A 56992-nucleotide genomic window follows, 5' to 3' on the forward strand; every position below is an offset into this window, starting at 1 on the left:
CCGTAACGCCGGGTCGGCACCCTACTCAACATCACGGGCAGACCGAAAAAAAGGGTCTGCCCCTACGCGCCCTGAGTTGTTTTCGGGTTGGGTGTTGACGTTGACCTGGGTCGTCGCCCCTGCGGGATTATTTACTGACGCTTTCCATGCCCATCAGACCAATCTTCAGATACCCGGCCTGGCGCAGTTTGTCCATCACGCCCATCAGAGTTTCATAATCGACCGACTTATCCGCCTGGAAGAAAATGGTGGTGTCTTTCTTGCCTTCGGTCTGCTTTATCAGCGTATCGACCAGCGTTTCCTGCGTGACGGCATCGTTACCGATAAACAGCTGACGGTCAGCTTTGATCGACAGATACACCGGTTTTTCAGGACGCGGCTGCGGCGAGCTGGTGGATGCAGGCAGATTAACGCGCACGTCAACGGTGGCAAGTGGCGCGGCGACCATAAAGATAATCAGCAGCACCAGCATGACGTCGATAAACGGCGTCACGTTGATTTCGTGCATTTCACCGTTGCTATCGAGATCTTCGTTTAATCGCATTGCCATAATGCTTAACCTACCCGCAGTTTCTGCGCAGACTGAACGCGATGGGCACCTTCGCTGGCAGCGAGGTCAAGGTCGCGACTCTGCAACAGCAGAACCTGTGCCGCCACATCGCCCAGTGAGGCTTTGTAGTTGCCGATCATACGGGCAAAGATGTTATAGATAACCACCGCAGGGATAGCCGCAACCAGGCCGATAGCCGTTGCGAGCAGCGCTTCAGCAATACCGGGAGCCACAACGGCCAGATTAGTGGTCTGCGTTTTTGCAATGCCGATGAAGCTGTTCATGATGCCCCATACCGTACCAAACAGACCGACAAACGGCGCAATCGCACCGATGGTAGCAAGGAAGCCGTTACCGCGACCCGCATGACGGCTGAAAGCCGCAACGCGACGCTCGAGGCGGAAACCGGTACGCTCTTTAATGCCGGTGTTGTCGTCAGAACCGGCTGACAGTTCCAGCTCGTTTTCCGCTTCTTTCACCAGCAGCGTGCTCAGGCTCTGACCTTTAAAGCTTTCACATACCTGAGAGGCTTCTTCCAGCGAACGCACGTTAGCCAGCAGCTGTTGTTCACGCTTCAGACGCTTACGCGCGCCGCTCAGCTCAAGACTTTTGCTGAAGAAAATAGCCCAGGTGACAACGGATGCCAACAGAAGACCAATCATCACCGCTTTAACCACGATGTCTGCATGCTGATACATGCCCCAGACGGACAGGTCCATCTGCATCAAATCATTTGTCACGCTGTGTCTCCAACGTCAATTGCTGATAGCGAAAAAATCTATCGCAAATCATACCAAAACAGCGGGGAATTGATAGTAGTTCTCATTACTATTTACAACTTCCTGGGCATTTATTGTTCACTTTGTTGATTACCGGAACCTGCTTTCGCACTGATGGTGAATTTTCATCACTTATGCGCCTGTCGAATACCCCCTGAACGGCTGCCGTGTTAACGTTTAAAAAAGGGTGAAAATGACACAGGATTTTTATGAGCAGCGACAAAATTGAAACAGCACTGATTCGTGCAGGACGCAGCAAACGTTACACTCAGGGGTCAGTTAACACGGTGATTCAGCGTGCTTCTTCACTGGTCTTCGATACGGTCGCCGACAAAAAACGTGCCACCGCCGGGCGGGCAGACGGCGAGCTGTTTTACGGACGCCGTGGCACCCTGACCCACTTTTCATTGCAGGAGGCGATGACCGAACTGGAAGGCGGTGCAGGCTGTGCGCTCTACCCTTGCGGTGCGGCCGCCGTCGCCAATGCGATCCTCGCTTTTGTTTCCGCCGGGGATAACGTGCTGATGAGCGGCAGCGTTTATGAACCGACGCAGGATTTCTGCACCAAAATCCTCAGTAAAATGAATGTGACCACCACCTGGTTTGATCACTCCATCGGCAGTGAAATCGCTGAAAAAGTGCAGCCCAACACGCGCGTGGTATTCCTGGAGTCTCCGGCGTCTATCACCATGGAAGTGCAGGATGTTCCGGCCATCGTTGCAGCAATCCGCAGCAAAGCCCCCGACGCGATCATTATGATCGACAATACCTGGGGCGCAGGCATTCTGTTCCGTGCGCTGGATTTTGGCGTGGATATCTCCATTCAGGCGGGCACCAAATATCTGATTGGGCATTCCGATGCCATGATCGGCACCGCCGTGGCGAATGCCCGCTGCTGGGAACAGCTGCGGGAAAACTCCTATCTGATGGGACAAATGGTCGATGCCGATACCGCCTATATGGCCAGCCGTGGCCTGCGTACCCTGGCGGTGCGCCTGCGCCAGCATCAAGAGAGCAGCCTGCGCGTGGCACACTGGCTGGCAGAGCGCCCTGAAGTGGCGCGGGTCAATCACCCGGCGCTGCCACAGTGTAAAGGCCATGCATTCTGGAAGCGTGATTTCACCGGCAGCAGCGGCCTGTTCTCCTTCATACTGAAGGAAAAGCTGAGCGATACGCAGCTGGCACATTACCTCGACCACTTCAGCCACTTCAGCATGGCGTACTCCTGGGGCGGCTATGAGTCATTGATTCTGGCTAACCAGCCGGAAGAACTCGCCGCGATCCGTCCGGCTGGCGGTGTGAATTTCACCGGTACGCTGGTGCGTCTGCATATCGGGCTGGAAAGCGTGGACGATCTGATTGACGACCTGGCCGCAGGTTTTGCCCGGTTAAGCGAGTAAGCCCGGCGATCCTCAACAATTGATCAATGGCGTAGCGGGTTCGCGCCTTTGATCAAGGTGTCGGGGCGTATTTCCAGTTACACTAGCCCACGAAGTTTTCATTGCGCCAAATAAGAATAAAGGCTGGATATGGGTGTATTACATGAGATTGTTTCGGCGCTCTGGCATCAGGATTTTGCCGCGCTGGCCAATCCGGATGTGATTTGGATCGTTTACGGGATTATGTTCCTGACGCTGTTCTTAGAAAATGGCCTGCTGCCCGCCGCCTTTTTACCGGGTGACAGCCTGCTGCTCCTGGCGGGCGCCATGATCGCCAAAGGCGTGATGACGTTTATTCCGACACTGCTGATTCTGACCACGGCCGCCAGCCTGGGCTGCTGGCTGGGTTATATTCAGGGACGCTGGCTGGGGAATACCCGGCTGGTTAAAGGCTGGTTACTGCATCTGCCCGCACAATATCATCAGCGCGCATGGCATCTGTTTAATCGTCACGGTTTGATGGCATTGCTGGTCGGGCGTTTTCTGGCTTTTGTACGCACAATCCTGCCAACGCTGGCGGGGATTTCAGGCCTGAAGAGTACCCGTTTTCAGCTATTTAACTGGCTGAGCGGTCTGCTTTGGGTCACGATTCTGGTGGGCTTTGGCTACAGCATCAGTCAGGTGCCGTTTATTAAACGCCATGAAGATCAGGTGATGGCCTGCCTGATGGTACTGCCGCTGGTGATGCTATCCATTGGCTTAATCGGCAGTATTGCACTGGTGGTAAAAGGCAAAAAAGCCCGGTAAAACCGGGCTTTTTGATCAACGGGGCAACAGCGTGTGCTCTTCCCCGTGATACGGCGTGTTACAGCTGTTCAGCCGTCTTTTCGACCAGCGCCAGCAGGACTTTAATATCCTGTAAGGTAACCGTTGGGTTCAGTAACGTCATCTTCAGGCAGGTTACCCCGTCCGATTCCGTCACACCCACGTTGGCACGGCCCGAATCCAGCAAAGCATCACCAATTTTCTGGTTGATCAGGGCAATCGCTGCGTCATCGGCAGTCGCCAGCGACGCCGGACGATAGCGGAACAAGACGCTCGCCAGCTGCGGCTGCATCACCAGCTCCAGTGATGGCTGCTCAGAGACATACTGCGCCACCTCTTGTGCCAGCGTCACACCGTGATCGATGATTTCCGCGTACTGCTGCTGACCTAATGCTTCCAGGCCCATCCACAGTTTTAACGCATCAAAACGGCGAGTGGTCTGCAAGGATTTGGACACCAGATTCGGCACGCCCTGCGCTTCGTCGAACTCAGAGTTCAGGTAAGCCGCCTGGTAGCGCATCAGCTCATAGTGACGGGCGTCTTTCAACAGGAAGGCTCCGCAGCTGATGGTCTGGAAGAACTGTTTGTGGAAGTCCAGGGTAATGGAATCCACCAGCTCAATGCCGTCCAGGTAGTCGCGGTATTTCTCAGACAGCAACAGTGCGCCGCCCCATGCCGCATCCACGTGTACCCAGATATTGTGTTGCGCGGCCAGTGCAGCAATCGCCGGTAACGGGTCGATAGCGCCCGCATCGGTGGTGCCTGCTGTTGCGACAATCGCCAGAATCTGCTCGCCGTTAGCCTGCGCCTGCGCGACTTTCTCGGCCAGGTCGTTGATGTCCATCCGCGCAAAGCGGTCGGTTTTCACCAGCGTCACGGAACGGTAACCCAGCCCCATCAGCGCCATGTTTTTCTGCACGGAGAAGTGCGCATTCTCAGAACACAGCACTTTGATCTTGCTCAGATCGCCGGGCAGACCATCCTGTTGAACGGAGTGCCCCTGTGCCGCAAAGAACGCATCACGTGCCAGCATCAGGCCCATCAGATTGCTCTGGGTGCCGCCGCTGGTGAACACGCCTGCATCTCCTGCCTGATAGCCAACCTGGGTGCGCAGCCATTCAATCAGCTTCATCTCAATGATGGTGGCTGACGGGCTTTGATCCCAGGAGTCCATGCTCTGGTTGGTGGCATTGATCAGGACTTCAGCCGCCTGGCTCACCACCAGGCTTGGGCAATGCAGGTGAGCCACGCACTGCGGGTGATGCACCGACAGGCTGTCTTTCAGGAAGAACTCAACCGCACGCTCAATGGCGGCCTGGTTGCCCAGGCCCTGAGAGGTAAAGTCCAGCTGGATACGTTCGCGCAGCTCAGCAACACTTTTACCCTGATACATTTCAGGCTGTTGCAGCCACGTAACCACGGCTTCGCTGGTCTGTTTGATCGCTTGCTGGTACGCATCGGTGCTTTGCACCGAGGCGGCCAGAATCGGGTTTAACCGGGACATCAACTTACTCCAGTTAAGACTGTTTAACGCCAGCAGACAGCAGGGCGTGTTCAAATTTATCCAGGAAAATACCCAGCTCTTCATTGGTGATCAACAGGGATGGCAGCAGACGCAGCACACAACCGTTACGACCACCACGCTCCAGGATCAGACCGTTTTCGAAGCATTTTTTCTGGATCAGCGCAGACAGTTCGCCATCAGCCGGGTAGCAACCCATATGATCTGGCGCTTCCTGCGGCTTCACTAATTCGATACCGATCATCAGGCCCAGGCCACGAATGTGACCGATTGCCGGATAGCGCGTTTGCAGCTCGGCCAGTTTGCCTTTCAGCCACTCGCCCTGCGCGGCCACTTTATCGGCAACGTTGTTATTTTTCAGGATCTTCAGCGTGGTCAGGCCGGTTGCCATCGCCAGCTGGTTGCCACGGAAGGTGCCGGTGTGGTGGCCAGGGGACCAGGCATCGAATTTCTTCTTAATGCCCAGCACTGCCAGTGGCAGACCGCCGCCAACCGCTTTAGACATCACGATGATGTCCGGCTGAATGCCGGCGTGTTCGAAGGCAAACTGTTTACCGGTACGGCAGAAACCAGCCTGAACTTCATCGATGATCAGCAGAATGCCGTGCTCTTCGGTCACTTTGCGGATGCGTTGCAGCCACTCAACCGGTGCCGGGTTCACCCCGCCTTCGCCCTGAACGGCTTCGAGGATCACGGCAGCAGGTTTGCGCACGCCGCTCTCAACATCGTTGATCAGGTTTTCGAAGTAGTAGGTTAATGCTTTCACGCCAGCATCACCGCCAATGCCCAGCGGGCAGCGGTACAGATGTGGGTAAGGCATAAACTGCACTTCTGGCATCATGCCATCGACCGCTTCTTTCGGTGACAGGTTACCCGTCACAGACAGCGCGCCGTGGGTCATACCGTGATAGCCGCCGGAGAAGCTGATCACACCGGCACGACCGGTGACTTTTTTCGCCAGCTTCAGCGCGGCTTCTACTGCATCGGCACCGGAAGGGCCGGTGAACTGCAGGCAGTACTCTTTACCCTGGCCTGGCAGTAATGACAGCAGGTATTCTGAGAACTGATCTTTCAACGGCGTGGTCAGGTCTAGAGTATGTAACGGCAAGCCGCTGGTAATGACATTCTGGATGCTCTGTAAAACGTCCGGATGGTTGTGTCCAAGGGCCAGCGTTCCCGCGCCAGCAAGGCAGTCAAGATATTGATTATTCTCAACATCCGTAATCCAAACACCCTGAGCTTTCGCAATTGCAAACGGCAATTTGCGCGGATAGCTCCTTACATTAGATTCAAACTCGGCCTGTCTGGCCAAATAGGTCTCATTGTTTCCATCAAAAGATTTGGCATCTAAAGCATCAATACGGACTTTATCCGTCATCATATCTCTCCTACAACCGGGGGTGTCAGTCACGCCGCAGTTGAATTAATTGAAGTAAAGTAAATGGGTACCCTGCATAAAACGCGGCCAATATATGGCTTTTTAAGTATCTTCTCAATAATTTATTTTATTTAGATTTTCTTACTATTTATCAATGTGTTGTTGTTTTTTTGGCCCGTAAACCTTTGATATAATGCCCCCTGCCGGATCTGTCGGCTACCCCGCCTGGCGCATCCGGGTCATCTCTTCGCCTGGTGTGACGCCAAAATAGCGCTTAAATTCGCGTGAAAACTGCGACGGACTCTCATAACCGACCTTGATGGCGGCCACGCTGGCCTTCATGCCTTCCTGCAACATCATCATCCGCGCCTGGTGCAGGCGATAGCTTTTCAGATACTGCAACGGCGAGGTGCTGGTGACCGCTTTGAAGTTATGATGAAACGCTGAAACGCTCATATTGGCTTCTGCAGCCAGCAGGTCGACGCTCAGGCTGTCGGTAAAATGGTGCTCAATACGCCGCAGCGCACGGGCAATCTGGCTGAACTGCGTTTGACGACTGACCAGCGCCAGCAGCGCGCCGCCGCACGGCCCTTGCAGCACGTGGTAGAGGATTTCACGCACAATCTGCGGCCCCAGCACGCGGGCATCGCGCGGGTGGCTCATGACGTCCAGCAGGCGTTCGGTGGCACACAGCATCTCTTCCGTCAGCAGCGCCGAGTGGATGCCGCGCGTTTGCGGTTCCGGGTGGAAGCCATCGTCTTCACCGATATCAATCAGCAGATCCTGGAGTTTCAGCGCATCCACGCGCAGCGATAGCCCGGCCAGCGGCAGCTCCGGCGTGGCAAAGGTTTCGCACTCAAACGGCAGCGGCACGGTCAGCATCAGGTACTTGGTGGCGTCATACTGAAATACGCTGTTGCCGAGGTAGCCGGTTTTCTGCCCCTGGAACAGGATCACAATCGCGGGCTGGTACATCACCGGCTGGCGCGACCAGTAGCGGTCAGCGTAAATCAGACTGATGCCGGGCACCGGCGCCAGCTGGCCTTTATCACTTGTCACCAGGCCGATGACCTGTTGCGCCAGTCGGGCGCAGATTGCCTGTCGATCCATTATTGATCCCCGTTTACCGAATGAAACCCGGCGCTATCATCGCCCGCACTCTGTCGTTTCTCCAGCCCTTTGGAGGATCAGGCAAGAAACAGGCAGGAATGTGCATTGAGCAAACCGCGCCTTGTGGTGACAATTAAAGCCACTCTTCAGACAATGCCCCACTCACCAGGACTGTCACCGATGAATAATTTTTTACTGCATACACCCACCCGTATTCTGTTTGGTCAGGGGCAGATCGCCCATTTAGCGGCTGAAATTCCGGCTGACAGTAAAGTGCTGATCACCTTCGGTGGCGGCAGCGTGAAGAAAAATGGCGTAATGGATCAGGTGTACAGTGCGCTGGAAGGCTTCGATGTGCAGGAGTTTGGCGGCATTGAACCGAACCCCAGCTTCGAAACGTTGATGCAGGCCGTTGACGTGGTTAAACGTGAAAACATCACCTTCCTGCTGGCGGTGGGCGGCGGTTCGGTGCTGGACGGCACCAAGTTTATTGCCGCAGCCGCCTTCTACCCGCAGGACCCGTGGCACATCCTGGAAACCGGCGGCGCGGAGATCGAGAAAGCGCTACCGATTGGCTCGGTGCTCACGCTGCCCGCGACCGGATCGGAATCGAACCGCAGCGCGGTGATCACCCGCCGTTCAACCCACGATAAGCAGGCGTTCCGCAGTAATCATGTGTTCCCGCGCTTCGCCGTGCTCGACCCGGTTTACACCTACAGCCTGCCACCGCGTCAGATTGCTAACGGCGTGGTCGATGCCTTTGTGCATACCATTGAGCAGTACCTGACTTACCCGGTGGATGCCCGGGTGCAGGATCGTTTCGCCGAGGGCCTGCTGCTGACGCTGGTTGAAGAAGGCCCGAAAGCGCTGGCGGAGCCGGAAAATTACGCTGTGCGTGCCAATGTGATGTGGAGTGCCACAATGGCCCTGAACGGCCTGATTGGTGCCGGGGTGCCGCAGGACTGGGCGACCCATATGCTCGGCCACGAACTGACCGCGCTGCACGGGCTGGATCATGCCCAGACGCTGGCGATTGTGCTGCCTTCGTTAATGAACGTTAAGCGTGATACCAAGCGTGAGAAGCTGTTGCAGTTTGCCGCACGCATCTGGGACCTGCACGACGGCAGCGACGATCAGCGCATCGATGGCGCGATTGCCGCCACCCGCCGCTTCTTCGAGCAGATGGGCGTGCCGACCCGCTTTAGCGATTACCAGCTCGACGGTTCTTCGATTCCGCAACTGCTGAATAAGCTGGAAGAAAAAGGCCTGACTGCATTGGGTGAACGCCAGGACATTACGCTGGACATCAGCCGTCAGATTTATCTGGATGCCCTTTAATCCCCCTCCCGTTATCGCTGCATCGACTAGACTTAGAGCCATCAACCGGTGCCCGCGCACCGGTTCACTCGCTGATAAGGAGATAACATGGCAGATCAACCAATCATTAAACTGCACGATGGCAATATGATGCCGCAGCTCGGACTGGGTGTCTGGCAGGCCAGCATTGATGAGGCACGAGCCGCCGCTGTTAAGGCGTTATCCGTCGGTTATCGTTCTATTGATACCGCCGCGATTTATAAAAATGAGGAAGGTATTGGGCAGGCGTTGCAGGAAACCGACGTCGCCCGCGATGATATCTTCGTGACCACCAAACTGTGGAATGACGACCAGCTCAACGCCCCACAGGCGCTGGAAACCAGCCTGAAGAAATTGCAGCTGGAGAGCGTGGACCTCTATCTGATGCACTGGCCTTGTCCGGGTAAGAACAACTTTGTTGCAGCCTGGCAGGCGATGATTGAGCTGCAAAAGCAGGGGCTGACGAGAAGTATTGGCGTGTGTAATTTCAACGAGCCGCATCTGAAGCGCCTGCTGGATGAGACAGGTGTCCGCCCGGTGATTAACCAGGTTGAGCTGCACCCGATGTTGCAACAGCGAACCCTGCATGCGTGGAATGCGCTGCATCAGATCCAGACTGAATCCTGGAGCCCGCTGGCACAGGGCGGTAAAGGGGTGTTCGATCAGGATGTGATTAAGCAGCTGGCGAAGAAGTACGACAAAACTCCGGCGCAGATTGTCATCCGCTGGCATCTGGACAGTGGGCTGGTGGTGATCCCGAAATCGGTCACACCGTCACGCATTGAGGAGAATTTCAAGGTGTTTGACTTCCGGTTACAGAAAACCGAAATCAGTGATATTGCCGCGCTGGATCAGGGGAACCGGCTGGGACCGGACCCGGATGAATTGAATTAGAATCGTCGTACGGGTCGATCGCAAAAAATGATCGACCCCTACGCCAGGTGGAGATTACCCCACCTGCACCGATGGATTGACCGCCAGCTGCCCCGCCGTGCCGCGATCCGCCATCTCCAGCGTCTGACTGTAATAGGTAAACGGGAAATGTTCTGACGATGCCTGCGTAAAGGAAACGAACAGCTCGACGTCGCCATCCACCCATAGCGTATCTTTCCAGCCGCGATCTTCTGCCATCGGCTGTGCGCCATTGACGTTCTTGATCAGGAACATTACGCCCTGAATATGCAGCGCCTGCGGCGTATCTGCATGAATAATCCAGCGCTCAAAACTGCCCTGCTGTGCCTGCACGTCAATGCGGGTCATGTCCCACAGCGCACCGTTAATGCCCGGCATGGAATCCCCTAAACGGAATTCACGCGTGCGGCTGACGGCGCCCTCAATCATCTGATCGGCCAGCAGACGCATCGGCAAGTTGTCGGTCACTAACGGCAGCAGCCCGGTTGGACGCAGGGTCAGGATCAACGTTGAGGTCAGAATCGTCGAGGGTTCAAAGAAACCGCGCAGACGGTCAACAATCCCGGCGGCTTCCCCGGCGGTAATCGAGACTTCATCGCCCTGGGACATATCCACGAGGATTTCACGTCGTTCGCCAGGCGCCAGCGACAGCTGGTCAACCGCCACCGGTGCCGGCAGGAAACCCTGATCGCTGGCAATCACGTTGAACGGACGACTGTCACTCATGCGCAGCTGATAGCGGCGGGCGTTAGAGGCATTGAGCAGGCGCAGACGCACCCAGCCTCGGGAGACTTCAAGATACGGATTCTGTACGCCATTCACCAGCAGCGTATCGCCAATAAACCCGCCATTGCCCGGTGGGTCATATTCCGGGGCACCAAAATTATCCAGACGTTTGTCCTGAATAATCAATGGGAAATCGTCCACACCGTAGTGGTTGGGGATAGGTAAGGACTTACTCACTTCATCCTCCACCAGCCACATCCCGGCCAGGCCGTTGTAAACATGCGGCGCCATGCGATTAGGCGTATTGGCGTGATACCAGCACGTCGAAGCCGCCTGACGGATCGGCACCACCGGCGCCCAGTCAACGCCCGGCGACATCATGCGCGCCGCGCCGCCCATCAGCACACCCGGCACCTGTAAGCCGCTTACCGTCATCGACACCGGTTCTGCCAGACGGTTGCTGTAGATCAGCTTGACGTCATCGCCGTTCCAGACGCGTACCGTCGGGCCAAGATAGAGACCATTCATTCCCCATACCGGCACTTTATTGCTGCCGTTAAAGGCCCAGTGGCTGCGTTGCAGCGTCAGGAACAGCGGCTGCCCGCGACGTGACTCGATCAGCGGCGGAACCGGCAACGGATTGCCCTGCCCGGCACCTGCGGCGCGGGCACTGAAAGGAAGAGTGGAAGCACAGAGGGCAATGCCTGAGGCTTGAATAAACTGACGACGACTAAAAGACATACCCACTCCGTAAGTCAAAAAACGGCCGCCGCAGCGACCCTATTCCATTTTTTATCATTATGCGCGGGCTGTGTTTCCGCGTGATGTGCTGTCGCCAGGGGGAGGACAGCGCGGCCGGATCACCGGCCACTTCGTTAACTTATAGATTACCTGACGCTTCGCGTGCGGCGACTTCGGCATTTAACTCATCCAGCTTAGCCGCCATCAGTTCGCGGCAGTGTGTCGCCAGCTTACGCACAGACTGGTCAGCAAACGCCTGGGTATCGACCGGCGGCAGCATTTCCACAATCGCCAGGCCATTCTTCAACCGGTTCAGTTTGATTTTTCCGTGTGTATTGGACACCACCACCGGAATGATCGGTACGCCCGCAGCAACGGCAGCATGGAAAGCACCGGTTTTGAACGGCAGCAGGCCACGACCACGACTGCGCGTCCCTTCAGGGAACATCCAGAAGGAGATGCGCTTACGTTTAAACTGATCCACCAGCTCGCCAATGGTGCCGTGCGCTTTGGCGCGGTTATCACGGTCAATGAGCAGGTTACCCGTCAGCCAGTAGAGCAGGCCGAAGAAAGGCACCCACAGCAGGCTGCGTTTCCCGACAGTGACCGTCGTCGGCTGCACCATGCTTGCTGCCGTGATCATGTCGTAGTTGTTCTGATGGTTACAGATATAGATCGCATTCGGGTAGTTTTCAGCTCCCTCTGGTTTACGCAGCTCCACCTTCAGACCAAAGATGGGCGCCAGACGACCAAACAGATGACCAAACGTGGCGACATGGCGCGGATCGCGCGGCCGGAACAGACAGCAGTAGATACAGCCAAAAACACACAACAGAATCGAATACATCACCACGATGATGATACGCAGAAGAGAAAGCATCACTACCTCGTTTTTACTTGCAGGTCACACACCGGACAGATCCCTGTGTACTCATGCTTATTATATTTTTTGGAGATAAACCCGGGTCTGGCCCGCCGACAACGAGCGGGCCAGATCGGCGGATTACTCTTCGCTGTCATCCGTTGGTGCTGCGCGAACCGGGCCGTCAACGTCTACCCGGTCAATACGCTGTAAACCACGCGGCAACAGCGTGCCACGACGGCCACGCTCGGCTCGGAACTTCTGCAGGTCGGCCGCTTTCAGCGTCAGCTTACGTTTACCCACGTGCAGCGTAATATCGCTCTGTGGCGTCAGCAGCAGCAGCCAGGCCAGCTTATCCTCACCTGAGGCCGCCTGAGCCGACGGGATGGAGACAATTTTATTGCCCTTCCCTTTCGACAGCTGCGGCAGGTCACCGACCGGGAACATCAACATACGTCCGGCAGTGGTGATGGCCAGCAGCAGATCGTCATTGCTGTGGATCGCCATTGGCGTCATCACTTTGGCATTCGCTGGCAGGGTCAGCAGTGCTTTACCCGCGCGGTTACGTGACACCAGATCGCTGAAGGTACAGACGAAGCCATAACCCGCATCGGATGCCATCAGCAGTTTCTGATCGTCCTCCTCCATCAGCACCTGTTCAATCACCGCACCCGGTGGCGGCGTCAGTTTACCCGTCAGCGGCTCACCCTGACCACGCGCCGATGGCAGCGTAATCGGATCGAGCGCATAGCTGCGCCCGGTGGAGTCGATAAAGGCCACCGGCTGGTTACTCTTGCCACGCGCGGCAGCACGGAAGCTGTCACCCGCTTTGTAGCTGAGGCCCGTCGGGTCAATATCATGGCCTTTGGCGCTGCGCACCCAGCCGCTTTGTGACAGGACAATCGTCACCGGCTCGGACGGCACCAGTTCGCTTTCGCTGATGGCTTTCGCTTCTTCGCGCTCGCGCAGCGGTGAACGACGATCGTCGCCATACGCATCGCTGTCTGCCTGCAACTCTTTCTTCAACAGGGTATTCATTTTGCGTTCAGAGGCCAGAAGCCCTTCCAGATACGCACGCTCTTTTTCCAGCTCATCCTGCTCTCCGCGAATTTTCGTCTCTTCCAGTTTGGCGAGATGGCGGAGTTTCAGTTCAAGGATGGCTTCAGCCTGGATTTCAGAGATGTCGAAGCGCGACATTAATACGGGCTTCGGTTCATCTTCGGTACGAATGATATGGATCACGTCGTCAATATTGAGGAACGCCACCAGCAAACCGGTGAGGATATGCAGACGTTTCTGCACTTTTTCCAGACGGAAGCTCAGACGGCGACGTACCGTGTCACGACGGAACACCAGCCATTCGTTGAGGATTTCCAGCAGATTTTTCACTGCCGGACGGTTATCCAGGCCGATCATGTTCAGGTTAATGCGGTAGCTGCGTTCAAGATCGGTCGTGGCAAACAGGTGGTTCATCACCTGTTCCATATCCACACGGTTGGAACGCGGCACGATCACCAGACGCGTCGGGTTTTCGTGGTTGGATTCATCGCGCAGATCTTCAACCATCGGCAGCTTTTTGTTACGCATCTGGGCTGCAATCTGCTCCAGTACGCGTGCGCCGGATACCTGATGCGGCAGCGCCGTGATCACCACGTCACCGTCTTCTTTCTTCCATACCGCACGCATACGCACCGAGCCACGACCGCTCTGGTAAATTTTACGTATTTCGTTGCGCGGGGTAATGATCTCCGCTTCCGTCGGATAGTCCGGTCCCTGAACGATGTCGAGCAGTTCATCCAGCGTGGTTTTCGGGCTGTCGATCAGCGTAATGGCCGCTTTGGCGACTTCACGCAGGTTGTGCGGTGGAATGTCGGTTGCCATGCCCACGGCAATCCCGGTGGTGCCATTCAGCAGGATATTCGGCAGGCGCGCCGGCAGCATCGACGGCTCCTGCATGGTGCCGTCAAAGTTGGGCACGTAATCAACGGTGCCCTGCCCGAGTTCGCCCAGCAGCACTTCAGCATACTTCGACAGACGTGACTCGGTGTAACGCATTGCGGCGAAAGATTTGGGATCATCCGGTGCCCCCCAGTTCCCCTGGCCATCGACCAGCGGGTAACGGTAGGAGAACGGCTGCGCCATCAACACCATGGCTTCATAGCAGGCGCTGTCGCCGTGTGGATGGTATTTACCCAGCACATCACCGACGGTACGGGCGGATTTTTTGAACTTAGCGTTGTTGCTCAGCCCCAGTTCTGACATCGCATAGACAATGCGGCGCTGAACGGGTTTAAGGCCATCGCCAATATAAGGGAGTGCACGATCCATGATGACGTACATGGAGTAGTTAAGGTATGCATTCTCAGTAAAGGTATGCAGGGCAAGGCGCTCTGCACCATCCTGCGTCAGATCAGTCATTGTTCTTTTTTCCTCACATCGCGGCGCGTTAAGGGCAAGGCTGTGCCCTGCAATGGGTCGTAGCCCCGTCGCAGCGCCAAAATACCGTCATCAAGGCGGAGGGTGCAGACCATAGTCAACTATGCGCAAACCTGACAACGCAGAGAACGGTATGTTTGGCGAGGATAGTACCTTATCTGGTAAGGGTCTGTCACAGGGTTCAATGGTTCAGCATGGGGTGTAGCAGCGAATTGTTGAGCATTGGCCAGTGTATTAATATATTCCTTAATACATTGGCCAGGCCAATACCCGTGCCCTGCGGGCCAGCGTTATTTCACCGCTAACCACTGCTTCACAATCTGCTGATATTCCCCGGTGGCTTTACTCAGATGCAGCCACTGGTCAACGTACATCTTCCAGCTGATATCATCGCGTGGCAGCATCCACGCTTTCTCACCGTACTGTAACGGCTTCTCCGGGTTAATGGCGCACAGCGACGGATAACGCTTCTGCTGATACAGCGCTTCCGAGGCATCGGTGATCATCACATCCGCTTTCTTATCCACCAGCTGCTGGAAAATCGTCACGTTATCATGAAACAGCGTCAGGTTAGCCTCTGGCAGATAGGCATGCACAAAAGCTTCGTTGGTGCCGCCTGCCGGTTCAATCAGACGTACCGACGGTTTATTCATCTGTTCAACGGTACGGTATTTCTTCTTATCCGCGCAGCGCACCAGCGGGATTTTCCCGTCGGTATCCAGCGGATTGGCAAACCACGCCGTCTGCTGACGCTTCAGCGTCACTGAAACACCGCCCAGCGCAATGTCACACTGCTTGCCGATAAAATCAGGCGTCAGAGTTTTCCAGGTGGTGGGCACCCACTTCACCTCAGCACCCAGGCTTTTTGCCAGCGACTGCACCAGCGAAATATCAATGCCTTCGTAGCCGCCATCTGCACGCAGATAGGTGTAAGGCTTGTAGTCTCCGGTGGTACACACCACCAACGTTTTACTCTGCATAGCGCGATCAAGATGCGACTGTGCGCTGGCACTTCCTGCCACCAGCAGAAGGGCAATAGCCCCGGTTTTTATCATCATATTTCTCTCGTTGTGATTATCAATGCCGCGTATTGTTGCTTAGAACGCAATAGTATTGTGATCGACACACCATTTTTCTCAACTCTGGCGTCGGGTACACTCGCCGACATTGCACACTGCTGAGACAAATTAATGAGCCAGATCCTGATTATTGATGCCGGTAAAGCCTTCGCCCACTCAAAAGGCGAACTGAACCACACACTGACTAACGTCGCCGCCAGCTTCCTGCGTGATGCAGGCCACCAGGTTGATGTTACCGTACTTGATGACGGTTACGTGGTGACTGATGAAATCGAAAAATACCTCGCTGCCGATACCATTATTTACCAGATGCCAGGCTGGTGGATGGGCGAGCCGTGGACGCTGAAAAAATATATCGATGAGGTGTTTACCGAAGGTCACGGCAAACTGTATGCCAGCGACGGTCGTACCCGCTCTGATGCAGCGAAAAAATATGGCTCCGGCGGTCTGTTACAGGGTAAAACCTATATGCTGTCGCTGACCTGGAATGCCCCATTACAGGCGTTCACGGACCCGGAACAGTTCTTTGAAGGCGTCGGCGTCGATGGCGTGTATCTGCACTTCCATAAAGCGAACCAGTTCCTGGGTATGGACGGTTTACCGACCTTTATCTGTAACGATGTGATCAAACAGCCGGATATTGAAGGCGATATTGCACGCTATCGGACTCATCTGAGCGCGATCTTTGCTTAACTGAAGGTTCACACACCGAGTAAAAGGACACAGTATGCTGACCGTGATCGCTGAAATTTGTATCAAGCCAGGCCGACGTACTGCGGTTTTACGTGCGATAGAAAAGCTAACGCCCACCGTGCTGGATGAGGAAGGCTGCGGCAGCTATCAGGCGTTGATTGACCATAAAGCCCAGGTGCCGTGGAAGCAACATTCACCGGACTCGATCTTTATGGTGGAACACTGGGACTCACTGCGCCATCTTGAGCAGCACCAACAGGCTGTCCATATGGAAGCACACCGTACCGCGATTAAAGACGATGTGGTGGATGTGAAGATCTTTGTGCTGGAACCGGCGTGATAAAGGCACGCGGGGCATCTTTGTTCCCGCGTAGGGGCGGACCCTTTTTTCCGGTCCGCCCTTTGCTGTTAGCGGGCTGACCGGAACGGAAGGTCAGCCCCTGTGGCATCTATAACAATGTCTTACTGGCGAACTGCTCACTGAGGAAATCCAGGAAGCAGCTGATCCGAGCCGACAGCGTGCTGTTGCGATAATACACGGCATGGATCGGATGGTGCATCTCACGCGTTTCGGCCTCCAGAACCGGGACCAGCCGACCTGAAGCCAGATCCTCACGGCTGAGAAAATCCGACACGCGGGTAATGCCCATGCCGTTCACCGCCAGTTGACGCAACGTCTCCCCGCTTGATGCCATCACCGTCGGTTTAATCTGTAAAAGCTCCCCCTCCACACGCCATACCGGCCAGATATTGTGCTGTTCGAGATTGCAGAAGCCCAGCAACCGATGGTTCGCGACCATATCGGCCACGCTTTGCGGTACACCATGTTCCTCCAGATAGGCCGGACTGGCCATCAGCCGCAGCCTGCTGCACCCCAGCGCACGCGCATGCAGGGTGGAATCACGCAGTTCGCCAATACGGATCGCGATATCTGTCTGCTGTTCCAGCAGATCGATCACCACTTCATCGGTATTCAACTCCAGCTGGATCAGCGGATAACGCCGTGAAAACTCCGGCATCAGCGGCACAATCACATGCAGCATAAACGGCGTGGCCGCATTGACGCGCAGGCGACCAGACGGGATCTCGCGCCGCTGAGCGATCTGCTCTTCGGCGGTTTCCACTGAACGGATGATCTGCCGCGCGTGTTCAAGAAAGATCTGCCCTTCTTCAGTCAGCGCAATACGGCGGGTGGTGCGGTGCAGCAACGTGGTTTGCAGTTTGCTTTCCAGCCTGCTGAGCGCACGGCTGATACCTGAGGTGGTCTGGTTAAGCTGTTCTGCGGCAGCGGTGATCGAACCGGTATCGACCACAACAACCCACGCGCGCAGCTCTTCAAGGGTGATTTTCACAAGATTATCCTGCCGCTGGAAAAGAACACCCGACGAGTCCGGGTGACGCTGCCAGTCTACCAGAAGTTGTTCACTCTCTCCCTTCCTGCGCCATACTCACTGCCACGACAGATAACCCCAGTCATACTGGGTGTTATTAAGGTTGAATTAATCTTTCTCTGTCACTTTATGCAATAACGGTTGAGTTACCGATAATCTATTTTTAGAGGGAAGATGAATGAAATCACGTCTCTGGAACGCATTGCCCCATGCCGGAAGCCCGGTTTTTCGTATGATGCATATTATTGTTGCGCTGTTAATTTTAACTCAAATCATTAATTCTAACTTTATTGAGAGCGAAGCGATTGATGAGCAGGGTCTGACCAGCATCATCACATGGTTCCATATTATTTCCGGATTTGGTCTTATTTTTTGCGGCATTTTTATGATGGCGTGGATGCTGAATATTCGGGGGGCCAGATATTATTTCTCCTGGGCGACCTTTGATATCAGTGGAATTGTTGCGGATGTCAAAACGTTGATGCGCTTTCAACTGCCAGAGGCCCATGCTGGCGGGATTGCTGCCAGCATTCAGGGGCTGGGCGTGCTGTCACTGCTGGGGGTATCGGTTTCCGGCGCCCTGTGGTTCTTGCTCAACGCAGCGCAAAACCCGCTGGCGTCGTCCCTGATGCACTGGCACAAAAATCTGACCAGCCTGATTGAAATTTATTTCTTCGCACACGGTGCAATGGGATTACTTCATCTTTTTATTAATAAAGCCTTTCAGCAACAGCAAAATAAATAAGCAGATTTAAGGCAGACCTGACATTCACACCATAAATTGAATAACTAAAGATGAGGTTCGGCCATGATAATTCAATCACCTTATAGTCTGAAGTGGTGCACCGGCAGTGAGGAAAATAATGCTACCGCCCACTTCATTCGTGAAAAATATCGCGAGACCTATCATGCCCATCTGGCTGAATGTATGCCCTGGCTACTCAGCTTGCAGGATGCGCAGGGGAAACAGAACGCCGCCTGCGGGATCCGGCTGGCCTCGGCCGGACCTTTATATCTTGAGCAATACCTTGATCGTCCTGCTGACGTACTGATATCCATGCATTTTTCCGGTGAGATACCACGCCATACCATTGTCGAAGTGGGTAACTTCGCCGCCAGCGACGGGGCGTCTGCCCGCGTGATGTATGCCGCAGTCTGCCTGCTGCTCAATCGCTACCACTTCACGCATATTGTTTTTACCGGTACGCACAAAATTCGCAATATCTTTTCCCGTCTGCGGCTCAATCCCGTGCTGCTGACAGATGCACGGCCTGAACGGCTGGCTGATAATCCTCAGCAATGGGGCAGTTACTATCAGTATCAACCGCAGGTCATGGCCGGAGAGCTGGCCAGAGGCATGGCGGCACTGAGCCAGAACAGCCTGTTGTTTAACCTGTTTAAGGTACTCCCTGCTTGCCCCTGGTCGACCCCCGGGAGTTCAGTATGCTTGTAACCCTGCTGGACCGTTGGGCGCAAGAGTGCCCCACACTGCCAGCGCTCACCACAGAAAGCCGAAGCTGGAACTGGCGCGAATATCGCGAGGCGGTGGTGAGCATAGCCGCGCAGTTGTCATCACTCAATATCAGCCGTCTGGCACTCGCGCACAATAACGGTCCTGAGTGGGCGATTATCGATCTTGCCTGCCTGTACAGCGGCGTTATCTGCATTCCTGTCCCCCCCCTTTTTTTCACGGGAACAGCAGGCATGGCTACTTGACTCCAGCGGGGCGGATGCCATCGCCGGGGGAGAAAAGCTGACAGGCTGGACAAGCACGGCGTTTTCGCTGGGGGGTTTACAGCAACGCCCGCTGCGCTCTGTGCCTGAGCTGCCGTCCGGTACGGCAAAAATCACCTACACCTCTGGAACCACAGGAGAACCGAAAGGTGTCTGCCTCAGCCAGGCAGGATTGAGCTGGAGCGCGGAAACGCTAGCCAGGCAAATGCACTCTCTTCAGCTTAAGCGCCATCTGGTGACATTGCCGCTTTGCACCCTACTGGAAAACCTGTGCGGCATCTATATCCCCCTCTGCTTAGGGGTGGAAACAGTGATCCTGCCGCCGATCATGATTGGTTTTGAGGGATCGAGCCAGTTTAACCCGGTACGTTTCTCCGAAGCACTGGCTGCCTGGCAACCGCACAGCCTGGTGCTGGTACCCGAATTAATCCGCGTGCTTTATCAGGTACATCAGCACCAGCCAGCCAGTACCTCCTCCCTGCGCTTTGTCGCCGCCGGGGGAGGCAAAATTTCACCGGTGCTGCTGGCTCTGGCGCAGCAGCAGGGACTTCCGGTTTATGAAGGCTACGGGTTGTCTGAATGTGGTTCAGTGGTGACGCTCAACCTGCCCGGTGAGGAAAAAACAGGCAGCGTCGGTAAGCCGCTGCCAGGTATTCGTCTGGTGCTGGATAGCGAGGGGCAGCTTGAGGTGCAAAGTCCGGCCAATGCACTCGGTTATCTCAACGGCGCACTCCCCGATGGTGATGTGCAAACCGGAGATATCGCCCGTCTGGATGATGAGGGGTTCCTTCATATCACCGGGCGCAGAAAAAACGTTCAAATCACCGCCTTTGGCCGTAATTTCTCACCAGAATGGATCGAGGCAGAAGCCATGATATGCCCTGCCGTGCGTCGCCTGGTGATTTTCGGCGAGGGTATGGCCAGCAATGTGGCCCTGGTCGACGCGATGCCAGGCATGGAACAGGCAGCACGCGAACAGTTAAATTCGCTATCACAGCGGCTCCCTGACTATGCCCGACTGCACCATCTCTTCTTTACCGCGGTAATTTCATCTCCAGAAGCATTAACCCCGAATGGCCGACCGCGACGTGATGCCATCTGGACATTGCTCCATCAACAAATTCTCAGATACAGCGAGGCATCATAATGTCCTTCTACCAAACTCTGCAGGAACAGACCTTTTCTGCACGTGAAAAAATGCTTTCATCACCCGTGATTGCCCACTGCAGCCAGGGAGCCGTCACCCGGGAGATGTATATCGCCTTTCTGACACAGGCCTATTATCACGTTAGCCAGACGGTGCCACTATTAATGTGTGCAGGTAGCCGGCTGCCGGCCTCACACGAGTGGGTACGCGGCGCGCTGGCTGAATATATTGAGGAAGAGTATGGCCATCAGGAGTGGATCCTGAACGATATTACGCACTGTGGGGGTGATGCGGAACGGGTCAGGCACGGCCAGCCCCGGCAGCCCATTGAGCTGATGATTGCCAGCCTTTATCACCGCATTGAACGGGTGAATCCAATGAGTATCTTTGGCATGGTTCACGTGCTGGAAGGGACCAGCGTGGTGATAGCTACCCCCATAGCCGAAGCCCTGGAAAAATCGCTGGGACTGACAGAGCATGCGACAAGTTATTTACGTTCTCACGGCGCGCTGGATCTGGAACATCTGAAATTTTTCGCCTCACTGATGGATCGGGTGACCAATCCGGCCGATCAGGAAGCCATTATCCATACTGCCCGCCGGGTGTATTCCCTCTATGGCGAGATGCTGAATCAGCTAAGTGAGCCTGAGTATGAACCTGCAGAATAAAAATATCCTGCTCACCGGCGCCAGCGGCGGTATCGGTCAGGCACTGGCGCTGGCGCTGGCGGAAAAAGGGGCCAGACTCTGGCTGGTTGGCCGCGATGCCGTTGCGCTCAATACGCTGTGCGCCCGACTGCCTCACAGTGAACATCATTCGGTGGTGGTGGTGAATCACTACAGTGACGAGGACATTGAAGATCTGACCCGGTTATTTTGGGGAAATACCCGTCTTGATGTACTGATCAACAATGCCGGAACCAACCGTTTTGCCCTGTTAGAAGAGCAGTCATTCAGCGATATTCGCGAGCAGATACGGGTTAATGTCGAACTGCCACTGTTGCTGACCAGAGGGTTATGCCACCAGTTTAATGCCGGTGGCATCATTCTGAATATTGGTTCAATACTGGGTGAAATTGGGCATCCCGGCTATAGCATTTACAGTGCCACCAAGGCGGCATTACACCGTTTTTCTGAGGCACTGGGCCGCGAGCTGTCTTTATCCGGCCTTTCCGTGCTGTATGTCGCCCCGCGTGCCACCCGTACCCGTTTCAATACCGAAGCGGCCAACGCGCTGAACGCCTCCCTGGGGAACGGCAGTGATACCGCTGAATATGTGGCGCAGAAAATTATCCTGTCACTGGAAAAAGAGCATAAACGCCAGCGTCTCGGTTTTGTTGAAAAGCTGTTTGTCAAAATCAATGCCTTGCTGCCCTCCATCGTCGATCGTGCTCTGAGCAAGAAAATGTCAGTGATCGATCGCTATGCTCGCCAACATGCCGGGAGATCCGTGAAATGAAGCGCCTGACTCTGATAGTGACCGCTCTTACGCTGTATTTACCGACGCAATCCTACGCAGCCCCATCGCTGAGTGATTTGCAGCAACGTTGGTCTGTTTGCCAGTATCAAACGCTGGAGAAACAAAAAATCGCCTGTTTCACCACGTTAAGCGAGCAAGCACATCAGGTATCGGCTGTTCAGGGCAAGGAGCAGGCAAACCTGCTGATCTGGTCTGCCATTATCGACAGCAGCTGGGCAGGAGCCAAAGGGGGGCTGGGCGCCCTGAGTCTGGTGAAACAGGCACGAGACAGCCTGGAAAAAGCCATCCGTCTTGACCCCTCAGCACTCCAGGGATCGGCCTGGACCAGCCTGGGAGCGCTGTATTACCAGGTGCCTGGCTGGCCGATTGCTTTTGGGGATAATGATAAAGCCGATGAGATGCTGAAAAAAGCCCTGGCGATCAATCCTGAGGGGATCGACCCGAACTATTTCTATGGTGATTTCCAGCTGAAACAGGGGAATAAAACGTTGGCAAAGACCTATCTGGAAAAAGCGCTCCAGGCGCCGGACCGGCCCGGAAGGGAAATTGCTGACAGCGGCCGTCGTCGTGATATTCAGCACGACCTGGCGCAGCTTCAATAGTGCGGGACGATCAGGCCGGGTGCCCGTGGTTGATGAAGGCAGCCGGACCTGATCACAGACAGATCACACCCGGCTCAGGCTTCAATGTCGATAATTGGGTTTAAATTTTACGTTCAGAAGGGGTAAAGAGGACACTGCAGAATGGGCAAAGAAGGTTTTTGTTCTTTTGAACTCTGGGAGCGCTATGGTCGGAATTTTTACTGCATTTAGGGCAGGCGATGGAGATGAGAAAACCGTTTGATTTAGGTTGTTTTTGATTATAAGCCATAAATATTTCCTGTGTTATGTGGACGCGTATAATGCACCCTAACACCCCCTTTCTCATACTCTTTTCGGCTTAAAAGCTCCATATTCCTGTAAAACCTCTCAATTTTGACACTTCACAACAGATCAAAATTGAGAGGGTTATGCCATTTTTACAGGTTTATCCGGCCGACTTCATCAGACTTCGATTTCAGCCATATCGCCTTTTTCCTGTAACCAGTTACGGCGGTCTTCAGAGCGCTTCTTCGCCAGCAGCATGTCCATGATAGCCATTGTATGCTGGATATCCTCATCGCTGATGGTGAGCTGCACCAGACGGCGCGTGTTTGGATCAAGCGTGGTTTCACGCAGCTGAAGCGGGTTCATCTCACCCAGGCCTTTGAAGCGCTGCACGTTCGGTTTGCCCTTCTTGCGCTTCAACTGCTCAAGAATGCCCGCTTTCTCTTCTTCGTCCAGCGCGTAATAGACCTCTTTACCGAGGTCGATACGGTACAGCGGCGGCATGGCAACATAGACGTGACCATTTTTCACCAGCGTACTGAAATGGCGCACAAACAGCGCGCACAGCAGCGTGGCAATGTGCAGACCATCGGAGTCCGCATCCGCAAGGATACAGATCTTGCCGTAGCGCAGCTGGCTCAGATCGTCACTGTCAGGATCGATACCGATCGCCACCGAAATATCATGCACTTCCTGCGATGCCAGCACCTCGTCAGAGGAGACTTCCCAGGTGTTGAGGATCTTACCCTTAAGCGGCATGATCGCCTGATATTCACGGTCGCGTGCCTGCTTGGCAGAGCCGCCCGCAGAGTCCCCTTCCACCAGGAACAGCTCGGTGCGGTTAAGATCCTGGGCAGAACAGTCAGCCAGTTTGCCCGGCAGCGCCGGTCCGCTGGTCAGCTTTTTACGCACCACTTTTTTCGCCGCACGCAGGCGACGCTGGGCGCTGGAAATCGCCATTTCTGCCAGCATTTCTGCTGTCTGGATATTCTGGTTCAGCCACAGGCTGAAGGCATCTTTCACCACACCGGACACGAAGGCCGCGCACTGACGGGATGACAAACGCTCTTTGGTTTGCCCGGCAAACTGCGGATCCTGCATTTTGACCGACAGCACATAGGCACAGCGGTCCCAGATATCTTCCGCCGACAGCTTCACGCCACGCGGCAGGATATTGCGGTATTCGCAGAACTCACGCATTGCGTCGAGCAGGCCCTGACGCAGGCCGTTAACGTGCGTGCCGCCCTGCATGGTCGGGATCAGGTTAACGTAGCTTTCCGTCAGCAGCTCACCGCCTTCTGGCAGCCACAGCAGCGCCCAGTCCACCGCTTCCACATCACCGGAGAAGGCGCCCACAAAGGCTTTTTCCGGCAGCGTTGGCAGACCGTTAACCGCTTCCATCAGGTAGTCGGTCAGACCGTCAGCGTAGCACCAGGTCTGCTCGGTGTTGTTCACTTTGTCTTTAAAGACAATTTCCACACCCGGGCACAGCACCGCTTTCGCTTTCAGCAGATGGCTCAGGCGTGAAACCGAGAAACGCGGGCTGTCGAAGAAGGAGACATCCGGCCAGAACTGTACGCGGGTACCGGTGTTGCGTTTGCCGACGGTGCCAGTGACCGTCAGGTCCTGCACTTTATCGCCGTTTTCAAACGCCATCTCGTACACTTCACCGTTACGGCGAACCGTGACTTCCACGCGCGTTGACAGGGCGTTAACCACCGAGATCCCCACGCCATGCAGGCCACCGGAGAACTGATAGTTTTTATTGGAGAATTTGCCCCCGGCATGCAGGCGGCAGAAGATCAGCTCAACGGCCGGCACGCCCTCTTCGGGGTGAATATCCACCGGCATGCCGCGCCCGTCGTCGATCACTTCCAACGACTGGTCAGCGTGCAGAATCACTTCCACGCGTTTAGCGTGACCGGCCAGCGCTTCATCCACGCTGTTATCGATCACTTCCTGGCCTAAGTGGTTAGGACGCACGGTATCGGTGTACATGCCCGGGCGGCGACGCACGGGTTCAAGGCCGCTGAGAACCTCAATGGAGTCAGCGTTATAGCTGGATTGAGTCATCGTAACAATCTGATTGGTGGTGGCTAAAAATGAGTGACCAGACTCCGGCTATCTCACTCCTGGAAACCCAGGAAGTCGAGCATCGCGGAGAAATGGCGTTCGAATCCGATAAAAGCATGATTTCCGCCCTCTTCTACCGTCTGGCGGCAGGCGCTGTAGTAGTCCAGGGCCTGGCGGTAGTCGAGCACTTCATCACCCGTTTGTTGCAGTAACCAGAGCAAGTCTGGCGACTCTAACGGGTCAATTTGCATCACTTTTAGATCGTAAATATGGCGAGACTCTAACACATATTGCTGACCGGTGTATGGGTTCTCGTTGTGGCCGAGGTAATCGGCCAGCAGCTCAAACGGGCGCACAGCGGGGTTCACCACCACGGCAGGCAGCGTGAAGCATTGGGACAGCCAGGTGGCATAATACCCGCCCAATGAGGAACCAATAATGCCCAGCGGTTCGCCCGCTGACTGCATAACAAACGTCTCAAGCAGCGCGGCGGCCTCGGAGGGAAACGCCGGAAGCTGGGGCACATGCAGCCGGATGTCAGGGCGTTGCTCTGCCAGCCACTGTTTAAATTGCGTTGCCTTCGCAGACTGCGGCGAACTGTTAAAACCATGCAGATAAAGCAGCGTGGCCATCGGTCAGTATCCTTCTGAGTCGAGATCCGGGTTAAATATGCGCGTGGTCAGACGCTGCACCTGAGTATCGAGCCGACCATCGTCATACAAGTCCAGCCAGCGCCAGCCTGGAGACTCAGCGTCAATCGTGAAGTTGGTACAGTGCGGTTTGAACTGCACACAGGTGGAAGGGGAAGCCAGCACACGCCGCCCGTGCCATTCGAGGTCGAGTTCCTGATGGATATGCCCGCATAACAGATTTCTCGCCTGTGGATAGCGTTGCAGAACCGTATCCAGCATATGCGGATTACGCAGGCTGTGTTGATCAAGCCACGAACACCCCGACGGTACCGGATGGTGATGCAACAGGACCAGCGTGTGCCGCTGCGGTTCTGCCGCCAGTGCATTTTCAAGCCATGAAAGCTGGTACTCGCTCAGCTCACCGTGCGGAACGCCGAAGACCTGACTGTCCAGTAACACAATTTGCCAGTGATCCCCGATCAGCACCTGTTTTTGGTCGGCGATGGTCGAGGCCGCCAGCGTGGTAAACATGGTTGGCTGGAAATCATGGTTGCCGGGCAACCAGACGCAGGGAGCAGGCAGGCGAGCAATACCCTCAGCGAAATGCTGATAGGCAAGAGCAGAGTGGTCCTGCGCCAGGTCGCCCGTGGCGACAATCAAATCGTAGTGACGCTGATCCGCTGCGATAACATCCAGCACGGCATCAAAACTGGCCCAGGTATTCACCCCTAACAGCGTTTCATGCTTACCTGCGAAAAGGTGAGTGTCCGTTATCTGTAAAATCCTGACTCTGGACCCACTCGCCACAGGAAGTTTTAACAGGCTATCCAATCAAAGTCCTTAAGGTAATACCCATCTGCTTCAGGCCGCAGGCGCATCGGCTTCCTGCTTCATACCTTCATTTGGGTACACATCTGAAAATCGTCGCAGCGTTATTAACATACCGGAACAGCTATCGCACCGTGGGACAAACAGTAGCGTAACCAGTCCGCTAGAAATTGGTTAATTTGGTGCTTTTCATCACGCTGATGCAGCTTTTTATTAGGATAATCATAGCGTGCTTTAAAGCGATAGATCTGCTGAGTGGAACACACTTCCGCCACCATCGCGTCATGGTACAACCGCACGGACATCGAAGGCAGGCTCCAGTAACTGACCGCAGGGGCCGTTTGCCTGATTTCCACCAGCGTGGTGTAACGGGTCGACTCCTGAATGGTGATGAGATAGCTGGCACCGTTCACCTGATATGCCATCGACTCACCCACCCGATCCTCCTTTGGCAATAAACGTCGCAACTGCGCAAAGTTCGTTTCGCAGATACGCATCATTTCAGGAAAGTCGGGGACATAGCGTTTCATTATTCAGGATTCCACTCTTGGCGTAGCTGTTTATGGTGCAACTCCAGATTCAGGATTCCACTCTTGGCGTAGCTGTTTATGGTGCAACTCCAGCCATTGCAAAGCAATGACAGCAGCAGCGTTATCGATTTTCCCCTGTTCCACCCAAAGATATGCCTGACTGCGGCTGACCACATGCACAAGAATATCCTCATTTTCTTCCTCCAGACCGTGATTTCCCTGCGCCACGCTGGCATCCACTTCACCGACAAACACCGCCAGGCGCTCGGTGGTCCCTCCCGCGCTGGAGAGGTAGTTGCTAATCGGCTTGATGCGCTCAGGCGTGATCCCGGCTTCTTCCTGGGCTTCTCTGCGCGCCACGCCTTCCGGGGTTTCTCCCGGTTCGATCATTCCGGCCACCAGCTCAAGCACCCAGGGCGTTGGGCTGGTATCGTAAGCGGCAATACGGATCTGCTCAATCAGCACCACTTCATCGCGCTTCGGGTCATAGGGTAGCAGCACCGCAGCGTGACCGCGCTCAAAAATTTCCCGTGTCACTTCACCACTCATACCGCCATTAAACAAGCGGTGACGAAAGCGATAGCGTTCGATCGAAAAAAAACCGCGATACAACGTCTCTCGTGCAATAATTTCTACATCGTTTTTTGTGAAAGTCACTGGGTATTTGCTGCCTGTATCCATATCCACATCTCCTGCTAAGTGATGGCAAAAACGTAAAGTGCAATAGTATTCCGACAGTTGTCTGGTTCTTAACGACTTATTTGAGTAAATTAAGGCAGGATGGCACTTTCAGCCAACTTACCTGATCGGAACTCTCTGCTATTATCGGCGATAATTTTTGGCCTACGTCAGCGCTACCATAGCAATTTTGCTGCACTACAAGGAATGCAAATGAACAAACTGCTCCCTTTACTCATCGGTCTGAGCCTGGGCGGCTTCAGTGTTGCCAGCCAGGCTGAAAACCTGCTGCAGGTATATCAGCAGGCGCGTTTATCAAATCCTGACCTTCGTAGCTCTGCCGCCGATCGTGATGCTGCCTTTGAGAAAATTAACGAATCCCGCAGCCCACTGTTACCGCAGTTAGGCCTGGGCGCTGACTATACTTATAACAGCGGCTACCGTGATGCCAGAGATACCAATAGCACCACCAAAAGCGCGTCGTTACAGCTGACCCAGACCATTTTTGACATGTCAAAATGGCGTGCATTGACGTTGCAGGAAAAGACGGCAGGCATCCAGGATGTCACTTATCAGACGGCACAACAGACCCTGATTCTGAACACCGCGACCGCCTATTTTAATGTGTTGAACGCGATTGACACACTGTCGTATACCGAAGCCCAGAAGCAATCTATTTACCGTGAACTGGATCAGACCACTCAGCGCTTTAACGTAGGCCTGGTCGCCATCACTGACGTGCAGAACGCTCGCTCACAGTACGACAGCGTGCTGGCCAGCGAAGTTTCCGCGCGTAACGACCTCGATAACGCGGTAGAAACACTGCGTCAGGTGACCGGCAATTACTATCCAAGCCTGGCATCACTGAACGTTGATGCGTTTAAAACAGAAAAACCTCAGCCCGTGAATGCCCTGCTGAAGGAAGCGGAAAGCCGTAACCTGTCGCTGCTCTCTGCCCGCCTGTCTCAGGACCTGGCGCGTGAGCAGATTCGTTCATCAGAAACGGGCCATATGCCGACGTTGGATCTGACTGCCTCAACCGGTTTATCCAACAACCGTTATGGCGGTGACCGTGCCAGTGCCAATAACACTGACAACATCACAGGCAGTAACCAGGTGGGCCTGAGCTTCAACTTGCCACTGTACAGCGGCGGCGCCGTCAGCTCCCAGGTGAAACAGGCGCAGTATGCGTTTGTGGCCGCCAGTGAGCAGCTGGAAAGCGCACACCGCTCCGCCATCCAGACCGTGCGCTCTTCATTTAACAACGTGAACGCCTCGATCAGCAGCATTAACGCTTACAAGCAGGCGGTTATTTCTGCGCAAAGCTCACTGGATGCGATGGAAGCCGGTTACTCCGTGGGTACCCGTACTATCGTTGACGTGCTGGATGCAACGACCACGCTGTATAACGCTAAGCAGCAGCTGGCTAATGCCCGTTACAGCTACATGATTAACCAGCTCAATATTAAATCTGCGCTGGGTACGCTGAACGAGCAGGATCTGCAAACGCTGAACAATCATCTGGGCAAAGATATCGGCACCTCGCCAGACATCGTCGCCCCGGAGAATGCACAGCAGGCTGCCAACGCGGATAGCGCTGAACCCCGTTCAGCCAGCAAAACAACGCCTGTTAGCAACAAATCGGCCACCCGCGCCAACAGTAATCCATTCGGTCAGTAATTCCCCAGGGGCAGCAAACGCTGCCCCTTCACAATCAAACGTATAGCTACGTAAAGATCCCCTCCAGGTCAGGCTTCATCGCTTCATTTTTCACCGCTGTTCCCCTATCCTATGCACTACCTTTATGGGCACAGGACGAAAAGTGATGAAACGGACTAAACAGATTAATCATGCCTCCTTTCGCAAAAGCTGGAGTGCACGCCATTTAACGCCGGTCGCACTGGCGGTGAGTGCAGTATTTATGCTGGCCGCATGTGAACAGGCCGATGAAACCGTATCGATGTATCAGAACGCTGATGACTGCTCGGCCGCTAACCCTGGCAAGAGCGCACAGTGCACCACGGCGTTTAACAGCGCCAAAGAAGAAGCCGTTAAAACCGCACCGAAATATGCTACCCGTGAAGACTGCGTGGCGGAGTTCGGTGAAGGTCAGTGCCAGCAGGCTCCTGCTCAGGCGGGCGTGGGCACCACCAATGCGGAATCTCAGTCCAGCGGCAGCTTCTGGATGCCGCTGATGGCCGGTTACATGATGGGCCGTATGATGGGTGGCGGTATGGGGCAGCAGCAGCCGCTGTTCTCCTCGAAGAATCCAGCCAGCCCGGCCAACGGCAAGTTCGTTGATGCCAGTGGTAAAAGCTTCGGTGCGGCAACCTCAGGCCGTACCATGACGGTGCCTAAAACAGCGCTGGCGCCGAAACCGGCCACCACCAGCACCGTTACCCGCGGTGGCTTTGGTGAGTCCGTTGCCAAGCAAACCACCATGCAGCGCAGCAGTGCTACCAGCACCAGCCGCAGCATGGGGGGCTAATCGCCAATGAAGCGTATTGCCATTGCTGAACGCCCTGACTGGCGGGAAAAAGCGACGGAATATGGTTTCCGTTTTCACACCATGCACGGGGAACCGTACTGGTGTGAAGATGCTTATTACCAGTTTACGTTGCAGCAGATTGAGTCACTGGAAGATGTGACCAGCGAATTGCACCAGATGTGTTTGCAGGCGGTGGAACTGGTGGTCAACAGCGAAGAGCTGCTGACCAAGTTCCGCATCCCGAAGCACACCTGGGATTTTGTGCGTGAATCCTGGAAAAGCGGCCAGCCGTCACTCTACTCAAGAATGGACATTGCCTGGGACGGTGTGACACCGGCCAAGCTGCTGGAAAATAACGCTGATACACCCACTTCGCTGTATGAAGCAGCCTTCTTCCAGTGGCTGTGGCTGGAAGATCAGCTGAGTGCGGGCTTGCTCCCGGCAGGCAGCGATCAGTTCAACAGCCTGCAGGAAAAACTGATCGAGCGCTTTAGCGAACTGCATCAGCAGCACGGTTTTAGCTGGCTACATTTCGCCTGCTGCCGTGATACCGATGAAGATCGCGGCACCGTTCAGTACCTGCAAGATTGCGCCACGGAAGCCGGGCTGCCGAGTGAATTCCTGTATATGGATGAAATCGGTCTTGGCGAGAAAGGGCAGTTTACCGATGTTCACGATCAGGTGATCGGCAATCTGTTTAAGCTCTACCCGTGGGAGTTTATGCTGCGTGAGATGTTCTCCACCAAGCTGGCTGACGCCGGTGTGCGTTGGCTGGAGCCGGGCTGGAAAAGCATTATTTCCAACAAAGCGCTGTTGCCACTGCTGTGGAAAATGTTCCCGAATCACCCGAACCTGCTACCCGCTTACTTTGCAGAAGATAACGTACCGCATATGGATAAGTATGTGGTTAAGCCGTTGTTTTCCCGCGAAGGTGCCAATATCCGCATCGTAGAAAACGGTAAAGAAATTGCACGTGTTGACGGGCCGTACGGTGAGGAAGGCATGATCGTGCAGCAGTTCCATCCGCTACCCAAGTTCGGCGACAGCTATACGTTGATCGGATCCTGGCTGATCAACGATCAGCCAGCGGGTATCGGTATACGTGAAGATCGCGATCTGATCACTCAGGATCTGTCGCGCTTCTATCCGCATGCGTTTATTGAATAATCGCGTGATGTGGCGGACGGGCCGAAACAGAAGGTCCGCCCCTACATGAGCTGGATTGCCAGAAACAGTAGAGATCGTTAAACGCATCGTTAATGTGACCAACAGACGTTATTGACGATGCCAGCCCCGACCGTAGGGGTCGATCATCTTTTTCGATCGACCCTTTCAAAAGCGTTTACCCCACCTGCACCGATAACATGCTCAGCGACCCCATCACAATCCCATCCACCGGGACAGACACCGCTTCACCTTCAGCACGCGCACCCAGCACATACAGCAACGGCAGGTAATGTTCAGGCGTCGGGTTCGACAGTGCCGCGCCGTCGTGCTGCATAAAGTTCACCAGCGGATGCTGCTCATCTTCGCCTTCCCAGCTCAGATTATCGCGAACGTACTGGTTAAAGGATTCAGCCCACGGATAGGCTTCTGCTTCGCCCTGCCAGCGAACCATACGCAGGTTATGTACCACGTTTCCACTGGCAACAATCATGATGCCCTGATCGCGCAGCGCTGCCAGCTTACGGCCTAATTCGAAGTGGTATGCGGCAGGTTTGGTGCCATCCACGCTGAGCTGCACCACGGGAATATCCGCATCCGGGTACATTTTGATTAATACGCCCCAGGCGCCGTGATCGAATCCCCACTCCTGATCCAGATCGACCGCCACCGGAGCCAGTGTTTCCGCTATCTGACGGGCCAGTGCAGGAGAGCCAGCAGCCGGGTACTGTGTATCAAACAGCGCCTGCGGGAACCCGCCAAAATCATGAATGGTGCGTGGTTTTTCCATCGCCGTCACCGCCGTGCCACGCGTATACCAGTGGGCAGAGACAGCAATAATCGCTTTTGGACGTGGCAGGGTTTTCCCCAGCTCACGCCAGGTTTCGGTCCAGATATTTTCTTCCAGTACGTTCATCGGGCTGCCGTGACCGAGGAAAAGTGCAGGCATACGTGTGTGGCTCATGGTGTGACTCCGAGAAAGTGATACTCAATGGAGCTCACATTACGCCCTTTTTTCCACGGATGAACCTGGATAACCCTGACGAAGATATTCAGAAAATTTGAAGGGAAAATAGCGGAAGAAAAGAATGCAGAGTGAAATATTACGGGACAGTGATCCTCTAAATAATTCAAGCTATGGGCAGGCGGCAACGCAGTAAATCCCCGGTCACGTACATCAGTACGTGACCGGGGTGCGCGAGGAGAGCCAACGCCCCCATCGCTTGAAGTATGACGAGGATCAGCTGGCCTGACGAGTCTCGTGACTGCGACGATACGCCACCAGATCTTCGATGGTCACAACCGGCATGTTGTGTTGTTTAGCAAACACAACCACTTCCGGCGCGTGCGCCATCGAGCCATCATCGTTGGTCAGTTCACACAGAACACCGGCTGGCTTAAAGCCTGCCAACGTGACCAGATCGATAGTGGCTTCAGTGTGGCCACCACGGGTCAGCACGCCACCGACACGGCCGCGCAGCGGGAACACGTGACCAGGACGGTTAAGGTCTTCGGGTTTAGCATTGTCAGCAATGGCGGTGCGGATGGTGGTCAGGCGGTCAGAGGCAGAAACACCGGTGGTCACACCCTGTGCTGCTTCGATAGTCACAGTAAAGCCTGTGCCATAAGAGCTGGTGTTGTTCTGTACCATCATTGGCAGATCCAGCTGTTCCAGACGTTCTTCTGTCAGACACAGGCAGACAATGCCACTGCCGTGGCGAATGGTCAGCGCCATCTGCTCAACGGTCATGGTTTCAGCGGCGAAGATCATATCACCTTCATTTTCACGATCTTCATCGTCTAACACCATCACACCACGGCCTTCGCGCAGCGCTTCGATGGCACGGGTTACACGCTGTTCAGGCGTGCCAAATTCAGAAAGTAGCGACTGATTCATGGTAAATAAACCTTAAATAAATGTATGGGTTACCAGAACCAGGGCGTGCTTAGGAGTGTCATGCGGTGACAAAAAAATAACGCGAGGCGAGCAAAAGCCCGTCTAGAATCGTTACTCTCTCCCATCCGGACTTTAACCGTCGGCCCCGGAATTACACCGGATCTGCTGTCCTTCAGGAATGACCCTGAAGCGCTCGCGGGCTTTCAGCAAAAGCTGATTTACCGCCGGTGGGGAATTTCGCCCCGCCCTGAGAATAAGCAAAATCATCATAACGCTGAAAAAGTGACAGATCAACGAACAAAATGGGCAAATTGATATCCATTTTTTCGCTATGGTGTTTTCAGGTTTATACCGAACGCATCTGGGATTACACTAGGATAAAATTCGCTGTTATCAGGAAACCGCTATGCTTGACCCAAAAAAAATTGAACAACTGGCCCGTCAGGTCCATGAGTCTATGCCGAAAGGCATTCGTGAGTTTGGTGATGATGTGGAGAAGAAAATCCGTCAGACATTACAGGCACAGCTGACACGTCTGGATGTGGTTAACCGCGAAGAGTTTGATGTACAGACTCAGGTACTGCTGCGTACCCGCGAGAAGCTGGCTGCGCTGGAACAGCGCCTGGCAGAACTGGAAAGCCGCGTTTCGCCTGCCCCGGCACCGGTCGTTAGCGAGCCAAAAGCCGCAGAATAAGTCACGTCTGTGTGACGGCTGCCCGTTGCGGGCAGCCCGTCGAGGACTAGCTTCTTCCGGTACCAGAAATAATCGTTTTAATGATATTGCTGGTGGAAATGCCGTCTTCGAAGTTGAGCACACGCACGTCACCGCCGTTCGCCCACACCTCTTTGCTTCCGGCAATATCTTCCGGCTTATAATCACCGCCTTTGACCAGCAGGTCGGGGAGGATCTCCGCGATCACACGCTGCGGCGTATCTTCTTCAAACCCAATTACCCAATCCACCGCTTCCAGCGCGCCCAGCACGATCATACGGTTAATCAGTGGGTTCACCGGACGGGTTTCCCCTTTCAAACGTCGGGTAGACGCATCGCTGTTCACCGCCACAATCAGACGATCACCCAGCTTCCGGGCATTGGCGAGGTAAGAGACATGCCCGGCGTGAAGAATGTCGAATACGCCGTTGGTCATCACCACTTTTTCACCGCGCTGACGGGCTTTCGCCACTTCGGCAATCAGCTGCGCTTCATCCATCACGCCGAAACCGGATTCCGGGCGCGCGCGAATCGCATTTTCCAGCTCGACCGGAGAAACGGTTGAGGTACCAAGTTTACCCACGACAACACCCGCCGCTGCATTCGCCAGGAAGCAGCTCTCTTCCAGCGAATTACCCGCCGCCAGCGCCGCTGCCAGCACGCCAATCACCGTATCACCCGCACCGGTGACATCGAACACTTCCTGCGCCAGCGTTGGCATATGGAACGGTGCTTTGCCCGGCTGAAGCAGGGTCATTCCGTGCTCTGAACGGGTCACCAGCAGCGCAGACAGCGCGTGCTGCTGCATCAGAGCAGTACCGCGTTCAACGATCTCTTCGTCCGATTTACACTTGCCCACCACCGCTTCAAACTCGGAGAGATTTGGCGTCAGCAGCGTCGCGCCGTGATAGCGGCTGAAATCGGTGCCTTTCGGGTCTACCAACACCGGTACACCCGCTTTGCGCGCCAGGGCAATCATCGTTTCCACGGAAGCCAGCGCGCCTTTGGCATAGTCAGACAGCACTAATGCGCCAATGGTCGGCAGCGCCTGCTCGATACGCTGATGCATCGGTTCAGGATCAATGCCTTCAAATCCCTCTTCGAAATCCAGACGGATCAGCTGCTGATTGCGGGACAACACGCGCAGTTTAGTGATGGTCGGATGGGTAGGCACAGAGACAAAATCACACTGAACATTAACGCCAGCCAGGGACGCACTAAGAGCACGCGCGGCATCATCAACGCCGGTCAATCCAACCAGCCGTGACGCTGCACCCAGCGCGGCAATATTCATCGCCACGTTGGCCGCACCACCAGGGCGCTCCTCCACATGATCCACTTTCACCACCGGCACCGGAGCCTCAGGTGAAATGCGGCTGGTTGGGCCGTGCCAGTAGCGATCCAGCATCACATCGCCAACCACCAGCACACCCGCACGCGTAAAATCGGGTAGTGTAATTTTCATTCCAGAGACTCCAGACTGCAGTAAAAATGAGTGCGCGCGATGATATCACAATTGTCTTAATGGCAAATCATCGCATCTGCACGGGAAATCAGGCGCCCAGCCATGCCTGCCAGCTGGCATTGACCACCGCTTTCTCACCTGAATAAGCGGTCTCCTCCACATGACCAGGCAGCTCCTGCAACGCCAGATGGTGCAAGGCATCACGCAGCGTGACATAGGCATGAGTCAGCGCGACCGCCTCTTCCTGCGCCATTTTGCTGCTGTTAGCCAGCAACTCAAGAATGCGCACGTTATCGGACCAGCGGGTGAGCATTGGCTCCTGGGCGGCATAACGCAGCACCAGATATTGCGTAATAAATTCGATATCGGTGATCCCGCCCTGATCGGCTTTGATATCCCAACGCCCTTTGTGCTTGTGCCCCAGATGGGCGCGCATTTTCTCACGCATTTCGCGCACTTCGGTTTTCAGCGCATCAGCCTCACGCGGTATCGAGAGAATGCCACGGCGAATCTGGTCAAAACGCTGGCTCAGGGCCGCGTCACCAAACACGATACGCGCACGCACCAACGCCTGATGCTCCCAGGTCCAGGCCTCATTGCGCTGGTAGTCGTCGAAGGCATCAAAGGTGCTGACCAGCATCCCCGCTGCGCCGGAAGGGCGCAGACGGGCATCCACTTCGTAGAGAATGCCGGAGGAGGTGCGTGTACTGAACAGGTGCATCACACGCTGCGCCAGGCGCAGATAGAACTGCCGCCCGTCAATACTGCGCTCACCCAGCGTCACCGCTTCCGAGGGGCAGTCATGCAGGAAGACCAGATCGAGGTCGGAACTGTAACCCAGCTCCCAGCCCCCCAGCTTGCCGTAGCCTACGACCGCGAAACCGCGCTCGCTATCGCTGGCCAGATGGGAAGGATGCCCGTAGCGCTGTACCATCATGTTCCACGCCTGCTGAACCACGGTTTCAATCATCGCTTCCGCCAGCCAGGTCAGGTGATCGCTCACCTTCATCACCGGCAGGGTTTTGGCAATATCCGCCGCAGCAATACGCAGATGCTGTGCCTGCTTAAACTGACGCAGCGCTTCCAGCTGCTGCTCTTCATCTTCTTCCGGGATACGCAGCAGATATTGTCGCAGCTCATCACGATAGGCATCCGTTGCAGTCGGTTGATACAACGTGGCAGGATCGAGCAGCTCATCCAGCAACAGCGGATGTCGCGCCAGCTGGCTGGCGACCATCGGGGAAGCAGCACACAGGCGAATTAAGTGCTTCAGCGCGCCGTGGAACTCAGTGAGCAGTTCCAGATAGGTGCTGCGCGTCACCACGCCCAGCAACAGCGGCGTCAGACGGCTCAGCGTGACAGACGCATCATCACGCGGCACCACCTCGCTCAGCAGTCGCGGCATCAGTTGGTCCAGCGCCTGACGGCCACGCGGGCCAATCGTGCGTTTATCAACGTCCTGACGGAAATCGGTAATGGTGCGCAGCAACTGCTGGCGTGCAGCGCTGTCGAGATGCGGCACCAGCGGTTCCAGCTCCGCCTCTTCCAGCTGATCCTGCCACAGCACGCCATATTCACCCGCGTCACGGTTTTCACCGTTTTCAGGCGAGTCGTCACCAATCAAATCGTTAAAAATGGTCCGTACCGCCAGCATATGTCGGTCAAGTTCCCGATGTAATGCAGCCCAGTCGGCAAAGCCCATCGCCCAGGCGAGACGCGCGCGATCCAGCTCGCCACCCGGCAGCGTTTGCGTCTGTTCATCGTTGATACTTTGCAGCAGATTTTCCAGCCGACGCAGGAACAGATAGGCATCCTGTAACTGCCCTACCTGCTCTGTCGGTAAGAGACTGAGCTGGCCAATCGCGTCCAGCGTGGGCAGCAGGGAACGCAACTGAAGTGAACGCTCACGCCCGCCACGGATAAGCTGGAACACCTGAACGATAAACTCCGTTTCGCGAATGCCGCCCGCACCGAGCTTAATGTTGTCCGTCAGCCCGCGCCGCCGCACTTCGCGGGCAATCATGCCTTTCATATTGCGCAGTGACTGGATCACGCTGAAGTCGATGTAGCGACGAAACACAAACGGCCGCAGCATCTGGCGCAGTTCTTCGCTCCAGCGGTCATTCCCACCGCCCATCAGGCGCGCTTTGACCATGGCATAGCGTTCCCAGTCGCGTCCCTGCTCCTGGTAATAATCTTCCAGCGCCGCAAAACTCAGCACCAGCGGCCCGCTGTCACCAAATGGGCGCAGGCGCATATCGACGCGATAAACAAAACCATCGGCCGTGGGCTGATCCAGCACCTTGATCAGCCGCTGACCAAGCCGGGTAAAGAACTGAGCATTGTCCAGCTCACGGCGGCCACCCTGAGTGGTGCCGTTTTCAGGCCAGGTGAAAATCAGATCGATATCGGAGGAGAAATTCAGTTCGCCGCCGCCCAGTTTCCCCATACCGAGGATCAACAGCGGCTGGGGTTCTCCGGCGGCATTCATTGGGGTACCAAAATCACGGCAGCAGGCGTGCCATAACCAGTCGCGGGCAGCCACAATCAGGGCTTCCGCCAGTTCGCTCAGTTGGCGCAGGGATTGCTGCGTATCGCTGGTTGCCAGCGTCTGCATCCAGGCAATGCGCGTCAGCATATGACGACGGAACAGGCGGAGTTCGCGCATCAGCGCGTTTTCATCCTGAACCGTTGCCAGCTTTACTTGCAGCCAGTCAGCATAATGATGCCATTCGTCCGGGTGCGGCGGGGAGTGCTGCAACTGCTGCCACCAGTCAGGGTATTTTGCCAGGTTATCACTGATAAAATCGCTAAATACCAATACTGCCTGCTGCTGCGCAGAAGCCTCGCTAAACAGCGGGTTCAGCAACGCGCGCTGTTCCTGCATGGCAGGCGGCAGTGGCTGACCTGATGATGGCACCATACAATAAACACTCCCTTATCCCCTTCATACTTCAAGCTGCAGTTTCGTTTGCCGCCTTGCCACAGCTCGAATTATTTTGGGTATAGATTTAAATGACCCCGAAGCGGGTTACAGACTGCCGTTTTTCCAGAACGCCGACTGTTTCAGCGCCTGCTGACGATGGGCATCCAGCCAGACATCCTGCTGTCCTACAATCGCTTCACGCAGCTGCTTCCAGCTTTGTAACCAGGCATTGACGATGGTGGTATCGTAGGCGCCCGCCAGCAGATGGACCGCCAGAACCTGACGATGCAGACGCGCCAGTTTGTCCTGATATTCACCAGAATGATTGAGGTGGTCGAAGGTCTCTTTCAGATCGGCAGCAATACGGCCCAGCATGATATCGCTGAAGCGTTTGAACGAACCCTGAAGTTTGGCATCCGCCTTTTGATCGACGAACTGACGCCAGCGCTCAGTGGCAATCCAGTGAGTCAGCGCTAACTGGGTTTCCAGCCAGAGCGGACTGAAGCAACATGTTTGCGCATCAAGCTGATCATTCTGCAATGCTTCTTCCAACAGCGTCAGCTTCTGGCGCAGTTCGCTGCTGGCTTTGCGTGGCACCAGCGCACCGTACAGAGAAAACGTCTGGCGCAGCACTTCAAGCGCATCTTTCACTTCATGCAACGCACCCGAATTGCCCCGCAGCCACAGCTCCTCGTGATATTGCCACTGGCTTAATGCCAGCAGGAATGATGCACGCATCCCCTCTTCCACTGTCGCTTTTGGTTTCACTTTCAGCAGCGGAACCGGACGCAGCGGACGCGGCAGGTTACCCTGTGCCAGCGCATAGCCACGAGCCGCTTTGCTAAGGCTACCCAGGCGCAGACCTTCAATCGTTGCCAGCTCAGCGGCAAAGGCCAGCAGGTCATCGCGCTGACCGCTTTTCAGCTCCAGCTCGATTTCCATAAGAGGCTCACTGCGATCATCTGCGGTGACATCACCACAGTCGTAAGCCACTTCTATCTCGCTCTGCAAGTAAGTAACCACCCACTTCTCACGCACAAAGTGCGTGCTAAACAGCGCCTTAAGCTGTGGCTGCAAGGCCGCTACATCAGTTCCTGCTGGCCAGACATCGGCAGGCAGCTGCTGAATATCCAGCTCAGGTTTATCCAGCGCCACATTGTATTCCGGGCGCTGATGCAGCCCACCGATAGTCTGACCGGCGGTTTTCAGCGTCATTTCATAACGATCGCCGAAGCCGCGAATACGCAGCCCCATATCCCAGCGTCGCAGCTGGCTGTCAGCGGTTTCGAAGTAGATATTCGTCAACGCTTGACCGGCAGTGTACTGATGAGGCCAGGCGGTTAATTTGCTGGCGATTTTTGCAGCCGCTTCTGGCGCGGCAATGAACTTTAATTCGATTTCGATGGTCATAATGTCTTATTTACGTCGTTAACGGCAGAGTAAACGGTTAAGGTGTCTGATTATGCTCGCATTGGTTGGCGGGCGATCGTTCCTTATTACCTATGAAGAGTAATGCACAAGAGACAGCACTGTCTCTGGTTTATTACGTTTTCGCGCACAACCTCTCAAGCCGTTTGAGACCAGGATAGTTCTCATTCAGCTTTTTGTGAGGCCGCTCCAGACTGTGCGATTACCTTTTTACAGCCCTTATTTAGAAAGAGTTCGAATGAAAATAACTCACCTCATCGGCCTGACTTTGCTCACATTGAGTGCTGCTGCAACCGTCCACGCCGAAGAAAAGCGCTACATCTCCGACGAGCTGTCCACCTGGGTTCGCAGTGGTCCCGGCAACGATTACCGTCTGATTGGCACGTTAAACGCGGGCGAAGAAGTCGCCCTGTTGCAGTCGAATGACAACAGCAACTATGGTCAAATCCGCGACAGCCAGGGCCGTACCACCTGGATCCCGCTGGCCCAGCTTAGCCAGCAGCCCAGCCTGCGTACCCGCGTCCCGCAGCTGGAAGATCAGGTGAAAGTGCTCACGGCTAAACTGGCCAACATCGACGGTAGCTGGAATAACCGCACCGCCGATATGCAAAAAAAGGTCGCTGGCAGCGATGACGTCATCAACAGCCTGAAAGAAGAGAACCAGCAGTTAAAAAACCAGTTGGTGGTCGCGAAGAAAAAAGTCGATGCGGCCAACGTGCAGCTGGATGACAAACAGCGCACCATCATTATGCAGTGGTTTATGTATGGTGGCGGTGTCGCGGGCGTTGGTCTGGTGTTGGGCCTGCTACTTCCTCATATGATCCCACGCCGGAAAAAAAATGACCGCTGGATGAACTGATCCTGATCGGGTTTACGTTAGGGGCATCTACGGATGCCCTTTTTGCCATGTCTGCGATTTATCCGCAACATGGATGGTATAGTCTGACGATTAATACTCAGTTAATTCTGATTATCAGCTTTGTGGAGACCCGCAGTGAAAACATACCTTGTCGGCGGCGCCGTGCGCGATGGACTGTTGAATTTGCCGGTGAAAGACAAAGACTGGGTGGTGGTCGGTGCCTCTCCTCAGCAGATGCTGGATCTGGGATTTGAGCAGGTAGGCCGCGACTTCCCGGTTTTTTTGCACCCTGAAACCCATGAAGAGTATGCGCTGGCCCGCACTGAGCGTAAATCCGGCAGCGGTTATACCGGGTTTGTTTGCTACTCCGCACCGGATGTCACACTTGAGCAGGATCTGGCGCGACGCGATCTGACCATCAATGCCATCGCGCAGGACGACGAAGGTCACTACTACGATCCTTACGGCGGACGGGACGATCTTGAAAACCGCCTGCTTCGTCACGTCTCTGAAGCCTTCAATGAAGACCCACTGCGCGTGCTGCGCGTGGCGCGTTTTGCTGCCCGTTATGCCCATCTTAATTTTCACATCGCCAGTGACACTCTCGCCCTGATGCAGTCGATGGCCGAGAGCGGCGAACTCTCCCACCTCACGCCTGAGCGCGTCTGGAAAGAGACAGAAGCTGCCTTACAGACACGAAATCCGCAGGTGTTTTTCCAGGTGCTACGTGACTGTGGGGCGCTGGCAGTGCTGTTCCCGGAGCTGGACAACCTGTACGGCGTTCCCGCCCCGGCAAAATGGCACCCGGAGATCGACACCGGCGTGCACACGCTGATGACGCTGGCGATGGCCGCCCAGCTCAGCCCTGAGCTTGAGATCCGTTTCGCCACCTTGTTCCACGATGTGGGCAAAGCGCTGACTCCGCCAGAGAAGTGGCCAAGCCATCACGGACATGGCCCGGCAGGCGTGCCGCTGGTCGCCGCCCTCTGTGAGCGACTGCGCATTCCAAATGCCCTGCGCGATCTGGCACTGCTGGTAACCGAATTTCACGACCTGGTGCATACCGTCCAGAACCAGTCTGCTACCACGCTGGTGGCGCTGTTTGATCGACTGGATGCCTGGCGCAAACCCCATCGCATTGAACAGATCGCACTGACCAGCGAAGCCGATGCCCGTGGACGTACCGGATTCGAAAATAATCCGTATCCTCAGGGCGATTACCTGCGCGAGGCCTGGAAGGTTGCATTGAACGTGTCGACGAAAGAGGTTGTAGCGGCCGGTTTCAAAGGCGCGGAGGTGCGGGAAGAGTTAACGCGGCGCCGTGTGACCGCGTTGGAAAGCTGGAAAAACGCTTAAAAAACGAGGGCCGATCGGAACAAATGATCGGCCCTGGTAGAGATTACAGTACGAATACCGCGTAAACCGCTGCTGCTACGATAAAGCGATAGATAGCGAACGGGATAAACGAAATCCGTTTGATGATGTGCAGGAAGCTCTTAATCGCGATCAGCGCCACGATAAACGCGGTGACAAAACCGACGGCGAACATCGGGAAGTCAGCCATCGTCAGGAAGCCCATGCTCTTGTAGAGATCCAGTCCCGTCGCGCCAATCATCATCGGCACCGCGAGGATAAACGAGAACTCAGACGCCGCATAACGGCTTACGCCCATCAACATCCCACCCGAAATGGTGGCACCAGAACGTGAGAAGCCCGGCCACAGCGCCAGACACTGGAAGCAGCCAATAATAAACGCCTGGCGATAAGTGATGTCGTCCACACCCACCGATTTCGGCTGTTTTGGCTTCAGCAATTCAGCCGCAATCAACAGCACGCCACCCACCACCAACGCATACATCACGTTAACCGGGTTAAACAGCGTTTTGATCTTGTCATGCAGCAACAGCCCAATCACGACGGCGGGCACCATACCCAGCAGGATATGGATCAGCGTCAACTTACCCTGCCCGACACCCTCATGTTTGACTTCACCAAAGTGAATGCCAATCAGGCCGAACAAACGACGCCAGAACATCACTACGACGGCCAGAATCGAGCCGAGCTGAATCACAACTTCAAAGGTCTCCGCTTTTTCGCCTTCAAACCCCAGTAAATGACCGACAATGATCATATGCCCGGTAGAAGATACGGGGAGAAACTCCGTCAGCCCCTCAACAACCCCAAGTATTGCTGCCACCCATAGCTGATGAATATCTGCCATCAAATCTACCCCTAACCCTGTTTAACCCATTAAAAAGGCGGTCGCTTTACGCTTCCGCCCAATGTCCCCCAACTGCATTAGGGCAACCTTAAGACAGAGCATAATGTGGTTTGGTTTCATCGTGATGGCAATGAAAATGGATTTATTTCGGATTAGTCCCGCGTTCAATGACCACGCCCACCTGGCGCGCCTGAGCGACAGCACCCGGTTTACTGACTTTGATTCTGACCCACGGCGAGGCGAATCGAGCCAGCAGCAGCGAGGCAATCTCTTCTGCTACACGTTCGACCAGCGCGAATTTTCCCTGACTGACGTGGTGAATAATCGCTTCCGATACATCAGCATAGCTCAGACAATCGTTAACATCATCACTGGCTGCCGCTTTACGGTTGTCCCAGGCCATTTCGACATCGAACACCAGCTTCTGCTGAATCGTTTGTTCCCAGTCGTAAACGCCAATAGTGGTGATAACGGACAGTTGATCAATAAATACGATATCCATGATACGGCTCTCTGTTTTTGTGGTTGCCGGATACCATCCCCGGCGGTTTATGCGTATTATCCACGGATGCTGACTTTAAAACGACCCCCACAAGACGGAACGGTGTTATGAGTGTATTCGCGCTTGGCATGATCATTTTCGCGTATCTGTGTGGCTCCATCTCCAGCGCGATTTTGGTTTGTCGACTGTTCAGATTGCCGGACCCACGCCACAACGGATCGGGCAACCCAGGTGCCACTAATGTGCTGCGCCTCGGTGGCAAAGGTGCTGCCGCAACGGTACTGGTGTTTGATGTATGCAAAGGGATGCTGCCGGTGTGGCTGGCTTATCACCTGGGCGTCACACCGCTTTATCTTGGCCTGACTGCGATTGCGGCCTGCCTCGGCCATATTTACCCGGTCTTCTTTCATTTCAAAGGCGGCAAAGGCGTGGCCACCGCATTTGGTGCTATCGCCCCAATCGGCTGGGATCTCACGGGTTTAATGACGGGAACCTGGCTGCTGACCGTGCTGTTAAGCGGCTATTCTTCGCTGGGTGCGATTATCAGCGCACTGATTGCTCCCTTCTACGTCTGGTGGTTTAAACCGCAGTTTACCTTCCCGGTTGCCATGCTTTCCTGCCTGATCCTGTTACGTCATCACGACAATATTCAGCGCCTGTGGCGCGGGCAGGAAAATAAGATTTGGAAGAAGAAAAAGAAGAAGGATTCGCAGGGGCCAGAACAGTCCTGACCCCTCAGGAATCAAAGCGCAGGGAGTTCGGCCAGCGGCCAGCGCGGACGCACGGTGACACTGAGATCGGCGTGTTTATCACCTTTCATACGCACCATTCCGGCATACGCGATCATCGCGCCGTTGTCGGTACAGAATTCCGGACGAGCGTAGAACACCTCACCGCCCCGCTTCTGCATCATCTCCGCCAGCTTAGTGCGCAGCGTGCGGTTCGCGCTGACACCGCCGGCAATCACCAGCCGTTTGAATCCACTTTGATCGAGCGCCCGTCGGCATTTTATCGCCAGAGTATCGACCACCGCATCTTCAAAAGCACGCGCAATGTCAGCACGCGTCTGCTCGCTGTCGTCATTGTCACGAATGGTATTCGCCGCGAAGGTTTTCAGGCCGGAAAAACTGAAATCCAGCCCTGGGCGATCGGTCATCGGACGCGGGAAGACAAAGCGCTTTTCCACACCCTGTTGTGCCATTTTTGACAGCATCGGTCCGCCAGGATAGTCCAGCCCCAGCAGCTTGGCCGTTTTATCAAAGGCTTCACCTGCGGCATCGTCCACCGACTCACCCAGCAGAGTATATTCACCAATGCCGGTGACGCTGATTAACTGTGTATGCCCGCCGGAGACCAACAGCGCCACAAACGGGAAGTCAGGTGGGTTATCTTCCAGCATTGGTGCCAGCAGATGCCCTTCCATGTGGTGCACGGCAATCGCCGGGACATCCCAGGCAAATGCCAGCGAGCGGCCAATAGTTGCGCCGACCAGCAGAGCACCGACCAGCCCAGGACCGGCGGTATACGCCACCGCATCGATATCCTGCGCCTGAAGCCCGGCTTCCTTCAGCGCCGCCTGAATCAGCGGCACGGTTTTACGCACGTGATCGCGCGAAGCCAGTTCCGGCACCACACCACCGTAGTCGGCGTGAAGTTTGACCTGGCTATAAAGTTGATTGGCGAGCAAACCGGCCGCATCGTCATAAATGGCAATGCCGGTTTCATCGCAGGATGTTTCAATTCCGAGAACACGCATGGATTTTTCACCTCATTCTTGCGGCGCGCAGTGTAGCATGAAGGCGCTTTTGCGGGCGGCAATTTTCCCAACTGGTCGGTTACACCTTGTACAATAAGGTGTTTTTTTCCCACCAGGGAGGTGGGTTTCGTGTATAATCGGTCCCCTGAAAAAAACCGGCAGCCGCACAGGCGTATCTGTTGGTTACTTAATGCTATGGTGCTTTACAACGAAGCCTGTGTTGGAGTAAAATTCCGCACCATTTTGAAATGAGCTGGCACCGATGTCAGCAGCAAAACCGAATTTATCGAGGTGAGAGTTACATGCCGGTAATTAAAGTACGTGAAAACGAGCCATTCGACGTTGCACTGCGTCGCTTCAAGCGTTCTTGTGAGAAAGCAGGCGTTCTGGCTGAAGTTCGTCGTCGTGAGTTTTATGAAAAACCTACTACCGAACGTAAGCGCGCTAAAGCGTCTGCAGTAAAACGCCACGCGAAGAAACTGGCTCGCGAAAACGCACGCCGCACTCGTCTGTACTAGTATCCTGAGGGTTCGCCCTCATGCTTCACAGACAAGTTAGTAGTTATCAGGCCGTGCTTCCGGAAGGAATGCGCGGCTTGTTGTCGTTTATGAACCATAAATAGAAAGCTTCAGCGTTACCCCGGTAACACTCTGTTTTGATTCCTAAACGCCAATACAGCCAGATACGTAAAGACTCGGAAGTGTTTATTTCTGAGGTTTTCTGTTTCTGGCAAGGCGGCAACGGAGTGAATCCCCGGGAGCTTACATCAGTAAGTGACTGGGGTGAACGATGGCAGCCAACGCAGCCAGAAGCTGAAAGATGAAGGGGATTTATGGCTGGACGCATACCGCGTGTCTTTATCAATGACTTGCTTGCTCGCACGGATATCGTGGATCTTATCGATGCCCGGGTGAAGTTGAAAAAGCAGGGCAAAAACTACCACGCATGCTGTCCTTTTCATAATGAGAAAACGCCCTCTTTCACCGTTAACGGCGAAAAGCAGTTTTATCACTGTTTCGGCTGTGGTGCGCATGGCAACGCTGTCGACTTCCTGATGAATTACGATCGTCTGGAATTCGTTGAAAGCATTGAAGAGCTGGCGACCCTGTATGGTCTGGAAGTGCCGTATGAAAGCGGCAGCGGTCCAACCCAGCTTGAGCGTCATCAGCGTCAAAGTCTCTATCAGTTAATGACCGGCCTGAGCGACTTCTATCGACAGTCACTGACACAAAACGCATCGGCAGGCGCACGCGATTATCTGGCACAGCGCGGCCTGAGCGACGACGTCATTAAGCACTTTTCCATTGGTTTCGCCCCGGCAGGCTGGGATAACGCGTTAAAACGCTTTGGCCGTAATCCTGACGACAAACAGTCGTTGATCGATGCTGGCATGCTGGTCACCAATGACCAGGGCCGCAGTTACGATCGCTTCCGTGAGCGGGTGATGTTTCCCATCCACGATAAACGTGGGCGAGTGATTGGTTTCGGTGGTCGCGTATTAGGCGACGGTATGCCGAAATACCTCAACTCGCCAGAAACCGATATTTTCCACAAAGGTCGCCAATTATACGGCCTGTATGAAGCGCTAAAAAACCACCCGGAGCCGTCCAAATTACTGGTCGTTGAAGGCTATATGGATGTGGTGGCACTGGCACAGTTTGGTGTTGATTACGCTGTCGCTTCACTCGGCACCTCAACCACGGCAGAGCATATTCAGCTTCTGTTCCGGGCAACCGACACGGTGATTTGTTGCTATGACGGCGACAGAGCGGGCCGTGAAGCTGCCTGGCGTGCGCTGGAAACGGCGTTACCTTACATGAATGACGGTCGTCAGCTACGCTTTATGTTCCTGCCTGACGGCGAAGACCCGGACACGCTGGTGCGTAAAGAGGGTAAAGAAGCATTTGAAACACGTATGGAGCAGGCAATGCCGCTCTCGTCGTTTCTGTTTGACACGCTGATGCCGCAGGTGGATTTACGTTCTCTTGATGGTCGGGGACAACTGAGCACTCTGGCAAGACCGTTAATCGATCAAGTACCGGGTGAGACATTACGTATTTATCTGCTCCAGGAACTCGGTGACAAGCTGGGGATACCTGACTATGTGCAGATGCAAAAAAGAACGCCAGGTCAAACAGAAAATGCTAAGCCCCAGCTAAAACGTACAACCATGCGTATACTTATCGGACTGCTGATACAAAATCCGCAGCTGGCAACCATGGTGCCGTCGCTGGATGGGCTTGAGCAGTCAGAAATACCTGGTTTTCCGCTATTCGTGGAGTTAGTGAGTACTTGCGTAGCGCAACCTGGCCTGACGACCGGACAGCTACTAGAGTTATATCGCGGAACAAAATTTAGCCAGAGCCTTGAAACCCTGGCAACATGGAACCACATGATCGTAGATGATGAAGTGGAAACCATGTTTAAGGACTCGCTGGCCAGTATGTATGACGATGCGCTGGAGCGCAGGCTGGAAGAGCTTATCGCCCGCGACCGCACGCATGTACTGAACGCAGAAGAGCGCCGCGAGTTCTGGACATTGAGCCAGGCATTAAAGAAACAGTAAATGAATAAGGTTTTGACCTTATTACACAGAATTTAGAAGCGTTATCGGCGCAGTCAGTTCAGGTGCGGCCAGCGCGCAGAAACCACAGCGTACTGAAGTACGTGAGGATTTCGAGCACCGCCCAATCCTGAAATGGCAAGCAAGATAGCGTCGAAACAAGATCAAAGCGGCTTAAGTGCCGATTATCCGTCAGGTAGATCCTGACAGCCGCCATGACGGGCAGCGGCAATAATCCAAACGCCCTCACTGTTATTGTTGGCACGTTAGCCGACCCGACACCAATCTAATTTAACAGAAGTGTGGATACCGTCTTATGGAGCAAAACCCGCAGTCACAGCTAAAGCTACTTGTCACCCGTGGTAAGGAGCAAGGCTATCTGACCTATGCCGAGGTCAATGACCATCTGCCGGAAGATATCGTCGACTCCGATCAGATCGAAGACATCATTCAGATGATCAACGACATGGGCATCCAGGTTGTGGAAGAAGCGCCTGATGCCGATGATCTGATGCTGAATGAGAACAACAACGATACGGATGAAGATGCTGCCGAAGCCGCTGCTCAAGTGCTCTCCAGTGTTGAATCTGAAATCGGACGAACCACTGACCCGGTGCGCATGTACATGCGTGAAATGGGTACGGTTGAACTGCTGACGCGTGAAGGCGAAATCGACATCGCAAAACGCATCGAAGACGGTATCAACCAGGTGCAGTGTTCCGTTGCTGAATACCCTGAAGCCATCAATTATTTGCTTGAACAGTATGACCGTGTTGAAGCGGGCGATGCGCGTCTGTCCGATCTGATCACCGGCTTTGTCGACCCAAATGCCGAAGCTGAGATCGCACCAACCGCCACCCACGTGGGTTCTGAACTCTCTGCTGAAGAGCGTGAGGAAGAAGAAGAGGATGAAGAGTCTGACGACGACAGCTCCGACGATGACAACAGCATCGACCCGGAACTGGCGCGTGAGAAATTCAACGATCTGCGCGTACAGTACGAAACCACCCGTACCGTAATTAAGGCCAAAAGCCGCAGTCACGCTGACGCGATCGCTGAGATTCAGAATCTGTCTGACGTATTTAAACAGTTCCGCCTGGTGCCGAAGCAATTCGACCTCCTGGTGAACAGCATGCGTACCATGATGGACCGCGTTCGTACCCAGGAACGCCTCATCCTGAAGCTGTGTGTTGAAATCTGTAAAATGCCGAAGAAGAACTTCATCACCCTGTTCACCGGCAATGAAACCAGCGAAACCTGGTTCAAAGCCGCACTGGCAATGAACAAACCGTGGTCAGAAAAACTGAATGATGTGTCAGATGATGTGCATCGCAGCCTGACCAAACTGCAGCAGATTGAAGCAGAAACGGGCCTGACCATTGAGCAGGTTAAAGACATCAACCGTCGTATGTCCATCGGTGAAGCGAAAGCGCGCCGTGCGAAGAAAGAGATGGTTGAAGCGAACTTGCGTCTGGTTATCTCTATCGCCAAGAAGTACACCAACCGTGGCCTGCAGTTCCTGGATCTGATTCAGGAAGGCAACATCGGTCTGATGAAAGCGGTCGATAAGTTTGAATATCGCCGTGGTTATAAGTTCTCAACTTATGCTACATGGTGGATCCGTCAGGCGATCACCCGTTCTATCGCGGACCAGGCACGTACCATCCGTATTCCGGTGCATATGATTGAGACGATTAACAAACTCAACCGTATTTCTCGCCAGATGCTGCAAGAGATGGGCCGTGAACCTACGCCGGAAGAGCTGGCCGAGCGTATGCTGATGCCGGAAGATAAAATCCGTAAGGTGCTGAAAATTGCTAAAGAGCCGATCTCCATGGAGACGCCGATTGGTGATGATGAAGATTCGCATCTGGGTGATTTTATCGAAGACACCACGCTGGAGCTGCCGCTGGACTCTGCGACTTCAGAGAGCCTGCGTTCTGCCACCCATGACGTGCTGGCGGGTCTGACTGCGCGTGAAGCGAAAGTACTGCGTATGCGCTTCGGTATCGATATGAATACCGACCACACGCTGGAAGAAGTGGGCAAACAGTTTGACGTGACACGTGAACGTATCCGTCAGATCGAAGCGAAAGCGCTGCGTAAGCTGCGCCATCCAAGCCGCTCTGAAGTGCTGCGCAGCTTCCTCGACGATTAATCGACGCTGTGTGCAAAGATGGCTCCTCTCTGAGGGGCCATTTTTTTATCTAAAATCCGCGTAATTTCAGTGCAAGATCCAGCTCCGCATAGGCTGCCGTCATCGCCTCCTGTGATGCGCGATTAAGCCCGCTGGGGTTAGGCAACACCCAGATTTCCGTCTCGCCCAGCGTCAACGGCTGGCGGCCCCACTCCACCTTACTGCGACGAAACGCCTGCTGATAAGCCTGCTTACCCAGTACTGCCAGTGCCGCTGGCTGATAGCGCTCAACTTTATCCACCAGCGCCTGTCCGCCACTGCGTAACTCACTGCCTGCCAGCTCACTGGCGAGCACAGTGGGCCGTTCGACCAGCATGGTGATACCGCAGCGCGTTTCCAGCAGTTGCTGTTCCTGCTCAGGGCGAAGCTGCGTATAAGTAAACCGGGCCTGAAAAAGGGTTTTCCAGAAGCGGTTTCCCGGATGGGCAAAATGATAGCCGGTATGCGCGGAGGATTTGCCCGGATTAATGCCACAAAACAGCACCCGCAGGCCGGGCTGAATAATATCGCTAATGCCGTGTGCTTCCATGATGAGATCCCTCCCTGTAAAACAGGCCCCCGCAAGCACGGAAGCCCGTAGAGACGTTAGATCGCTGCGATCACGGCAGCGGTGATCGCTTCGGTTTTCAGCACACCATTAATATGCTGCTGCGCGGTAACCTGCTCAACCGAACGGAGAATAGCGGCCGCTGCGGCAGTCTCGCCCAGATGTTCCAGCATCATCGCCGCCGACCAGATAGCGGCGATGGGATTCGCAATCCCCTGCCCGGCAATATCAGGCGCGGAACCGTGTACCGGTTCAAACATCGACGGCACCGTCGGGTCGGGATTCAGGTTCGCGGAAGCCGCATAACCTAACCCGCCCTGAATGGCAGCACCGAGGTCGGTAAGAATATCGCCAAACAGATTAGAGGCCACAATCACATCGAGGGTTTCCGGGTTCATCACCATACGCGCCGCGATGGCGTCAATATGATAACGATTCACCGTCACATCCGGGTAATCACGGGCAATCTCTTCGGTGACTTCATCCCACATCACCATGGTATATTTCTGCGCGTTCGATTTGGTCACGGACGCGAGGCGCTTGCTGCGTTTTTGCGCCATCTCAAAGCCAAAACGCAGAATACGTTCCACGCCCCGGCGAGTGAAGATGGAGGTTTCCACCGCCACTTCCGCAGGCGTCCCCTGATGGATGCGCCCGCCAGCCCCGCTGTACTCCCCTTCCGTGTTTTCACGAATGCAGAGAATATCAAACTCACTCTTACGCAGCGGGCCTTCCACCCCGGCCAGCAGGCGGTGCGGGCGGACGTTAGCATAGAGATCAAACTGTTTGCGGATCGGCAGCAGCAGACCATGTAGCGAAACGTTGTCTGCCACTTTTTCTGGCCAGCCTACGGCGCCCAGCAAGACGGCATCAAACTGGCTCAGCGTTTCAATGCCGTTCTTCGGCATCATCTCACCGTGCTCAAGGTAATACTCGCAGGACCACGGAAACCACTCGCCACTCAGGGCAAAATCAAATCGGCCTGCACTGTGTTCCAGCACCTGCCAGGCAGCTTGCGTGACATCCACACCAATACCGTCACCGGGGATCACGGCCACTTGATAGCTTTTCATGACTCTCCTTGGATTAATAAGATAACCATCAGAATGACATCTTCGCCCAGGTGGCTAAATTGTGCTGCTTTTTTCGGGTCGCCCGGCGGCAGATGCTGCCGAATACGCAGGCTGCGCGTATCCGGCATTTTGACAGGGCACAGGAATTACATTACCTGCTGAATCGCCCAGATGGCCAGCGCATGATCTTCATGGGAAGGCAGGCCGCTGACGGTCACTGCACCAATCACACCGCCGTTCCCCAGCAACAGCGGGAAGCTACCACCGCTGTCGGTATAACGCTGTTGATCAAGGAATTTCATTTCAGACATCGGCGTTCCCTGGGCCTTATTCAGCTCCTGGGCATACAGGGAAGAGTGCGCATTGCGCAGAACGGTGTGGCGTTTACGGGCGATCCACTCCAGGTTCTCCGAACTGGAACCACTGAGCGAGGTACTGAACAGCACCTGACCAAAGGCATACACTTCAATCGCAACCGGCAGATTTTCACTGGCGGCCCTTTCGCGCAGCAGGCTGCCAATTTTCCATGCAGTATCAAAATCAAACTGACTGACACGTACGGTCGCTTCCTGCTGTAACAGGGTTTCAAGGCTGGGAATGGCTGACATGGGTTTCTCCGACAAAGTTAATGAGTCTGCCTTGCAGGGTAAGTGATATTAATTTTTCATTAAATTAAAAAAAGAAATAAAAATTTTATTTGAGAGAAAGATCAACAATTGGGGTGCAACGGGGAGTAACAACGGGTCGCAAGCGACCCGTTGTCCGTATCAGCGAAAGACGCTAACGGCTTCAACCAGACGATCGGCCTGATGCTTCATGCGCTGCGCGGCCAGCGCACCTTCGCTCACCAGCGCGCTGTTATCATGCGTCAGCCGATCGAGCGCCTCTACCGCCTGGCCCACTTCATTCAGCCCGGTGCCCTGCTCGGCGGTGGCTATGCTGATCTGCTGCAATAACTCAGTGACGTTCTGCACTTTTTCGACGATATCACCAATGGCTTTCCCGGCTTCATGCACCTGCCCGGCACCCGATTGTACCTTCAGGTTACTGGCGGCAATCAGATGACGGATCTCGCTGGCCGCACCCGCGCTACGCTGAGCAAGGCTGCGCACCTCGCCTGCGACCACGGCAAAACCTTTCCCCTGCTCACCGGCCCGTGCCGCTTCCACCGCGGCATTCAGCGCCAGAATATTGGTCTGGAAAGCGATGCTGTCGATCAGGCCGGTAATGGTGGCAATCTGCCGTGAACTCTCGGCAATCTCATCCATCGTGACCACCACGTTTTGCATCACCTCACCGCCCTTGACGGCGGCACTGCTGGCGGTACGCGAGAACTGGTTCGCCTGCTCGGTGCTTTCGCCATTGCGCTGCACCGTGCTGGTCATCTGATTCATGGTGCTGGCCGTCTGCTGAACGCTGGCCGCTGTCTGCTCGGTGTGGCTGCTGATTTTGTCATTGCCGCGCGCCAGTTCATCGCTGGCGCGATGCACATCCAGCACCTGATCGCTGACGTCATTTAATAACCAGCGGAACATCAGCCCCAGCTGCCCGACTGCACGCAGCGTGGTACCAATCTCATCCACTCGATCAAGGTGTTCGACATGCGGATTTGCCCCGGTCGCCACGTTCAACGCCTGACGACACACGGCGGCCAGCGGCCGGGCAATCTGGCGTTGCAGCCAGCTATCCACCAGCAGCGCCATCAAGGCTGAGAACAGCGTAAACCCGCCCAGCGCCGCACCACTTAACCCCACCACACATGCCGCTGCGACCAGCGGTAACCACAAGGCCAGCACTGCACTGCGGATGCGCCAGCGCAGTGGCATCGTTTTCAGCAGCGTCAGGCCGCTCAGCCAGCCCGTGCGCAACAGCAGCCCGCGATGCAAACGCCAGCCCTTCATCCGCCCCTGATTCATTTTCTGATACAGCGCCTCAGCCCCACGGACCTCCTCCGCTGAAGGCTTGATGCGTACCGACATATGCCCCTGGATTTCACCGTTGCGGATCACCGGCACCACATTGGCACGCACCCAGTAATGGTCACCGTTTTTACGACGGTTTTTCACCAGTCCGGTCCAGGGCAATCCCTGCTTCAGGGTGGCCCACATATCGGCAAACGCCGCTTTTGGCATATCAGGGTGACGAACCAGATTATGGGGCTGACCGTCGACTTCACTGCGGTCGTAGCCACTCACTTCGATAAATGCACTGTTGGCATAAGTGATGTAGCTGCGGGCATCGGTGGTGGTCATTAGGGTGGTATCGTCGTCGAGCAGGTGTTCCTGCTGAGTCACAGGCTGATGGGTGTGCATTATAACGACCTTGTTATGATTGTAAGAGTTTTGCAGGTATTTAAGCAGGGGTTGTCGGCAGGATGTGACGAAAGCTTTAACAATTTTCATCTGATTTGTGCGACAGCACACAACTGTCGCCTCATTTCAGGTGCGAACGAACGCTTCTCGCAGCCAGTGGATAAAACCGCTCACCGCGCGCGGAACCTGCGCAGACCACGGACGCACCACGTACAGCATATCGGCAAAGGCACCCACCGCCTGCCACTGCGGCAGTAATTGCACCAAAGAACCATCCGTTAGCGCGGCTTGAGCACTGAAGTCCGGCAGCAGCGCAATCCCCAGGCCCTCCAGGGCGGCATCGCGGATCGACTCACTGTTATTGGTGGCAAACGGCCCGCTGACATTCACAGCGATACGCTCACCGCCCGTCAGCGGCTGGAAACTCCAGCGCGGCAGCTCCACCCCGCGTGGATAGTAGAGGCACAGATGCTCACTCAGCGCCTGCGGGCTGGCCGGGTGATCGTAACGGGCAAGATACGCCGGTGATGCCACCACCACCGCGTGGGTGTGGCACAACGGCAACGCCACATGGGTTTCCGGCAGGCTGTTACTGTGGCGGATGGCGAGATCAAACCCCTCACTGGCCAGCGACACAAGGCGATCGGACACTTCCAGCTGAACACGCACCTGGGGATGCTCGCGCAGAAAGGCAGTGATATGCGGCACCAGCTGCTGGCGCGCAAAAGCCACGGGCGCCGTCACCCGCACCAGCCCGCGCAATGGTCCGGCAGAATCGCGCACGCTGAAAAAGCTTTGTTCGATCTGGGCAAATGGCGCACGCAGATCGTCCACCAGCTTCTCCCCGGCACTGGTGAGCCGCACGCTGCGCGTGGTGCGCGTTACCAGCGGCACGCCAGCCAGCTGCTCCAGCTCTTTGATCTTCTGCGACATCGCCGCCTTGCTCACTTCCAGCCGCTCGGCGGCGGCAGTAAAACTGCCCTGTTCCGCCAGCACGGTCAGCCAGTGCAGGTGATTCCACAGCGCATCCGTCTTCAGCTCTTTCATTGGTATTGTTCACTATAGTAAATAATCAATTCAAGTATAGCGCTTTTTCCCGATGGCGATTATGGGTAAATTGGTCCTCAGAGACAGACGCGGAGAAACAACCGCCCGCCCCTGTCCAGCACGCATTTTCACTTACAATCTCGAGGTTTCCATGCCGTTACTGCAATTTGATGTCATTCAGGGTCGTTCAGAATCAGAACTGAAAACACTGCTGGATGCCGCGCACCGTGCGGTACTGACGGCGTTTAAGGTGCCCGAGCGCGATCGCTACCAGATTGTTCACGAAAACAAAGGCTATCAGATGGTGTTTGAAGATACCGGCCTTGGATTGCAGCGTACTGATAATCTGGTGATGGTGCGGGTGTTTACCAGCCCACGCAGCAGCGAGCAAAAACAGTTCTTTATGGCCGAGTTGTGCCGGGAGTTGAAGGAGAGCTGCGGCATCCTGCCGTCGGACGTGATGATCACCTTTATTACCAATGAAAAAGGTGACTGGAGCTTCGGTAATGGTGAAGCGCAATACCTGACCGGCGCGCTGTAAGCCTGCGTCAGACTGGCAGCAGCTCGTAGCGCTTTTTGTACTCTCGCGGGCTAACGCCAACATGCTGACGAAAGATGCGGGAAAAATAGAGCGCATCGTCATATCCCACCGCCTGCGCCACCTGAGCAATACTCAGATGGGTCGACTGCAACAGATTACTGGCGCGGATGACACGCTGCTGTTCACGCCAGGCAAAAATTGTCATCTTCATTTCGCGTTTAAACAGATGGGCGACCCGCGAAGGTGAAAGGAAGACCTGGCGGGCCAGTTGCTCAATGGTCAGGTCCTCTGCCAGGCGGTCATTGAGATACTGGCACAGCGTACTGATACGTGGCTCAATTGCCTGATGACTGGACAGCGGCTGCCGCTGAAAGCAGTCAATAATCAGCCGTTCCAGCGCATTCATCGCCAGCGCTTCCGCCAGCAAACCACTGCGGCCATTCTGCTGAATCACTTCAAGGAACAGTCGCTGCGCCTGTTCACTCGCCTGACGCTGTGGCAGGGAGGTAATGCCGATGCTGTTGATCACCCGATCCCAGCGCAGCCAGTCAAGCCAGTAGGGGCGTGGCAGGAAGTAGATCCACAAGTGATCCCAGTGTTCATGATGTTCGGCGCGGCCATAGTGATGCGCCACGCCGGGAGGAAACAGGAACAGATCGTTTTCCCGGCTGGCAATATCGCGACATCCTGCGCGGATACGTCCCTCACCGCGCAGGGTCAGATGCAGGATATAGCCCTTCATGCCCTCCGGCCGGTTAATGTAATAATCCAGTTTGCTGCCGCGTGAAATAGGGGTAAAACCGGCCACCAGCCAGGCGCTGAAGGTAAAACTTTTCATCAAGGGTGAGTCGTTCACCATATCCTGCTGATTGAGTTCCATATTCCTGCTCTGTTCACCGGTTACCCCACTGCCTCAGTCTCCCGGCGTAAATTGATAAATATGCACGCCCCAGGGATCAAGGCAAACCTCGTCTCCCGCGTTCACACGGACTCCGTGGAGCACGTCCTCTGCCGCCTGCGGCAGGCTAAAGCGTATCGCCGTCGCTGAATAATTAAAACAGAACATCAGCGGGTTGCCCGCTTTATTGATCGTTTTACGCGTCACCAGCGGGAAGCGGTATCCGGCTGTCTGACCACTCAGCCGCTGGACCAGGCGGGCAATCAGAGATTTACCCGCCAGGAAGCCCAGGTAGATCGCCTTGCCCGCACCATAGTCGGCCTCAGTGATCGCCGCATAGTTGCCCCACGCCGGATGCTGATAGCGCGCCAGCACCTGCACTCGCGGATCGTCATCCGGGGTCAACAGCTCCATCCACAGTTCAACCGGCTCACCCTGCTCCAGGTGCAGATCGGAACAGCTGCTCAGTGTCACCTCCTGCGGCAGAACGAACTGGCTGTAACTGACCCGGCAGCTCTGGTTAAGTATCCCGGGCTGACGCTCCGCGCGCACTTTAACATGCTGATCGCTGAAGCCGCTTTTGAAACCAATTAAGGCCTGGCCGCCCGACTCAATATAGCGATTAATGCGCATCAACAGCGCATCATCGGCAGCATACAAGGCAGGGACCACAACCACCCGGTAGCGAGC

Annotated in this window: 55 protein-coding genes and 1 riboswitch (1 of these 56 cut by a window edge); of the genes, 24 read left to right on the forward strand and 31 right to left on the reverse strand. The window is 55.1% G+C overall.

What is annotated here, in order from left to right:
• Positions 1–127 precede the first annotated feature (127 nt).
• A complete protein-coding gene (gene exbD, locus ACFL9S_RS22140) occupies positions 128–550 on the reverse strand; it encodes a TonB system transport protein ExbD (RefSeq protein ID WP_405264023.1) in 423 nt (140 codons plus the stop codon).
• 5 nt (positions 551–555) lie between these two features.
• Complete coding sequence (gene exbB, locus ACFL9S_RS22145) at positions 556–1290, reverse strand: tol-pal system-associated acyl-CoA thioesterase (protein WP_405264024.1); 735 nt, start codon at positions 1288–1290, stop codon at positions 556–558.
• 248 nt (positions 1291–1538) lie between these two features.
• Between exbB and metC the strand changes: the two genes are divergently transcribed.
• Both metC and ACFL9S_RS22155 read left to right on the forward strand, forming a co-directional pair.
• Positions 1539–2729, forward strand: coding sequence for a cystathionine beta-lyase (gene metC / locus ACFL9S_RS22150; protein ID WP_405264026.1), 1191 nt, complete (start codon positions 1539–1541; stop codon positions 2727–2729).
• Between the two features lie 129 nt (positions 2730–2858).
• Positions 2859–3515 (forward strand): DedA family protein, encoded by a 657-nt coding sequence (locus ACFL9S_RS22155; RefSeq protein WP_405264027.1) that lies wholly within the window; start codon positions 2859–2861, stop codon positions 3513–3515.
• A 58-nt stretch (positions 3516–3573) separates the two neighbouring features.
• Here the strand turns inward: ACFL9S_RS22155 and ACFL9S_RS22160 are convergent, their stop codons facing one another.
• The 3 genes from ACFL9S_RS22160 to ACFL9S_RS22170 all read right to left on the reverse strand — a co-directional run bounded on the left by ACFL9S_RS22160 (position 3574) and on the right by ACFL9S_RS22170 (position 7543).
• A complete protein-coding gene (locus tag ACFL9S_RS22160; protein ID WP_405264028.1) occupies positions 3574–5037 on the reverse strand; it encodes a pyridoxal phosphate-dependent decarboxylase family protein in 1464 nt (487 codons plus the stop codon).
• A 13-nt stretch (positions 5038–5050) separates the two neighbouring features.
• Positions 5051–6433, reverse strand: a complete 1383-nt coding sequence (locus ACFL9S_RS22165) for a diaminobutyrate--2-oxoglutarate transaminase (RefSeq protein ID WP_405264107.1) — start codon at positions 6431–6433, stop codon at positions 5051–5053.
• Positions 6434–6649: 216 nt separating this feature from the next.
• Positions 6650–7543, reverse strand: a complete 894-nt coding sequence (locus ACFL9S_RS22170) for an AraC family transcriptional regulator N-terminal domain-containing protein (protein ID WP_405264029.1) — start codon at positions 7541–7543, stop codon at positions 6650–6652.
• 180 nt (positions 7544–7723) lie between these two features.
• Between ACFL9S_RS22170 and yqhD the strand changes: the two genes are divergently transcribed.
• Both yqhD and dkgA read left to right on the forward strand, forming a co-directional pair.
• Entirely contained in the window at positions 7724–8881 is a 1158-nt protein-coding gene (gene yqhD, locus ACFL9S_RS22175; RefSeq protein ID WP_405264030.1) for an alcohol dehydrogenase, read from the forward strand.
• An 87-nt stretch (positions 8882–8968) separates the two neighbouring features.
• The gene (gene dkgA, locus ACFL9S_RS22180) at positions 8969–9793 is read left to right on the forward strand and encodes a 2,5-didehydrogluconate reductase DkgA (RefSeq protein WP_405264031.1); all 825 of its coding nucleotides are present in this window, start codon (positions 8969–8971) and stop codon (positions 9791–9793) included.
• 54 nt (positions 9794–9847) lie between these two features.
• Here the strand turns inward: dkgA and ftsP are convergent, their stop codons facing one another.
• The 4 genes from ftsP to ACFL9S_RS22200 all read right to left on the reverse strand — a co-directional run bounded on the left by ftsP (position 9848) and on the right by ACFL9S_RS22200 (position 15634).
• Positions 9848–11278: a cell division protein FtsP gene (gene ftsP, locus ACFL9S_RS22185; protein ID WP_405264032.1), complete on the reverse strand. Its 1431-nt coding sequence runs from the start codon at positions 11276–11278 to the stop codon at positions 9848–9850.
• Positions 11279–11417: 139 nt separating this feature from the next.
• A complete protein-coding gene (locus tag ACFL9S_RS22190) occupies positions 11418–12158 on the reverse strand; it encodes a 1-acylglycerol-3-phosphate O-acyltransferase (protein ID WP_405264033.1) in 741 nt (246 codons plus the stop codon).
• 123 nt (positions 12159–12281) lie between these two features.
• Positions 12282–14558 (reverse strand): DNA topoisomerase IV subunit A, encoded by a 2277-nt coding sequence (parC, locus tag ACFL9S_RS22195; protein WP_405264035.1) that lies wholly within the window; start codon positions 14556–14558, stop codon positions 12282–12284.
• 308 nt (positions 14559–14866) lie between these two features.
• Entirely contained in the window at positions 14867–15634 is a 768-nt protein-coding gene (locus ACFL9S_RS22200; RefSeq protein WP_405264036.1) for a transporter substrate-binding domain-containing protein, read from the reverse strand.
• A gap of 132 nt (positions 15635–15766) precedes the next feature.
• Here ACFL9S_RS22200 and ACFL9S_RS22205 point away from each other — a divergent pair, with 132 nt between their 5' ends.
• Together ACFL9S_RS22205 and ACFL9S_RS22210 are read left to right on the forward strand one after the other, a co-directional pair.
• On the forward strand, positions 15767–16348 hold the full coding sequence (locus ACFL9S_RS22205) for an NAD(P)H-dependent oxidoreductase (protein WP_405264037.1): 582 nt from the start codon (positions 15767–15769) through the stop codon (positions 16346–16348).
• Between the two features lie 34 nt (positions 16349–16382).
• A complete protein-coding gene (locus ACFL9S_RS22210; protein WP_405264038.1) occupies positions 16383–16688 on the forward strand; it encodes a putative quinol monooxygenase in 306 nt (101 codons plus the stop codon).
• A gap of 109 nt (positions 16689–16797) precedes the next feature.
• Here ACFL9S_RS22210 and ACFL9S_RS22215 read toward each other — a convergent pair whose 3' ends face one another.
• Complete coding sequence (locus tag ACFL9S_RS22215; protein WP_405264039.1) at positions 16798–17700, reverse strand: LysR substrate-binding domain-containing protein; 903 nt, start codon at positions 17698–17700, stop codon at positions 16798–16800.
• 217 nt (positions 17701–17917) lie between these two features.
• Between ACFL9S_RS22215 and ACFL9S_RS22220 the strand changes: the two genes are divergently transcribed.
• From ACFL9S_RS22220 to ACFL9S_RS22250, 7 genes are all read left to right on the forward strand, one after another.
• Positions 17918–18484: a cytochrome b/b6 domain-containing protein gene (locus tag ACFL9S_RS22220; RefSeq protein ID WP_405264040.1), complete on the forward strand. Its 567-nt coding sequence runs from the start codon at positions 17918–17920 to the stop codon at positions 18482–18484.
• 63 nt (positions 18485–18547) lie between these two features.
• Complete coding sequence (locus ACFL9S_RS22225) at positions 18548–19192, forward strand: thermostable hemolysin (RefSeq protein ID WP_405264041.1); 645 nt, start codon at positions 18548–18550, stop codon at positions 19190–19192.
• Positions 19183–19455 (forward strand): AMP-binding protein, encoded by a 273-nt coding sequence (locus ACFL9S_RS22230; RefSeq protein ID WP_405264042.1) that lies wholly within the window; start codon positions 19183–19185, stop codon positions 19453–19455. The genes ACFL9S_RS22225 and ACFL9S_RS22230 overlap by 10 nt, the downstream gene beginning before the upstream one ends.
• A 100-nt stretch (positions 19456–19555) precedes the next feature.
• Positions 19556–20620, forward strand: coding sequence for an AMP-binding protein (locus tag ACFL9S_RS22235; protein WP_405264043.1), 1065 nt, complete (start codon positions 19556–19558; stop codon positions 20618–20620).
• On the forward strand, positions 20620–21288 hold the full coding sequence (locus tag ACFL9S_RS22240; protein WP_405264044.1) for a TenA family transcriptional regulator: 669 nt from the start codon (positions 20620–20622) through the stop codon (positions 21286–21288). Before ACFL9S_RS22235 ends, ACFL9S_RS22240 begins: the two co-directional genes overlap by 1 nt.
• Positions 21272–22078 carry an SDR family oxidoreductase gene (locus ACFL9S_RS22245; RefSeq protein WP_405264045.1) on the forward strand — a complete coding sequence of 269 codons (807 nt, stop codon included), beginning with the start codon at positions 21272–21274 and terminating at the stop codon, positions 22076–22078. Before ACFL9S_RS22240 ends, ACFL9S_RS22245 begins: the two co-directional genes overlap by 17 nt.
• Entirely contained in the window at positions 22075–22701 is a 627-nt protein-coding gene (locus tag ACFL9S_RS22250) for a tetratricopeptide repeat protein (RefSeq protein ID WP_405264046.1), read from the forward strand. The genes ACFL9S_RS22245 and ACFL9S_RS22250 overlap by 4 nt, the downstream gene beginning before the upstream one ends.
• Before the next feature lie 100 nt (positions 22702–22801).
• Here ACFL9S_RS22250 and ACFL9S_RS22255 read toward each other — a convergent pair whose 3' ends face one another.
• The 6 genes from ACFL9S_RS22255 to nudF form a co-directional block, all read right to left on the reverse strand.
• Positions 22802–23026 (reverse strand): YnfU family zinc-binding protein, encoded by a 225-nt coding sequence (locus ACFL9S_RS22255; protein WP_405264047.1) that lies wholly within the window; start codon positions 23024–23026, stop codon positions 22802–22804.
• Between the two features lie 116 nt (positions 23027–23142).
• The gene (gene parE / locus ACFL9S_RS22260) at positions 23143–25038 is read right to left on the reverse strand and encodes a DNA topoisomerase 4 subunit B (RefSeq protein ID WP_405264048.1); all 1896 of its coding nucleotides are present in this window, start codon (positions 25036–25038) and stop codon (positions 23143–23145) included.
• A gap of 53 nt (positions 25039–25091) precedes the next feature.
• Positions 25092–25670 (reverse strand): esterase YqiA, encoded by a 579-nt coding sequence (yqiA, locus tag ACFL9S_RS22265; RefSeq protein WP_405264049.1) that lies wholly within the window; start codon positions 25668–25670, stop codon positions 25092–25094.
• A 3-nt stretch (positions 25671–25673) separates the two neighbouring features.
• Positions 25674–26501 (reverse strand): 3',5'-cyclic-AMP phosphodiesterase, encoded by an 828-nt coding sequence (gene cpdA, locus ACFL9S_RS22270; protein ID WP_405264050.1) that lies wholly within the window; start codon positions 26499–26501, stop codon positions 25674–25676.
• 104 nt (positions 26502–26605) lie between these two features.
• Positions 26606–27031, reverse strand: coding sequence for a DUF1249 family protein (locus ACFL9S_RS22275; RefSeq protein ID WP_405264108.1), 426 nt, complete (start codon positions 27029–27031; stop codon positions 26606–26608).
• Between the two features lie 27 nt (positions 27032–27058).
• Entirely contained in the window at positions 27059–27709 is a 651-nt protein-coding gene (gene nudF / locus ACFL9S_RS22280) for an ADP-ribose diphosphatase (protein WP_405264051.1), read from the reverse strand.
• Between the two features lie 210 nt (positions 27710–27919).
• On the opposite strand from nudF, the gene tolC reads away from it, so the two are divergent.
• From tolC to ACFL9S_RS22295, 3 genes are all read left to right on the forward strand, one after another.
• Positions 27920–29386, forward strand: coding sequence for an outer membrane channel protein TolC (gene tolC / locus ACFL9S_RS22285; RefSeq protein ID WP_405264052.1), 1467 nt, complete (start codon positions 27920–27922; stop codon positions 29384–29386).
• Between the two features lie 145 nt (positions 29387–29531).
• Complete coding sequence (locus tag ACFL9S_RS22290) at positions 29532–30194, forward strand: DUF1190 family protein (RefSeq protein ID WP_405264053.1); 663 nt, start codon at positions 29532–29534, stop codon at positions 30192–30194.
• A 6-nt stretch (positions 30195–30200) separates the two neighbouring features.
• The gene (locus ACFL9S_RS22295) at positions 30201–31361 is read left to right on the forward strand and encodes a glutathionylspermidine synthase family protein (RefSeq protein WP_405264054.1); all 1161 of its coding nucleotides are present in this window, start codon (positions 30201–30203) and stop codon (positions 31359–31361) included.
• 175 nt (positions 31362–31536) lie between these two features.
• Here ACFL9S_RS22295 and ygiD read toward each other — a convergent pair whose 3' ends face one another.
• A complete protein-coding gene (gene ygiD / locus ACFL9S_RS22300; RefSeq protein WP_405264055.1) occupies positions 31537–32322 on the reverse strand; it encodes a 4,5-DOPA dioxygenase extradiol in 786 nt (261 codons plus the stop codon).
• Positions 32323–32598: 276 nt separating this feature from the next.
• Positions 32599–33255 (reverse strand): 3,4-dihydroxy-2-butanone-4-phosphate synthase, encoded by a 657-nt coding sequence (gene ribB / locus ACFL9S_RS22305; protein ID WP_405264056.1) that lies wholly within the window; start codon positions 33253–33255, stop codon positions 32599–32601.
• Positions 33256–33364: 109 nt separating this feature from the next.
• Positions 33365–33514: riboswitch (FMN riboswitch) on the reverse strand.
• 147 nt (positions 33515–33661) lie between these two features.
• Here ribB and ACFL9S_RS22310 point away from each other — a divergent pair.
• Complete coding sequence (locus ACFL9S_RS22310) at positions 33662–33949, forward strand: ubiquinone biosynthesis accessory factor UbiK (RefSeq protein WP_200642804.1); 288 nt, start codon at positions 33662–33664, stop codon at positions 33947–33949.
• A 46-nt stretch (positions 33950–33995) separates the two neighbouring features.
• Here the strand turns inward: ACFL9S_RS22310 and hldE are convergent, their stop codons facing one another.
• The 3 genes from hldE to ACFL9S_RS22325 all read right to left on the reverse strand — a co-directional run bounded on the left by hldE (position 33996) and on the right by ACFL9S_RS22325 (position 39768).
• The gene (gene hldE, locus ACFL9S_RS22315; RefSeq protein WP_405264057.1) at positions 33996–35432 is read right to left on the reverse strand and encodes a bifunctional D-glycero-beta-D-manno-heptose-7-phosphate kinase/D-glycero-beta-D-manno-heptose 1-phosphate adenylyltransferase HldE; all 1437 of its coding nucleotides are present in this window, start codon (positions 35430–35432) and stop codon (positions 33996–33998) included.
• 88 nt (positions 35433–35520) lie between these two features.
• Positions 35521–38355 carry a bifunctional [glutamate--ammonia ligase]-adenylyl-L-tyrosine phosphorylase/[glutamate--ammonia-ligase] adenylyltransferase gene (gene glnE / locus ACFL9S_RS22320; protein ID WP_405264058.1) on the reverse strand — a complete coding sequence of 945 codons (2835 nt, stop codon included), beginning with the start codon at positions 38353–38355 and terminating at the stop codon, positions 35521–35523.
• Between the two features lie 108 nt (positions 38356–38463).
• On the reverse strand, positions 38464–39768 hold the full coding sequence (locus ACFL9S_RS22325) for an inorganic triphosphatase (RefSeq protein WP_405264059.1): 1305 nt from the start codon (positions 39766–39768) through the stop codon (positions 38464–38466).
• Positions 39769–40024: 256 nt separating this feature from the next.
• Between ACFL9S_RS22325 and ACFL9S_RS22330 the strand changes: the two genes are divergently transcribed.
• Together ACFL9S_RS22330 and ACFL9S_RS22335 are read left to right on the forward strand one after the other, a co-directional pair.
• On the forward strand, positions 40025–40645 hold the full coding sequence (locus ACFL9S_RS22330) for a TIGR04211 family SH3 domain-containing protein (protein WP_405264060.1): 621 nt from the start codon (positions 40025–40027) through the stop codon (positions 40643–40645).
• Positions 40646–40780: 135 nt separating this feature from the next.
• A complete protein-coding gene (locus ACFL9S_RS22335) occupies positions 40781–42001 on the forward strand; it encodes a multifunctional CCA addition/repair protein (protein WP_405264061.1) in 1221 nt (406 codons plus the stop codon).
• 43 nt (positions 42002–42044) lie between these two features.
• Here ACFL9S_RS22335 and bacA read toward each other — a convergent pair whose 3' ends face one another.
• Positions 42045–42866: an undecaprenyl-diphosphate phosphatase gene (gene bacA, locus ACFL9S_RS22340; protein WP_405264062.1), complete on the reverse strand. Its 822-nt coding sequence runs from the start codon at positions 42864–42866 to the stop codon at positions 42045–42047.
• A gap of 142 nt (positions 42867–43008) precedes the next feature.
• Positions 43009–43368 (reverse strand): bifunctional dihydroneopterin aldolase/7,8-dihydroneopterin epimerase, encoded by a 360-nt coding sequence (gene folB / locus ACFL9S_RS22345; protein WP_405264063.1) that lies wholly within the window; start codon positions 43366–43368, stop codon positions 43009–43011.
• 107 nt (positions 43369–43475) lie between these two features.
• Between folB and plsY the strand changes: the two genes are divergently transcribed.
• Complete coding sequence (gene plsY / locus ACFL9S_RS22350; protein WP_405264064.1) at positions 43476–44099, forward strand: glycerol-3-phosphate 1-O-acyltransferase PlsY; 624 nt, start codon at positions 43476–43478, stop codon at positions 44097–44099.
• 11 nt (positions 44100–44110) lie between these two features.
• Here the strand turns inward: plsY and tsaD are convergent, their stop codons facing one another.
• Positions 44111–45124, reverse strand: coding sequence for a tRNA (adenosine(37)-N6)-threonylcarbamoyltransferase complex transferase subunit TsaD (gene tsaD / locus ACFL9S_RS22355; RefSeq protein WP_405264065.1), 1014 nt, complete (start codon positions 45122–45124; stop codon positions 44111–44113).
• A 302-nt stretch (positions 45125–45426) separates the two neighbouring features.
• On the opposite strand from tsaD, the gene rpsU reads away from it, so the two are divergent.
• The 3 genes from rpsU to rpoD all read left to right on the forward strand — a co-directional run bounded on the left by rpsU (position 45427) and on the right by rpoD (position 49845).
• Entirely contained in the window at positions 45427–45642 is a 216-nt protein-coding gene (gene rpsU, locus ACFL9S_RS22360) for a 30S ribosomal protein S21 (protein WP_001144069.1), read from the forward strand.
• Between the two features lie 314 nt (positions 45643–45956).
• Complete coding sequence (gene dnaG, locus ACFL9S_RS22365; RefSeq protein WP_405264066.1) at positions 45957–47690, forward strand: DNA primase; 1734 nt, start codon at positions 45957–45959, stop codon at positions 47688–47690.
• Positions 47691–48003: 313 nt separating this feature from the next.
• Positions 48004–49845 (forward strand): RNA polymerase sigma factor RpoD, encoded by a 1842-nt coding sequence (rpoD, locus tag ACFL9S_RS22370; protein ID WP_405264067.1) that lies wholly within the window; start codon positions 48004–48006, stop codon positions 49843–49845.
• Between the two features lie 49 nt (positions 49846–49894).
• Here the strand turns inward: rpoD and mug are convergent, their stop codons facing one another.
• The 5 genes from mug to ACFL9S_RS22395 all read right to left on the reverse strand — a co-directional run bounded on the left by mug (position 49895) and on the right by ACFL9S_RS22395 (position 54863).
• Positions 49895–50413, reverse strand: coding sequence for a G/U mismatch-specific DNA glycosylase (gene mug / locus ACFL9S_RS22375; protein WP_405264068.1), 519 nt, complete (start codon positions 50411–50413; stop codon positions 49895–49897).
• Between the two features lie 56 nt (positions 50414–50469).
• Positions 50470–51504 carry a tartrate dehydrogenase gene (locus ACFL9S_RS22380; RefSeq protein ID WP_405264069.1) on the reverse strand — a complete coding sequence of 345 codons (1035 nt, stop codon included), beginning with the start codon at positions 51502–51504 and terminating at the stop codon, positions 50470–50472.
• A gap of 146 nt (positions 51505–51650) precedes the next feature.
• Complete coding sequence (locus tag ACFL9S_RS22385) at positions 51651–52112, reverse strand: heme-degrading domain-containing protein (protein ID WP_405264070.1); 462 nt, start codon at positions 52110–52112, stop codon at positions 51651–51653.
• Between the two features lie 159 nt (positions 52113–52271).
• Entirely contained in the window at positions 52272–53816 is a 1545-nt protein-coding gene (locus ACFL9S_RS22390; RefSeq protein WP_405264071.1) for a methyl-accepting chemotaxis protein, read from the reverse strand.
• Positions 53817–53942: 126 nt separating this feature from the next.
• A complete protein-coding gene (locus tag ACFL9S_RS22395; RefSeq protein ID WP_405264072.1) occupies positions 53943–54863 on the reverse strand; it encodes a LysR family transcriptional regulator in 921 nt (306 codons plus the stop codon).
• Positions 54864–55014: 151 nt separating this feature from the next.
• Here ACFL9S_RS22395 and ACFL9S_RS22400 point away from each other — a divergent pair, with 151 nt between their 5' ends.
• Positions 55015–55404 carry a tautomerase family protein gene (locus ACFL9S_RS22400; protein WP_405264073.1) on the forward strand — a complete coding sequence of 130 codons (390 nt, stop codon included), beginning with the start codon at positions 55015–55017 and terminating at the stop codon, positions 55402–55404.
• Between the two features lie 7 nt (positions 55405–55411).
• Here ACFL9S_RS22400 and araC read toward each other — a convergent pair whose 3' ends face one another.
• Together araC and ACFL9S_RS22410 are read right to left on the reverse strand one after the other, a co-directional pair.
• Positions 55412–56284 carry an arabinose operon transcriptional regulator AraC gene (gene araC / locus ACFL9S_RS22405; RefSeq protein ID WP_405264074.1) on the reverse strand — a complete coding sequence of 291 codons (873 nt, stop codon included), beginning with the start codon at positions 56282–56284 and terminating at the stop codon, positions 55412–55414.
• Positions 56285–56317: 33 nt separating this feature from the next.
• Positions 56318–56992, reverse strand: the final stretch of a protein-coding gene (locus tag ACFL9S_RS22410) for a beta-galactosidase (protein WP_405264075.1). It continues 1332 nt past the right edge of the window; 675 of the gene's 2007 nt are visible here — the last part of the coding sequence; its start codon lies off the right edge, out of view; it ends in the stop codon at positions 56318–56320.

The sequence above is a fragment of the Erwinia sp. AnSW2-5 genome, assembly GCF_045107195.1.
Taxonomy (GTDB): domain Bacteria; phylum Pseudomonadota; class Gammaproteobacteria; order Enterobacterales; family Enterobacteriaceae; genus Erwinia.

What these genes read in the sequence shown, in the direction of transcription:
- exbD (WP_405264023.1), bottom strand. Translation starts at nt 550, where the DNA reads ATGGCAATGCGATTAAACGAAGATCTCGATAGCAACGGTGAAATGCAC.
- metC (WP_405264026.1), top strand. Translation starts at nt 1,539, where the DNA reads ATGAGCAGCGACAAAATTGAAACAGCACTGATTCGTGCAGGACGCAGC.
- ACFL9S_RS22155 (WP_405264027.1), top strand. Translation starts at nt 2,859, where the DNA reads ATGGGTGTATTACATGAGATTGTTTCGGCGCTCTGGCATCAGGATTTT.
- ACFL9S_RS22160 (WP_405264028.1), bottom strand. Translation starts at nt 5,037, where the DNA reads ATGTCCCGGTTAAACCCGATTCTGGCCGCCTCGGTGCAAAGCACCGAT.
- ACFL9S_RS22165 (WP_405264107.1), bottom strand. Translation starts at nt 6,433, where the DNA reads ATGACGGATAAAGTCCGTATTGATGCTTTAGATGCCAAATCTTTTGAT.
- ACFL9S_RS22170 (WP_405264029.1), bottom strand. Translation starts at nt 7,543, where the DNA reads ATGGATCGACAGGCAATCTGCGCCCGACTGGCGCAACAGGTCATCGGC.
- yqhD (WP_405264030.1), top strand. Translation starts at nt 7,724, where the DNA reads ATGAATAATTTTTTACTGCATACACCCACCCGTATTCTGTTTGGTCAG.
- dkgA (WP_405264031.1), top strand. Translation starts at nt 8,969, where the DNA reads ATGGCAGATCAACCAATCATTAAACTGCACGATGGCAATATGATGCCG.
- ftsP (WP_405264032.1), bottom strand. Translation starts at nt 11,278, where the DNA reads ATGTCTTTTAGTCGTCGTCAGTTTATTCAAGCCTCAGGCATTGCCCTC.
- ACFL9S_RS22190 (WP_405264033.1), bottom strand. Translation starts at nt 12,158, where the DNA reads ATGCTTTCTCTTCTGCGTATCATCATCGTGGTGATGTATTCGATTCTG.
- parC (WP_405264035.1), bottom strand. Translation starts at nt 14,558, where the DNA reads ATGACTGATCTGACGCAGGATGGTGCAGAGCGCCTTGCCCTGCATACC.
- ACFL9S_RS22200 (WP_405264036.1), bottom strand. Translation starts at nt 15,634, where the DNA reads ATGATGATAAAAACCGGGGCTATTGCCCTTCTGCTGGTGGCAGGAAGT.
- ACFL9S_RS22205 (WP_405264037.1), top strand. Translation starts at nt 15,767, where the DNA reads ATGAGCCAGATCCTGATTATTGATGCCGGTAAAGCCTTCGCCCACTCA.
- ACFL9S_RS22210 (WP_405264038.1), top strand. Translation starts at nt 16,383, where the DNA reads ATGCTGACCGTGATCGCTGAAATTTGTATCAAGCCAGGCCGACGTACT.
- ACFL9S_RS22220 (WP_405264040.1), top strand. Translation starts at nt 17,918, where the DNA reads ATGAAATCACGTCTCTGGAACGCATTGCCCCATGCCGGAAGCCCGGTT.
- ACFL9S_RS22225 (WP_405264041.1), top strand. Translation starts at nt 18,548, where the DNA reads ATGATAATTCAATCACCTTATAGTCTGAAGTGGTGCACCGGCAGTGAG.
- ACFL9S_RS22230 (WP_405264042.1), top strand. Translation starts at nt 19,183, where the DNA reads ATGCTTGTAACCCTGCTGGACCGTTGGGCGCAAGAGTGCCCCACACTG.
- ACFL9S_RS22240 (WP_405264044.1), top strand. Translation starts at nt 20,620, where the DNA reads ATGTCCTTCTACCAAACTCTGCAGGAACAGACCTTTTCTGCACGTGAA.
- ACFL9S_RS22245 (WP_405264045.1), top strand. Translation starts at nt 21,272, where the DNA reads ATGAACCTGCAGAATAAAAATATCCTGCTCACCGGCGCCAGCGGCGGT.
- ACFL9S_RS22250 (WP_405264046.1), top strand. Translation starts at nt 22,075, where the DNA reads ATGAAGCGCCTGACTCTGATAGTGACCGCTCTTACGCTGTATTTACCG.
- ACFL9S_RS22255 (WP_405264047.1), bottom strand. Translation starts at nt 23,026, where the DNA reads ATGAGAAAGGGGGTGTTAGGGTGCATTATACGCGTCCACATAACACAG.
- parE (WP_405264048.1), bottom strand. Translation starts at nt 25,038, where the DNA reads ATGACTCAATCCAGCTATAACGCTGACTCCATTGAGGTTCTCAGCGGC.
- yqiA (WP_405264049.1), bottom strand. Translation starts at nt 25,670, where the DNA reads ATGGCCACGCTGCTTTATCTGCATGGTTTTAACAGTTCGCCGCAGTCT.
- nudF (WP_405264051.1), bottom strand. Translation starts at nt 27,709, where the DNA reads ATGGATACAGGCAGCAAATACCCAGTGACTTTCACAAAAAACGATGTA.
- tolC (WP_405264052.1), top strand. Translation starts at nt 27,920, where the DNA reads ATGAACAAACTGCTCCCTTTACTCATCGGTCTGAGCCTGGGCGGCTTC.
- ACFL9S_RS22290 (WP_405264053.1), top strand. Translation starts at nt 29,532, where the DNA reads ATGAAACGGACTAAACAGATTAATCATGCCTCCTTTCGCAAAAGCTGG.
- ACFL9S_RS22295 (WP_405264054.1), top strand. Translation starts at nt 30,201, where the DNA reads ATGAAGCGTATTGCCATTGCTGAACGCCCTGACTGGCGGGAAAAAGCG.
- ygiD (WP_405264055.1), bottom strand. Translation starts at nt 32,322, where the DNA reads ATGAGCCACACACGTATGCCTGCACTTTTCCTCGGTCACGGCAGCCCG.
- ribB (WP_405264056.1), bottom strand. Translation starts at nt 33,255, where the DNA reads ATGAATCAGTCGCTACTTTCTGAATTTGGCACGCCTGAACAGCGTGTA.
- ACFL9S_RS22310 (WP_200642804.1), top strand. Translation starts at nt 33,662, where the DNA reads ATGCTTGACCCAAAAAAAATTGAACAACTGGCCCGTCAGGTCCATGAG.
- hldE (WP_405264057.1), bottom strand. Translation starts at nt 35,432, where the DNA reads ATGAAAATTACACTACCCGATTTTACGCGTGCGGGTGTGCTGGTGGTT.
- glnE (WP_405264058.1), bottom strand. Translation starts at nt 38,355, where the DNA reads ATGGTGCCATCATCAGGTCAGCCACTGCCGCCTGCCATGCAGGAACAG.
- ACFL9S_RS22325 (WP_405264059.1), bottom strand. Translation starts at nt 39,768, where the DNA reads ATGACCATCGAAATCGAATTAAAGTTCATTGCCGCGCCAGAAGCGGCT.
- ACFL9S_RS22330 (WP_405264060.1), top strand. Translation starts at nt 40,025, where the DNA reads ATGAAAATAACTCACCTCATCGGCCTGACTTTGCTCACATTGAGTGCT.
- bacA (WP_405264062.1), bottom strand. Translation starts at nt 42,866, where the DNA reads ATGGCAGATATTCATCAGCTATGGGTGGCAGCAATACTTGGGGTTGTT.
- folB (WP_405264063.1), bottom strand. Translation starts at nt 43,368, where the DNA reads ATGGATATCGTATTTATTGATCAACTGTCCGTTATCACCACTATTGGC.
- plsY (WP_405264064.1), top strand. Translation starts at nt 43,476, where the DNA reads ATGAGTGTATTCGCGCTTGGCATGATCATTTTCGCGTATCTGTGTGGC.
- tsaD (WP_405264065.1), bottom strand. Translation starts at nt 45,124, where the DNA reads ATGCGTGTTCTCGGAATTGAAACATCCTGCGATGAAACCGGCATTGCC.
- rpsU (WP_001144069.1), top strand. Translation starts at nt 45,427, where the DNA reads ATGCCGGTAATTAAAGTACGTGAAAACGAGCCATTCGACGTTGCACTG.
- dnaG (WP_405264066.1), top strand. Translation starts at nt 45,957, where the DNA reads ATGGCTGGACGCATACCGCGTGTCTTTATCAATGACTTGCTTGCTCGC.
- rpoD (WP_405264067.1), top strand. Translation starts at nt 48,004, where the DNA reads ATGGAGCAAAACCCGCAGTCACAGCTAAAGCTACTTGTCACCCGTGGT.
- mug (WP_405264068.1), bottom strand. Translation starts at nt 50,413, where the DNA reads ATGGAAGCACACGGCATTAGCGATATTATTCAGCCCGGCCTGCGGGTG.
- ACFL9S_RS22380 (WP_405264069.1), bottom strand. Translation starts at nt 51,504, where the DNA reads ATGAAAAGCTATCAAGTGGCCGTGATCCCCGGTGACGGTATTGGTGTG.
- ACFL9S_RS22385 (WP_405264070.1), bottom strand. Translation starts at nt 52,112, where the DNA reads ATGTCAGCCATTCCCAGCCTTGAAACCCTGTTACAGCAGGAAGCGACC.
- ACFL9S_RS22390 (WP_405264071.1), bottom strand. Translation starts at nt 53,816, where the DNA reads ATGCACACCCATCAGCCTGTGACTCAGCAGGAACACCTGCTCGACGAC.
- ACFL9S_RS22395 (WP_405264072.1), bottom strand. Translation starts at nt 54,863, where the DNA reads ATGAAAGAGCTGAAGACGGATGCGCTGTGGAATCACCTGCACTGGCTG.
- ACFL9S_RS22400 (WP_405264073.1), top strand. Translation starts at nt 55,015, where the DNA reads ATGCCGTTACTGCAATTTGATGTCATTCAGGGTCGTTCAGAATCAGAA.
- araC (WP_405264074.1), bottom strand. Translation starts at nt 56,284, where the DNA reads ATGGAACTCAATCAGCAGGATATGGTGAACGACTCACCCTTGATGAAA.